Source organism: Alistipes sp. dk3624 (genome assembly GCF_009557455.1).
Classification (GTDB): domain Bacteria; phylum Bacteroidota; class Bacteroidia; order Bacteroidales; family Rikenellaceae; genus Alistipes_A; species Alistipes_A hominis.
Map to the genome: position 1 here is coordinate 1,845,491 of NZ_CP045651.1, position 57,671 is coordinate 1,903,161.

The following is a 57,671-nucleotide window of genomic DNA, read 5'->3' on the forward strand; positions in this document are numbered from 1 at the left end:
AAAACCTCGAGTACGAAGGGATGAAGCGGAAGAATTATTTTCAGGTCAATCTGCTGGGATACCTGCCGATGACGCTCGCCTCGGGACATCGCGTACGGACGTTGACCCCGTCTGTGGAGCTGCGCCATATCAATGCGCTGATGTGCGGGGACTCTTCCGTTAAAACCGGGTTTCAGCGGTTAGTGACCGGCCTGAATTTTTCGGACAACGTCCGGATGGCGACCCGCGACTTTTTGCCTCGGTGGGGCTATGCGGCCCGGTTCGCTATGGTATGCGCCCCGTTCACGGAAGGTTTCGGCCGACTCTATTCGCTGTACGGGCGGGCCTACCTGCCGGGCGTGATGAAACATCATTCGCTGATGCTGCGCGGAAACCTGCAGCATCAGAACCTGGCTTCCCAGAACTTTTTCTATAAGGAACTTTTTCCGCGCGGAGCCGCGTACAACATCGTGGCGACCCGGCTCGGGGCCGCGTCGGCCGACTACCAGTTCCCCGTGTGGTGTCCCGACGGCGGGATCAGCAGCATCGTCTATTTCAGCCGGATCCGGCTGAACGTCTATTACGATTTCGCCCGGTTCAGACAGGCGATTCCTTCGGTGTTCAGAACGTTCTACCGGATGCATACGGTCACTTCCTACGGCGGCGAGATCATCTTCGACATGCATCCGCTGCGGATTCCGGCGAAGACTACGACGGTCGGGTTTTACATCTATAAGCCCAGCGACCGTTCGGGCGTGGTGGGCGGCGTGAAACTGTCGCTTCCGATCTGATCGGAAAGGGCTGTAAAATAAGCGGGCGCCAAAAACGTTGTTTATTAAAATAGCGATTAAAATTGTACCTTTGCCCGAGATAACCGTTGCATCGTCATGACCAAAAAGAAGATTATCGATAAGCTTCAAACCCCCAAGGCCGTAAAATGGTTCTGGATTATACTCGTATCGCCCGTTGCGCTGATCGTTTTGCTGCTACTGCTGATTCGCCTCGGCGTATTCGGGAAACTGCCGACTTTCGAAGAGCTCGAGAACCCGAAAAGCAACCTGGCTACCGAAATCTATTCGGAGGACGGGCAGATGATCGGCAGCTTTTTTGTCCAGAACCGTTCCTATGTCGATTACAGCGAACTTTCCCCGGCACTGGTGGCGGCCCTGACGTCGACCGAAGACATGCGTTTCTACTCCCATTCCGGGATCGATTTCATTTCGCTGGCCCGCGTGGCCGTCAAGACGATGGCGCTCGGCAACCGCAATCAGGGCGGCGGCAGCACGATTACGCAGCAGTTGGCCAAAAATCTCTACCCGCGCGATACGGCCGTCTACGACAACCCGGTTTCGAAGGGTTCCAAACTGGTGATCTCGAAGCTGAAAGAGTGGATTACGGCCGTGATGCTGGAGTATAACTATACGAAAGAGGAGATCCTGACGATGTACCTGAATACGGTGCTTTACGGCAGCAACGCCTACGGCATCAAGTCGGCGGCGCGGACCTTCTTCAACAAACTGCCGTCGGAACTGAACGTGCAGGAGGCGGCGATGCTGGTCGGCGTGGTGAATGCGCCGACGCGTTACAGCCCGCGCAGCAATCCGGATCGGGCTCTTATCAGGCGCAATACGGTGATCGACCGGATGAGGGCCGGGGGATTTCTGACGCGTCACCAACGCGATTCGATCAAGGCGCTGCCGATCGTACTGGATTACCATCCGATTTCGCACGACGAGGGTACCGGCACCTATTTTCGGAGTATGTTACAGATCGTGATGACCTCGGATCGGCCCGACCGCAAAAGTTTTGCGCCGGGAGTGGCCGGCGATTGGGATTACAAGGCGGCCGTCGAACTGTGGGACAAAAATCCGCTGTACGGCTGGTGTCGGAAAAATACGAAGGCGAACGGCGCTCAATACGATTTGTACCGCGACGGGCTGAAGATCTATACGACGATCAATGCGACGATGCAGAAATATGCCGAGAAGGCCGTATGGGCGCAGATGGGCGGTAACGTACAACCGATGATGGATCGGGTGCTGAAGGGGCGGCGGAGTATTTTCTCGAACCTCAGCAAGGAAGAGGAACAGGCGATTATCAACCGCGCAATGCGTAATTCCGACCGCTATCGGATGTTGAAAAAAGAGGGAGCTACCGAGAAGGAAATTCAACAGGCGTTCGACACGCCGGTCAAAATGCGGGTTTTCAGTTACAAGGGCGACCGGGATACCACGATGACCCCCCGCGATTCGCTGTATTACTACAAGCGTTTCCTGCGGGCTTCGCTGATGGCCCTCGACCCGTCGAACGGTTATGTGAAAGCCTATGTGGGCGGCCCGTCGTTCCGTTATTTCAAATACGATATGGTCAAGCAGGGCAAACGCCAGATCGGGTCGACGATCAAACCGTTCGTCTATACCTTCGCGATCGAGCAATTGGGGCTGACGCCCTGTACGCCGGTGCCGAACCTCCCGGTCACGATCGAAACCTACAACGAGCCGTGGTCGCCGCGCGAGGCCAGCAAAGTGGTTTACGACGGAAATCCGAGACCGCTGCGGTGGGGCCTGGCCAACAGCCGCAACAACTATTCGGCATGGATCATGAAACAGGCGCGGCAGCCGGAAGCGGTAGCCGAATTTATTCATAAGTTCGGTATTCACAGCTATGTGGATCCCGTGCCGGCCCTGTGCGTCGGAACGTCGGACTTTTCGCTGTTCGAACTGGTCGGCGCTTACGGGACGTTCGCCAACCGGGGCGTGCATATCGATCCAATTTTCGTGACGCGGATCGAAGACCGTCACGGCAACGTGCTGGCCAATTTTACTGCGCCGGCTCAGGATGCCATTTCCGAACAGACGGCCTATACGATGCTCGGTATGCTGAAAAACGTCGTCAATGCCGGAACGGCCGGCCGCATCCGGGCGCTCGGGATCACGGCCGATATGGGCGGCAAGACCGGGACGACGCAGAACAACTCCGACGCTTGGTTCGTCGGCGTGACGCCGAAGCTGGTCGCCGGCGTGTGGGTCGGCGGCGAAGACCGGAGCATCCATCTCTCTTCGGGCGGCGAAGGATCGCGGATCGCGCTGCCGATTTTCGCCGATTTCATCAAGCGGGTCTACAACGAGCCGAAGCTCGGAATCACGCAGAAAGACCAATTCCCGATACCGGTCGGCGCGGTTTCCTACGACTGCGACGAGAGCGACCTCCATGCTCCCGCATCGCAGACGCGCGACGACGAGTTTTTCGATTAGATTTCCGGTTCGACAGTCGTTTCCGCAGGTTTGAAAAAACGGACGTATGGAATTCTGTAAAAATGTTCCGAGTGTTCCTGTATTTCTTTGATCGGAACGAAAAGTTGAGTCGTTTTTAGATCTTTGTTCATAAGACAAAGAAACGGAACGTTTTCTTTATCCAGTATACCTAATCGGATATCGTGAGTTACATATAATTTCATGGATTATTCTTGATATGAGCTACGACGATGACCGGATTGTCGTTTGCTGTGATTGTTTTGCTTAGGTTCGCTATTTGAGGATTATCACTGTTTCGAAAATAATCGAAATAGAAAGATTCCATAACATAATAGAAGTTTTTACCGTCTGTCGCCATAGGCATAAACGGAATCGTTTTGTCCAGATCGTTGACGACGGGAATCCGGTTATCGGTGTTTTTTTCCCAAATGCGGACTCCTTCCTTAAATGTTTTGCGCCGGGGATTGTAAAATCCGTAATAACTTTTATTGTTATGCCGGTAAAAGAGATAAACAACGCTGTCGCTTTCGAGCATGTTGCAAATTACCGGATATTGAGGCTTAGAATCTTCCTGTGAGGCTTCTTGAGCCGATTTACTGCTACTTGCCGTCCGTTGTAGTTCCCGCATTTGGGGGGTAACGCCGAGGTCTACGTAATATTCCGGCTGAACCTTATTGTTGCAAATACTGTAAACGGTATCGTTTAGCGGCATGATTAGGTGTACCGTATCGTTCGAATAAGTGCTGGACAGATTGTTGATAAGACCCGTAATTCCTAATCGGTTGATTGTGCTGTTGAAAAATAATTTTGATTGAGTTTTACGGGTTTGCAGGTCGAAAAGAATCAGATTGGGAGATTTGGAACGGATGCTGTAATTCGGATTGTTGATGTAGTCACAATAGCAGGCCAGTCGGTTGTTTCCCAAATAAGCGATCGAGGTCGTGATAAAATCCAGTCTGATTTTTTCGATAAATTCTCCTTCATAAGTGAATATGGAAATTTTCTGGGCCATATCGTCGTGAACGATCAGTCTTTTGTTAGAGACGTCTACGGCGACGTCGTTCAAGCTCAAATATTCTCCGGGCCCTCGGCCTTTTTTATTGATTTTACGGATAAACTTTCCCGATTTATCGAAGATGTAAATCGTTTGCGTGATATCTTTATCCACTATTAGAATACGGTCTTTCAACGGGATTATTTTATCGATTACTCCTATTAGGTTCGAAGTATCGGTAGCCAGTTTGATATAAGATAATGAATCCGCAATGTCAGAAAGATGTAGCAGGTGTTCTGTCGTTTGCAACGGCGGATGCAGAACGGTTAGCCCGGTCGCCGGACGATTCCGGTGGCAGGCCGACAACAGGATTGCACCTGAAAAAATAACAAACAGCGTTCGGGTCATGTTTTTACCGGATGGTCGATCGGGCGTTTCGTATTCCAAAGTTATGAAATAAAGTCTTTTCAGAAAAATTCACGGATCGGTTTGCTTCGTATTTCGGCAGCGAAACTTAAAGGTAATCCCTGTCGGTATTCCGTCTTATGATTTTTAATGGAAGATGTTTCGAAAACATGTAAATAAAACAAATAGAATAAAAATTTAACAAATAGTTTATTTTAAAATAAAACCTGTTACCTTTGTCGCAAACAGAAGGCTTTTACGAAAAAAAGTCATTATTTTTGCCGAAACAATAGATAGAAACGTTTTTAATAAAGGGCTTTCCCCGCGGGAAGGTTTCCTGTTTAAAAGTCTTTAAAATTATGAAAGTTGCGATTGTTGGCGCAAGCGGCGCCGTAGGCCAGGAATTTCTCCGGGTGCTGGAACAACGGGAATTTCCGATCGACGAATTGTTATTGTTCGGTTCCGAACGCAGTGCGGGCCGTAAATATACGTTCCGGGGTAAGGAGCTGACCGTGCGTCTGCTGGCCCATAACGACGATTTCAAAGGGGTCGATATCGCTTTTGCGTCGGCCGGAGCCGGTACGTCGAAAGAGTTTGCCGAGACGATCACCAAATTCGGGACGCTGATGATCGACAATTCGAGCGCATTCCGGATGGATGAAAATGTGCCGCTGGTGGTTCCCGAAGTGAATCCGACCGATGCGGTCAATCCGCCCCGCCGGATCATCGCTAACCCGAACTGTACGACGATCCAGATGGTCGTGGCGCTCAAGGCGATCGAGAATCTGTCCCATATCCGCCGGGTGCACGTATCGACTTACCAGTCCGCCAGCGGCGCCGGAGCGAGCGCGATGGCCGAACTGGCCGAACAGCACGCCCAGTTGGTGCGCGGCGAAGAACCGACCGTCGAAAAATTCGCTTTTCAATTGGCTTTCAATGTTATCCCTCAGGTGGATGTCTTTACCGACAACGGTTATACCAAAGAGGAGATGAAGATGTTCAACGAGACGCGTAAGATCATGCATTCGGACGTGAAGGTCAGTGCGACCTGCGTGCGCGTTCCGGTAATGCGCGCCCACTCCGAGTCGATCTGGCTCGAGACCGAACGGCCCGTATCCGTCGAAGAGGCGCGCAAGGCGTTCGCGGGCGCAGAAGGGGTGGTGCTGATGGACGAACCGGGAGAAAAAGTTTATCCGATGCCGCTGCCGTTGGCCGGTGTGGACGCCGTGTACGTGGGGCGTATCCGCAAGGATCTGGCCGATCCGAACGGACTTACGTTCTGGTGCGTCAGCGACCAGATTCGCAAAGGCGCGGCGCTGAATGCCGTGCAGATCGCCGAATACCTCGTAAAGGAGGGACATGTGAAATAAGGATTTCCCGGGAACGGGAAGGTATGAATAGGAAACGGGCATGAACCTAAGTTCATGCCCGTTTTTTGGAATCGTGCGTACTATTTTCCGATGGCGAAAACGGCGCTGACCGGTTCGAGCGTAAGGCGAATCCGGGTATAGATCGTGCCGTCGGCATGTCTGTCGTATTCGACATCTTCCCACTTCCCGATCGTGCCGGTATGCGGGTTCCACTTTTCGAGTTTCAGCTTTCCTTTCAGGCTCACCTGCGTGTCGACCGGTTTGTCGGTAGAGTTGGCGAACAGGTAGATATCCTGTCCCTCTTTCTGCTTGTGGATATATGAGAACATGCCGAGTTCGTCGGCCGGCAGGTCGCGGAACCGTTCTACGCCCAACAGCGGCTGTCCCGGCAGGCCGGCTGCGGCCAGCGTTTCGACCGGATCGACCCGGACGTCCGGGTCGGGCAACAGCGAATCGATCGCTGCGGCCAGCGCGGTCGACTCGGCCTGCGGCAAGAAGATGGTTTTTCCGCCGTTTTCATTGGAAGAAGAGACCTGTCGGGCAGGCATCGGAGCCTCCGGATCGATGCCGAAAATCTCCCGTACCAGCGCGACCGCTTCTGCATCCTGCCCGAATTCGGCGGATCTGGACGGCAACAGGTTGGTCGCCAGTATTTTTCCGCCGCTTCGGTAGTAATCCCGTATTTTCCGTAAGGTTTCCACCGAGAGCACTTTTCCGGAGGGCATGATAAGCAGTTTGTACGTCTGTCCGGTGGACGGCGTGTTCAGCTTGATTTGTCCGTTGCCGATCTGGTATTTGTCCGTGACGAAGTCTTCCGGATGCAGGAAAGTAAAGTCCCGTCGGATCTGCCCGGTCAGCAGATCGCCGATCCGGTTGTAGTCGGTGCCGGGAGGCACGTCTTTTCCGCACCGGGGGCGTCCGGTTTCCCAGGCGTACCACGCTTCGAGCGACTGAATCGGGAAGAGCAGCGCGATGTCGGCCACCCGGCGACCGCCTTGCAGCAGGAACGTGCTCCGGCCGGCGAAATCGTTGTATCCGGGCAGGGCCGGGGCCAGCCGCGGATTGTAATGCGCGATCAGCGGCGGGATCTTGACCGTATCCGGTTCGTACCACATCCCGTGCGGAACCAGGAAGTTGACGCCCCGCGCCATGACTTCCATCGCAACCCGGTACAGCATGGCCGAATCGGTCTCCCGATCCGAATAATTCCCGTAAATTTCGGCGCCGACGAGTTGTTTGTCGAATGCGTCGGCAGCCGAGCTGATCAGTTTGAAGCCGGGACGCCCGTACGGATAGCCGTGGATGGCGTCCATCAGCGGAATGTGGACGTGCCGGTAAAATTTGAATGGGTCTCCGTACATATCGACGGTCGTCGGCTCGTAATTTCCGGGCGGGTGTCCCATGCTTTGCAACCCGTAGCGGTCGCACCATTCGGCTACGCAAAGCGGGAAACCGTCGCCCATCGCCTCGGCGCGCAGTCCGAACAAGGCGACCCGTGCCGCATCGGTTTCCGTACCGATATCGTACCACAGGGCCGGGTAATACAGAGCCGCCTTTTTTCCATAGCGTTTTTCGAACAGGCCGGAAAGCTCCGGATTCCAGTAATTCTCGATGCCGTAATAGCCCACGTCGTCGAAAAACGTTTTCGTGATCGTATTCCCGAAATAGGGTTCGAAACGTTCGGCATACTGGTCGTAGGTCATTTTCATGAACTCTTTGACAGCCTTCGGCTCCATGTAGTCCACGTGGTTGTCTACGTGGTTTTCCATCGCGAACGACATGATTTTCCATGTTCCTTCCGGTACCTGCCATTCCAGCGTGCTGTCGGTTACGAATTCGCCGAGATCGATCCGTTCGAGCGTCAGCGTGTTCATCGCTGCGGCCCCCATGAACGAGTCCCGGAGCGGAACGGCGATTTTTACGTTCTTCGGTCCGATTGCCTCTTCTTCGGTTTTACAAAGCCTCTTGCGGGTGTACTGCGGGAATTGTTCGCCCAGTTTGCCGCCGGCGGTTCCGCTCGGGAAATCGACGTCGTCGTACAGGATCACCTGCGCTCCCTGTTCGGCCGAACATTCCAGGATGTCCCGGTAGCGGTTGAAATAGCCTTCCGACAGGTAAACGGGCGTCGTGCCGGGACAGATGCCCTGATTGCCCCACATGCCTCCCGGGTTCAGCGGAAGGACGGCCACGCCGCCGAATCCGTCTCCCTGGATGGCGTCGCTCAGTTGTTTGCGGATTCCTTCGGTGGTCAGCGTGCCGTTGATGTGCCAGAACGGCTGCGGACGGTAGATGTCCGACGGGTCGGCGAACTCTTTTTCCCAGGTTTCGCGCTGACCGGCTCCGCGGCATCCGCATACGGCGAGCACCGTCCCGTATATGAGCAGTTTTCGGAATGTTTTTTTCATTTGCAGAATGATTAACGAACGCTTACAAATATAAAGATATGTGTAAGATATTAAAATTTTTTCCGGCGGATCAGGCTTCCGACCAGAAACAGCAGCAACGCGGCGGCGGCGGCCAACGCTATCTGCCACGAATCGTTCCACGAAAAGGTAATCATGCGCCGTTTCAGAATGGCCGTCAGCAGGAATAGCAGTGCCATTCCCCAGAAATTACGGAAATCGCCGCGCAGAATGGCCAGAAACGAGAATTTTCGCGTCCGGTACCGTTTGCCTCTGCGGTTCGGGATCAGCGCGGGGGTCTGTTTGCACCAGATGCGGAAATCTTCGCCGTACTTGTGCAACATCAGTTCCTCTTCGCGGCTCAGGACGATCAGGTAGCAGGCGACGTATGCGGCTGTCGCGGCGACGATAAACCAGTTGACGCCCACGAACAGGATAAAGCCGAACCAGACCAGAAAGTTGCCCGTATAGAGCGGATACCGCATTCGGGCATAGATGCCCTCGGTCGGGAAGACGGCAGGGCCGTTTTCGGCCGTTTCGGCATTTTTTCGCGCCAGCGGAGCCGATGTTCCGAGCGCGCGGGCGCGGATCAGGAATCCCCACAGCGAGCAGGCGATGCAGAGCGCCGCATAGACGATTCCGTCGTAAACGGAGAACGGCACTGCGATCCACAGGGCGATCCATCCGGCGGGGATCAGCACCAGCGGCAGTTTTCGCCGCGCACGCCAGAGGCGGTAACGGAAAATGGTGTATCGTTCTGAAAGCGTCATTTATCGGAAGAAATGTTTTCGGTTCGTTCCGGGGGCGTTTCGACCCGTTTCATTAGCCGGCCGAACAGCGCGAACGCGCCGGCTCCGAGACCGAGGCCGAGAGCCGTCCCCAGCAGAATGTCCATCGGGTAATGGACGCCGAGGTAAATGCGGCTGTAAGCGAGCAGCAGCGCCCATCCGAAGATAGCGACCGTATACCACCTTTTTCGGAACAGCCGGGCGGTGAACAGCGCGATCGCGAAGCTGATCGCCGCATGGGCCGATACCGTGCCGTACAGTCCGCCGCGGTAACCCCGCACGGTATGGACGAAGGCTTCGATGTCGGGCGTATGGGTCGGCCGGAATTTCGGCGTGAAGTGTTTGAAGAAATTGCAGATCTGGTCGGCCGCTCCGACGCACAGGCCGAGCACGACCGCTACCCACAGCAGGCGGCGCCAGCCCCACTGTTTCCAGACCGCGTACAGGATCGCCGCATAAAGCGGAACCCAGGTCAGCCGGGCCGAAACGATGTAAAAAAAAGTATCCCAGCCCGCTCCGCCGTCCCCGTTGAGGGCCAGCAGCAGTTGCTTGTCGATATCCAGAAGGGATTGCCAAACCATAGGTGCGGATCGTTTTGATCCCCAAAAATACGATTAAAATCCGTTCCGGTCAAACATCCGGTGCGGAAACCCTAAAATTGGAAGTAGATGAACGGTTGGATTTCGGACGATTTGATCTGCATGATTCCCCAGATCAGGACGGTGATGATGACGGCCTGCGCCAGTACGGGGGCGGCGGTAACGACCCTTTTTCCCCAGGTTTCGGCCGCTTCGGGCAGCAGGTGCAGCAGGAACCCGACGGCCATCAGTCCGAAGATCGTTCCGTAACCGGAAACCACCTGCGGGATCAGCGCGGCATTGAAATGGTTGAATATCTGGGATGTTATCAGCGTGACGCTGTGCATGTCCTGTGCGCGGAACATGATCCAGCCGAAACAGACGACGTGGAACGTGACGATGATACCGATTACCCGTCGCCAGGGAACCATGTCCGCGCCCGTCTTTTTGAACGAAGGGAAGCGGTTCACCGTCCATTTGTGCACGGCCAGCGCCGCGCCGTGCCATGCGCCCCACAGTACGAAACGGATCGCCGCGCCGTGCCACAGCCCGCCGATCAGCATCGTCAGGAACAGGTTCAGGTAGGTGCGGGCTTTTCCCTTGCGGTTGCCGCCCAGCGAAATGTAAAGGTAATCTTTCAACCAGCTCGACAGCGAAATGTGCCACCTGCGCCAGAATTCGGTGATCGTAGCCGATTTATACGGCGAGTCGAAGTTCTTCGGGAAGCGGAAACCCAGCAGCAGCGCCAGTCCGATCGCCATGTCCGAATAGCCCGAGAAGTCGCAGTAGATTTGCAGGGCGTAGCCGTATACGCCCATCAAATTCTCGAACCCGCTGTATAGGAGCGGGTTGTCGAATATGCGGTCGACGAAATTCAAACTGATGTAGTCCGAAATAATGGCTTTTTTGAAAAGACCCGATATGATCAGGAAGATTCCCATGCCGAACATTTCGCGCGTTACGACGATCGGCTTCTGGCGGATTTGCGGCATGAAATCCCTCGCTTTGACAATCGGGCCGGCTACCAGTTGCGGGAAGAACGACAGATAGAACAGGTAGTCGATCCACTGGTCGGCCGGATCGATCCGCCGTTTGTACAGGTCGATGATGTAGCTGATTGACTGGAACGTGAAAAACGAGATTCCTACGGGCAGGAAAATGTTTTGGAAATCGAGCCAGTCGCGTCCCGAAACGTCGTTGAGCAGGCCGATGAAAAAGTTCGTGTATTTGAAATAGCACAGCACGCCGATGTCGATCGTAAGGCTCAGCGCTACGAGCCATTTGCGCAGCGATTGCTTCCGGGCGGCACACAGGAAGCGGCCGATGACGTAGTCCGAGACCGACATGCCGACCAGCAGGAACAGGAACAGTCCGCTGGTTTTGTAATAGAAATAGAGCGAAAACAGCACGACATAGATCATCCGCAGCATGACCGCCCGCCGCATGAATTGGTAGAAAAAGGCGAAGCCGGCGAACAGGAACAGAAACAGCCCGCTGGAAAACAGGATCGGGTGCAGCGGATCGTAACTGAGTATTTCCGTTATTTTGTCGCAAACGGACGAAACATCGGGCATATATCTGATTTTTTCTGGGTCGCCGGAACATCGGGTAACGGCGGGCAAATTTAATATTATTTTCTACGACCGCTACCGGAGCGGAAGAAATACGAAAAGTTTTTCGATCGTTTTCCGGATTCGGACGGGAACGAAGATTCGGGAGCGGATCAATTCAGCAGAATCTTGAGTTCTCCGTTATGTTTGCGGTAGTGGTCGTAGGCTTTCATGATCGCGTCGTAGAAAAGTTTTCCCTGCAGCCGGTATCCTTCGCGCGAAAGGTGCACCCGGTCGGCGTTGGCTATTCCGAGATCGGCCCATCGGCCCATTGCTCCGTCGCCGCCCGCTGCCGCGTAGAAATCCCAGACCGGCAGCCGGTACAGCGCCGCCTGCCGCAGAATGCATTCCCGCATGGCGCAGGCGTTCGGGTTGGGTTTCCGGTAGGTGCGGCCTTTGGAACGTATCCGTCTGCAGTGTTCCATCGGAGTGGTCAGCAGCAGAACGGAAGCGGGCATGTTCCGGCGGATCGAGTCGATCAGCCGGGTGATCTGAACGTCCGCGTCGGCCGGATCGAAAGACGCGCCGTAGCTGTCGTTCGTGCCGAGCGAGACGATTACCAGATCGGGGCACAGTCCAGATGCCTGGCGGACGATCTGCGGGTTGCGGTTAATGGCGGCGTAGGTGTTGCCGTTGATGCCGAAACTGTGGTACAGGACTCCGCTGCGACCGTTTTCGAGGGAAAAACCGTAAAAAGCCGAATGGGCGAACGACGAGTCCGCGACCGAAGCGCACAACCTGATCTGTTCGACCGGCCGGCTCAGCGGGATCAGCGTCATTTCGTCGTTGTCTAGGGCGGGACAGCAAATCCCGTCGGACAGCGAATCGGGAACCGTGAGCAGCGGCGCTTCGCGGTGGTGGAATGCCCAGATGCGGTCGAACGGTTCCTTGGTTTTGATATCCAGTTCGATATGGCGGTCGTAGGTAACGATCGACATGCCCGACATGCCCGGTTCTTCGGTTGCGGCGCGCGTGATGCAGTTGCTGCGGTTCCAACTGTTCGGCGAGGTGATCGCGTAATCCGGCGGTTCGTTCGTTCCGGCCAGCTTCAGCGGGACGATCAGGCCGCGCCCCGCATTGCCGAATTCGCGTTGGAGGTTTTCACGCACTTCGTTGGGGAAAAATCCGGCCTGGATATGCGAATCGCCGATTTGCAGGATCGAGATCACGGCTGTCGTATCCTTTTTTTCGAGTGCCTCCAGTTTTTGGAAAAGGGGTTCGAGCGCTGCGACGTTACCGCCGAGGCGGTTCGAGTCGGGACAGATGATTTCCGGATAACAAGAGTCGGCCGGCTCGGCGGAATCCGCCTGCGCGCGCGCGGTAAACGCCGTGCCGCACAGCAGCAAAGTCAGGATTGTTTGCAGGTATGGTATTCCTTTGAGGATCATGGTTGTGCGAATTCGTTTGTCGTGAAGGTCGTATCTGCGTCCGCGTCTGAATCCGTTTCCGTCTCCGTTTCGATGGTTCCGGGGATCGTATCGTTCCGGTTGTAATGCAGCATCTCGTTTTTCCGGCGTTCCTCTTCGATCCGGTCCCGGCGCTGCTGCTCCGCTTCGACTCCCTGCATCCAGTTCCCGACCAGTTTCCCGGCGATGAATTTTCCGCCGGCGTAACCCAGGTGGGTGTAGTCTTTCGCCGCCCAGTTCTTGCGGACGAACTCGACCATGCTGTTTTCGCCTCCCATCGCTTCGAAAGTGTTCCAGAATGCGACGCCCGTTTCCCGGGCGGCGTTCCGCTGCGCTTCGATCATTCCCCGCACGGCGGGCATCGTGACGAATTCCCCGTCGCGTTGCGTACTGCGGTCGCAGACGCCCATGACCAGTATGCTGCTGTTCGGGAAACAGCGTTTCATGTAATTGATTACCTTTATGAAAGCCTTTTCATAGGAGCCGTAATGCAGGACGTCGGCCGACATGACGTTCAGGCCGTATTGCAGGATAATCAGGTCGTACCCGCGCATGGCGCCGATTCGCGCGTTGACTGCGGCGTTGGTTCCGAACAGGGCTAGTCCGCTGTTGCCCCGGATCGAATAGTTGTCGAGACTGACGCCGTTTTTGTTTTCGAAAACGATCCCGTAACCGATGAATCCCGCCGGATTGGCGATCCGGACTTCGAGCGAACGGATCGGGGTGTGGATGTCGATCTGCTGGACTTCCGGGCCCGGTTCGGGGTTGTAGACTTTATGGATCGTATCGTTGATCGTTACATGGATCGTCGTTCGTTCGCGGTTCGTAAAGATCAGCCGGGCGACCGACGCGCGGTCGATGTGCTTGCGGAACATGACGCCTTTCATTTGCACCGAAGCGCTTTCGTCGGGGATGCACAGGCTGCCCGATACGAAAAATTTATCTCGGTACTCTTCGGGAGCCTGCCGGGCGTTTTTTACGTCCAGCGTCGTCCAGCCGTCGAACGTGTGGCGCACCGTTCCCCGGAACTGGGCGATCGGCGACGAAAACGGCACGAATCCTACGCCCCCGCCGCCGTACAGATCTTGCAGTTGTTCCCGGATGTCGGCCGTGATGATATCTCCTTCGATGAACGAATCGCCCAGCACCGCGATCCGTACCGGGCGTTTGCCCTCTTTTTTCAACAGAGCGTCGTAGAAATGGAGCATCGACGGGCCGTCCGTTCCGAAATCTTCGAGGAATCCGATCCGTTCGACGACCGGTGCGGGAGGTTGCTCCGCCGCGCTGTCGCCGCGCTGCACCTCTGCGGATGACTCGTGTCGGGAATCGTCCCGGGTATGGGGAACCGTTGCCTGAACCGTCCGTGCGTTCGTCTGTGCCGTTTGTTTTTCTGCCTGCGAATCTGCCGCCGCCCGTGCTTCGGCCTCGAGCGCTTCTCCTTCCGCCAGGAAGGTAGTGTCGAAATAGAGATTGGTTTCCGGAATCGGTTCGTGTTCGTCCTGGATCAGATCGGACAGGATATTGATCTTTTTCAAGGTCGTTTTGCCGAAGGTGACTTTCGGAATCCGGGATATGCCCAGCAGAAAGAGGATGACAAAAACGGTGATCAGAAAGCTCCGACCCGTATAATCTTGTTTTCGATTCATAGACGCGAAGGTTCAAAACCCGTTGCGAAGTTAATAAAAATCATTCGTACGGCCCTATACGATTTCCCTTTTTCTTTCGGCCCGATCCGCCGTAAAAGCAAAAAGCGGCCCGACAGGCCGCTTTCGGTTGTCAGAGTGAGGTTTTTGCGCTTAGACTTTTGCCTGCCCTCTTTTTTCCATCGGAATGAATTTCTTTTCGGGTCCGACGTTCCGGTAGGCCGGGCGAATGATCCGTTTGCTGTCGAAGTTCAGTTCTTCGATCCGGTGCGCGGCCCATCCGGTGATGCGGCTCATGGCGAACAGCGGGGTGAAGACTTCGCTCGGGAGCCCGATCATTTCGTAAACGAATCCGGAATAGAAGTCGACGTTCGCGCAAACTCTTTTATTTACTTTGTTTCCTTTGAAATTCATGAAGTTTTCGACGGCGCGCTCTTCGAGCAGTTCGAGGAAAGCGAACTCCTCTTCGCGGCCTTTCTCCCGGGCCAGATCGCGGGCCATCTCCTTCAGCAGCAGCGCGCGGGGGTCGGAGATCGTATAAACGGCATGTCCGATGCCGTAGATCAGCCCGCATTTGTCGTATACCTCTTTGCGTAGCATTTTCTGCAGGTAGTCGTCTATTTCGGAGACGCTTTTCCAGTTGCGGATATTTTCTTTCAGGTGGTTGAACATGCTTACGACTGCGAGGTTGGCTCCGCCGTGCAGCGGCCCTTTCAGCGACCCGATCGCCGCGGCGATCGAAGAGTAGGTATCGGTGCCCGACGAACTGGTCACGCGGACCGTAAACGTGGAGTTGTTGCCGCCGCCGTGTTCGGCATGGAGCATGAGGGCCAGATCCAGCGTCCGGGCATCCAGAGCGGTATAACCTCCTTTCAGCATGTACAGAAAATTCTCCGCGACCGAAAGGTTCTCTTTCGGGAAACGAATGTGCAGCGAACGTCCCTGGTTGCTGTGGCGCATGATGTTGTACGCGTAAGCGATGATGGTCGGGAACTTCGAGATCAGGTCCACCGACTGGCGCATCAGGTTGTTCCGCGAAGTGTCGTCGGGGTTTTCGTCGAAGGTATACATCTCCAATACGCTGCGGGCCAGGATATTCATGATGTTCTGGCCCTCCAGGTCGAGGATGTTCATTTTGGTCTTCTGGGTCAGCGGCATGCACTGGTGCACCATGTTGCTGAAAGCGGCCAGTTCTTCTTTGTCGGGAAGGTAGCCGGATAGCAATAGGAATGCGGTTTCTTCGAAGCCGAACCGTTTTTCGGCCAGAATGCCCCGAACCAGGTCTTCGACGTCGATGCCGCGGTAGATCAGCCGTCCCGGGATCGCTTTGAGTCCTCCTTCGGGCAATTTTTCGTAACCTACCACGTTTCCGATTTTAGTCAACCCGACCAGCACTCCGGAATGATCTTCGTTGCGAAGTCCCCGTTTTACGTTGTATTCGGTAAAAAGTTCGTTATCAATACGGCTGGTCGTTTTAATCGATTCCGACAATCTGCTGATTATGCATTCCTTTTCCATCTTTATCCTCCTTTATTATCAGTTCAAGCCTCGCAATTTATAAAAAAATTTTGTAATTTACTATCGCCGGAAACGATCCGGTCGTTCTTTTCGGATTTTTTCCCGATCCGGGGTCGAGGTAGCCGATACGGGAACAAGCCACAAGTAGTTACAGGGATGTCCTCCGGTCTGGAGAACCCGCAGTTTGCCCGTAAAACCGGCGTCGGAAAAATGGTCGTCCGGTGTTAAAAATAGTGTACGGGATTGCCCTCGATGGCCGAGAGCAGGTTGTTCGCCAGCGAGCTGGCGCCGATCCGGAAACGTTCCGGCGTAAGCCACTCCTCGCCCAGGATTTCCTGTACGATCGTGTAGTAAAGCGCAGCGTCTTCCGGGGTCGAAATTCCTCCGGCCGCTTTGAATCCCACCTTGCGTCCGGTTTGTGCGGCGAACAGCCTGATGGCTTCGCACATCACTACCGCCGCTTCGGGAGTCGCGGCGACCGAAGCCTTGCCGGTCGAGGTTTTGATGAAATCGGCTCCGGCGAGCATGGCGATCACGGCGGCCCGGTGGATCAGTTCCGGCTCGGCCAGGATGCCCGATTCGAGGATCACTTTCAGGGTGATCTCGTCGCCGATCTCCTTACGGAGCGTTTCAATTTCGTTGCCCATCAGGTCGTATTCGCCGTTGAGAAACTCTCCGATGCTGATAACGATGTCGATTTCGTCGGCGCCGTTCTCGACGGCCATCGCCGTTTCGAGCATTTTGACCTCCAAGTAAGTCTGCGAAGCGGGGAATCCTCCCGTTACGCTGGTGATCGCCATTTTGGAGTCGCTGATAACCAGGCCTGCCGTTTCGACGAAAGCCGGGTAGATACATACCGATGCGACGCCCGGGATTCCGGAGAAACGATTCGGAAATTCGACGGCTTTCGTGACGAACCGTTCGATCCGCTCGTGCGAATCGGTGCTGTTCAGCGAAGTCAGGTCGATGAAACCGAAACAGCGTTTATAGACCTCCGTATTCCGGTTCTTTTCCGCGAGGGGACGGATACCGGCAACGATTTTATCGACCTGTCCGGCCGGGAGTCCGGCGCCGAACTTTTTCAGATTATTGCTGTATTCCATCTTCGGGGCGGTTAAAAGGTTTCCTTTGCAAAGATACGCATTTTCCGGCGATTTTTCAATAGTTTCCGGGGGGAGGAATCGGTTTGGCCGCATTCCGCCGGGTCGGAAGGACGGGGCGGCTTTCCGACGGAATTTTCGAAGAACGGTAAGATTTTCCGGGCCGGCAGGATAATTTGCGGTACGGAGAAATAAAGTCGGGCCGTTCGATGCGGAGCGGCCCGGCGTACGTAAACGGGTATGAAAACGGTCGTTTCCGCCGTTTCGAGCAAAATTGCGGCGCGAAAAACGAACGGCCGCGCGGCGATTACAAAATAAACGACAGCCCGACGTTGATCTGCTGAACCCGGGGGCCTTTGCCGTCTTTGAAGAGCGTGGAACGGTAATATGTCGCCGAGATGGCGAAATGGTTGTAGCCGATGTTGAGGGTGTAGCCGTAATGAAAATTACGCAGTCCGAAATTGCTGTGGTTCTTGAATTTGCCGCTCAGCCGCGGGTCGGAAGCTTTGATTTTGGAGTGCGTCCCCATCCGCCATCCGCCGACCATGCCGGCGTTGATAAAGAAGTCGTTGCGGCGCCCCATCTGGAATTCGACCAGCAGCGGAACATTCAGGTAGCAGGTGTATAGTTTCGATTTGCTCAACCGGATGTGTTGTTCTTCGTATTGATAGTCGGGGACGGTGACGCCGTTTTCCTGTTTCAGCGCGATGTTGTTGTCGAAACGGAAGTTATTGAATTCGACGCCGATCCCGGTCAGCAAGCCTACGTGCCTGCTTTTCAGTAGCGTATAGTCGATTGGATTCAGCGTGACTCCGATCGATTTGGCGCTTTGGGACAGGTATTGCGCGTCGTCCGGAAGCTGCATGTCTCCGAGGTTGGTGATCAGGCCGCTGTAATGGATGCCGATCCCGGCCCAGTGGCCGTCGTTCCACAGCAGTTTGCTGTGACGATCCGAGTTCGATTTTTGGGAAAAGTTATTGACCGCGACGACGAGCTTGCTTTGGTTCGATCTGCTTTTCGATCTGTCGGGGCGTCCCTCTTCCAGGACGAACGTTTCGCGTTTCTGGGAGACGGTATCCGTGTTTTGCGCCTGTGCCGGACAGATGATATAACCGATGAACAGCGTCGAGAGTAGCGCTTTTTTAATCATGAGCTTCCGTTTTTTGTATTTTGTTGCCGATCCGTAGGATGGATGCAATTTCGATTCCGTGTTCGTTTTCGGTTCGGTAAGTTTTGATCGGAATGATCGGATCGAACGGGGCGAACAGCGAAATCAGGTTGAATTTTTTGGGTTCGGCGCTCTTTTCCGCGCCGGCCTGCGTCTTTGCGCCCGGAGTTCCGGAGATTTCCGCGCCGGTCTTGAGCGCCGCCAGGGCGATCGGTTCGCTCGTCGGCGCGATCAGTTGCGGTTCGCTGCCGATCAGCTCCGACAACGGCTGAATGCGCTCGGGCTGTACGGCCTGGGCGTTCGTCCGGGACGTTGTCGGGACGTTGGTCCGGAGGGCGATGCGGTTGCCGGACGCGGCTCGTTGCGGTACGGCGGCGGCCAGTTGCGGGATGTCTTGTTTCTCTTCGCTGCCGCCCGTGCTTTCCGAAGCGGTCCATTCGTCCTGTTCGGCCGGAAGCTCTTCGCGGAAAACCTCTTTCGCCCGGTCGGCGAGCAACTGCTCCTTCTGCGACGAATGGCTGTCGACCAGCGTAAACAGTCCGATCAGCAGCGATGCCGCCGCCGCTCCGCCCAGAAACGACGTGATCCGGCCGAAGCTCATTGTTTTTCCTCCCCGCAACAGGGAGCGTTTGTCGGGGTAAACGATCTGTTCGGCGACCATTACCGGCATGTCGTCCTGCAAAGACGCGATTTCGCGGGCTATGTCCGCATGCCGGGTAAGGAAGGATTCGAACGAGGCGCGCTCCTCCCTGCTCAGATTACCTTCGATGTAATCCAAGGCCCATTCCTGGTAATTATCCGGACCGATTTTCATTACAAAATATTATTTATGTCTCCAATGTTCTTTTTCAATGCCACCCGCGCCCTGAAAATGTAGACTTTCACCTGCGCTTCGGTCAGATGGGTCATTTCCGCCATCTCCCGGTAGCTGTATCCTTCGTAATCCCGCAACAGGATCAGGGATTTCTGCATCGGCGGGAGTTCGTTCAAATAGTGTTCGAGCATTTCCCGTGCGTTGTTATATTCTCTTTCCGCCGGGGAGTGTCGGTTTTTCAGCAAGGTTTCGTCGCCGGTGTAACGCTTTTCGAGACGAACATGATCTACGATCAGCCGGTACGCTATGGTAAAAAGATAGGACTTCTCTTTTCCTTCGATGACGGCTTCCCGGTTTTCCCACAACCTCAGAAAACTCTCCTGGACAATATCTTTCGCCTGCTCGTCATTGCGTAATGATTTCAGTATGAAACGGTATAAATTATCGGAATATTGTCTGACACATTTATCGTATTCAGAAACTGTCATTAAGTCCGGTATTTGTCATTACAACGTATTTTCAGCGCAAAAGTTACAGTCGTTCCGCGTTAAATCAGCCGATTCCCGTAATCGTGTATTCGATCTCCTTGAAGAGATACCGGTGCATTTGTCCGTCGCGGTGTCTGACCTCCAATTCGCCGGTCGGAAGAACGCCGCAGATCGTCCCCTCGAAACGGACTTTCGTCCGTCCGTCCACAAACGAATGCGTCTCGCCGAGGCGGTAAAGCCTGGCGGCGTAGTCCGTATCCATCGCCGCGTACCGTTGTTGCTGCAACTGCCCGTAGCGGAAACTCATTTTTTCGTAAAATAGTCTAAAAACTTCCGCCCTGTCCAGCTTCCGGCCCGCGGCGACTGCGAGCGATGTCGGATTCGGCAAGGCCGGATCGAATTCGGTTTGGTTGACGTTGATCCCGATTCCCACGACCGAACGGGAAAGAAAATTTCCCGCCAAATCGTTTTCGATCAAAATGCCGGCCACTTTCCGTCCGTCGATGTAGATGTCGTTCGGCCATTTGACCTGCGGCCGGACGCCGAAGCTTTCCACCGTGTCGCATACGGCCAGCGATACGGCTTTCGACAGGTAAAATTGCTGCGCGGTTTCCAGGAATCCGGGGCACAGTACGACCGAGAAAGTCAGGTTCGCTCCGGCGGAGCTGCTCCAACTGTTCCCGCGCTGTCCGCGTCCGCGGCTTTGCCGTTCGGCGATAACGACCGCTCCGGCGTCGTAGCGCGGGTCGCGGGCGACGTCGTTCGTCGACGTCGTTTCGTCGAGGTAGGCGAGCGTGAATCCGACCTGCCCGGCGAATCGTTCGAGTTCCTGTTTTATTCCCATGATCGGTTATACGGATACATTGAATTCCCGCAGGGCGTCGTTCAGCGTCGTTTTCAGGTCGGTCGAGGCTTTGCGCTGCCCGATGATCAGCGCGCACGGAACCTGGTAAGTTCCGGCGGGGAACTGCTTCGTGTACGAACCGGGGATTACGACCGAGCGGGGCGGAACGTACCCTTTGTAAATTTTCGGTTCCCGACCCGTCACGTCGATGATCTTGGTCGAACCGGTAATCACCACGTTGGCGCCGAGCACCGCTTCGCGGCAGATATGGGCCCCTTCGACGACGATGCAGCGGCTGCCGACGAAACAGTTGTCCTCGATAATCACCGGGGCCGCCTGTACGGGTTCCAGCACGCCGCCGATCCCTACGCCGCCGCTCAGGTGGACGCGTTTGCCGATCTGGGCGCACGAACCCACGGTCACCCACGTATCGACCATCGTCCCTTCATCGACGTAAGCGCCGATGTTGACGTACGACGGCATCATGATTACGCCGGGGGCCAGGTAGGCTCCGTAACGGGCCGTAGCCTGCGGTACGACGCGGACGCCCAGTTCGCGGTATCCGGTTTTCAGTTTCAGTTTGTCGTGAAACTCCAGCGGGCCGGCTTCGATCACTTCGATCTGCTGGATCGGGAAGTAGAGGATGACCGCTTTTTTGACCCATTCGTTCACCTGCCACGTTCCGTCGGCGAGCGGTTCCGCCGTCCGCAGCTTTCCTTTGTCGAGCAGGTCGATCGCGTCGCGGATCGCCTGTTTGACGCGCTCGTCGCCGAGCAATTCCCGGTTATCCCAAGCTTTTTCTACCGTTTTTTTCAATTCTTCGCACATATCCGTTCTCCGTTAAGGTATGATCGCAAAGTTAAAAAAATCTGTCGGATTCCGGGAAACAATCCCTATTTTTGTGCACTGCCCGTCCCTTGGGGCGGACGGCGGAACGATTCAGATATGAGAACGATAGAACTGACCTATCCCGTTGCCCGGCGGGACGATACGACGGACGATTATTTCGGAACCGAAGTGGCCGATCCCTACCGCTGGCTCGAAGACGACCGTTCGGACGAAACCGTCCGCTGGGTGGCGGCCGAGAACGAAGTGACCCGCCGCTACCTGTCGCAGTTTCCGGAACGCGACCGGATCGCCGCCCGGCTGGCCGAATTGTGGGATTATCCGAAGTACGGGATTCCGGAACGCCACGGCGATTCCCGTTTTTTCTTTGAAAACGACGGGTTGCGGAACCAAAGCGTTTTGTACCGGCAGCGGGACGGGAAGGGCCCCGAGGTATTCCTCGATCCGAATACGCTGTCGGAAGAAGGTACGGTCGCGCTGACCGGCGTGTCGTTCTCGCGGGATAATCGTTACATGGCTTTTTCGGCGGCCGAATCGGGTTCGGATTGGGTGGAGCTTCGCATAAAGGAGCTCGCTACGGGAGACCTGCTGCCCGACCGCATCCGTTGGGTCAAATTCTCCGGAGCCGTATGGAGCGGAGACGGGTTTTATTACAGCGGGTACGACCGGCCGGCTCCGGAAAAGGCGCTGTCGGCCTGCAACCACTCTCAAAAAGTGTTTTTTCACCGGATCGGGACCGATCAGTCGGCCGACCGCACGATATATTGCGACGAAGAGCATCCGCTGCGCTACCTGACTGCGGCGGTTAGCCGGGACGACCGGCAGCTCTTCGTTACGGTCGCCGAGGGAACCTGCGGCAACGAAGTGCTGTACCGCGACCTTTCGCGGCACGACCGGACGTTTCGCAAGCTGTTCTTCGGGTTTACCGGCGATTATGCGCTGGTTTATGCGCAAGACGACCGGGCGATTTTCCATACGAACCAGGGAGCGCCGAACGGTCGGCTGTTGCAGGTGGATTTCAGCGCCGGTTATCCGGAGATCACCGAACTGTTGGCCGCATCCGATCGGCAGTTGGTCGCGGCGTCCGTGGCCGGCGGGGCGTTGTTCGCGCATTACCTCGATCGCGCGCACAGCGCCGTCGTGCAGTACGACCTGGGAGGCCGGCCGGTGCGGGAGGTGCGGTTGCCCGGCATTGGGACGGTAACCGGTTTCAGCGGCGGAGACGTTCCGTCCGAGATATTTTATGCTTACGCTTCGTTCACGCAACCGCCGGCCGTTTACCGCTACGATCCGGCGACCGGGGCTTCCGAGCCGTACCGGATTTCGCCGGTGAAGTTTTCCCCGGAGGAATTCGTCGTCGAACGGCACGAATACGAGAGCCGGGACGGAACGCGCGTTCCGATGTTCCTGGCGCACCGCAAAGAGCTGGAACGGAACGGAGAGAATCCCGTTTACCTGTACGGATACGGCGGTTTCAACATCAATCTGACGCCGGGTTTCTCGCCGTTGGCGGTGCTGTTGATGGAGCAGGGCGGCATTTATGCGGTGGCGAACCTGCGCGGCGGCGGCGAGTTCGGGGAACGGTGGCACCGGGCGGGTATGCTTTCCGCTAAGCAGAACGTGTTCGACGACTTTATCGCGGCCGCCGAATACTTGATCGACCGGAAATACACCGCTCCGCATAAGTTGGCGATCGCCGGCGGTTCGAACGGCGGCCTGCTCGTCGGCGCCTGCATGGTGCAGCGGCCCGACCTCTTTGCCGTGGCGCTTCCGGCCGTCGGCGTGATGGACATGTTGCGCTACCATAAGTTTACCGTCGGTTGGGGCTGGGTCGTGGAGTACGGCAGCAGCGACCGCCCGGCCGATTTCGAATACCTGTACCGTTATTCGCCGTTGCACAATATCCGGCCGGGGACGTGTTATCCGGCTACGCTGGTCACGACCGCCGATCACGACGACCGGGTGGTGCCGGCGCACTCGTTCAAGTTCGCCGCGACGTTGCAGGCCGCGCAGGGATGCGACCGGCCGGTGCTGATCCGGATCGATACCGCCGCCGGGCATGGCCTCGGCAAGCCCACCGCGAAAAGGATCGACGAACAGGCGGATGTGCTCGTTTTCCTGTTCCGGAATACCGGTACGGAGGTAAAATGAACGGGGAGTTCCGGTATCGTCGCCGGAACTCCCCGTTGTCGTTCGTATCGAAATCCTACATCATTTCGACCCAGCTCATGAACGGGAACGGTTTTTTCTCGGACTTCATCGCGTTTTTGAAATATTTGATCGTGCGTACCAATCCTTCTTCGATCGGCACCAGCGGTTCCCAGCCCAGCCTCTGGCGGGCATAGCGGATGTCGGGGATCGCATGCTGGACGGAATCGGCCGTTAGGTTCAAGCGCACCGTTTTAGACGAGCTGCCGGTCAGGTTCACCACGTCTTCGGCCAATGCGTCGATTCGCATCGGGTCGATTCCGCCGATGTTGATCGGTTTCGACAGGTTGCCGTCGGTTCCCATCATCCGTACCAACGCTTCGACCGCGTCGTCGATGTACAGGAAGCAGCGCGTCTGCGTTCCGTTGCCGCGGATCGTGATGTTTTCGCCGTAAAGGGCGTTGCGGATAAATCCGGAGATCACTTTGCCGTCGTTCAACGCCATACGCGGGCCGTAAACGTTGAACAGCCGGGCGATCCGCGTGTCGACGCCGTACTGGTTGTGGTAGGCCGTAAAAAGCGATTCTGCGGCGCGTTTGCCCTCTTCGTAAGCGCTGTGTTCGCCGACCGGGTTCACGTTGCCGCGGAACTCTTCCGGGACGGGGCCCGACTGGATCAGGCCGTATACTTTCGAGGAGGAGGCGTGTACGATGCGGGCCCGCATCCGCTTGGCCACTTCGAGCACGTTGATCGATCCGACGAGCGAGGTTTTCAGCGCCATCACCGGATCGTGCATGTAATAGACCGGCGCCGACGGGCAGGCCAGGTTGTAGATGCAGTCGACCTCTTCGAAGTAGGGGAATGTGATGTCGTGCCGGATCAGGTGGAACTGCGGGTTGTGCAGCAGGTGTTCCACGTTCTGGCGGTTGCCCGTGACGAAATTGTCCACCGCGACCACTTCGTGCCCGTCCGCCAGCAGACGTTCGCACAGGTGGCTGCCGATGAAACCGGCTCCGCCGGTAACGAGTATCTTTTTTTTCATGATTGCATAAAATGTTTAAAACGGATTAAGCAAGAACCGTTCCAAGAGATTTTGTGGATTTGCGAAGATGGCCGTTCGGCAGACGTTTGTAATGCAATATGTTGTTGTACATCATATTGATTGGCATCGATTCGGGTTTTATAGCCCGCTACTCCCGATCGTAGCCGTAATTTTTGAACAATGGTCGAAATAACGAAAAGCGTTTTACCCGAACGGTAAAACGCTTTTCGTTTCGGATGCCGGATCGACTCCGGCAAATAATGCGAGAAAGCTTAATCTTTCAGTTTGGCGGAAAGGAATTCGCGGTTCAACCGGGCGATGTGGGCGATCGAGATCCCTTTCGGACATTCCGCTTCGCAGGCGCCGGTGTTGGTGCAGGCCCCGAATCCGAGTTCGTCCATCTTAGCGACCATCGCTTTGGCGCGGCGGGCCGCTTCGACGCGGCCCTGCGGCAGCTTGGCCAGCGACGAAACGCGGGCGGCGACGAACAGCATCGCGGAACCGTTCTTGCAGGTGGCTACGCAGGCGCCGCAACCGATGCAGGCGGCCGCGTCCATGCTTTCGTCGGCATCCGGTTTCGGGATCGGAATCGTGTTGGCATCGGGCACGCCGCCGGTATTGACCGAAATGAAACCGCCGGCCTGCAGGATCTTGTCGTAGGCGCTACGGTCTACGGCCAAGTCCTTGATTACCGGGAAAGCGCGCGAACGCCACGGTTCGATCGTGATGGTATCCCCGTCCTTGAACTTGCGCATGTGCAACTGGCAGGTGGTGATGTCGGTATCGGGTCCGTGCGCATGACCGTTGATGTGCAACGAGCACATGCCGCAGATGCCTTCGCGGCAGTCATGGTCGAACACGACGGGTTCTTCGTTGTTCTGGATCAGCTTGTTGTTGAGGATATCCAGCATTTCCAGAAACGAGGTGTCGGGGGAGATGTTTTCAACGGTATAGTCGACGAACTTCCCCTGCGCGTGGGCGTTTTGCTGACGCCATATCTTTAATTTCAAATTCATTGTCTTAACGTTTTACCTGTTTGACTCAATTAATCCTTGTAGTTGCGCTGGGCCAGATGCACGGTTTCGAATGCCAGCGGTTCTTTGACCAGTTCCGGTTCCTTGTCCTTGCCGGTATATTCCCATGCAGCCACGTATACGTAGTGTTCGTCGTCGCGCAGCGCTTCGCCTTCCGGGGTCTGGTACTCCACGCGGAAGTGACCGCCGCAGGATTCGTTCCGGTTCAGGGCGTCGCGGGCCATCAGTTCGCCCAGTTCGAGGAAGTCGGCCAGACGAACGGCCTTCTCGAGTTCCTGGTTGAACTCTTTGTCGGTTCCCGGCACGCGGACGTTCGCCCAGAACGACTTGCGCAGCGCCTGAATTTCGACGATCGCTTTTTCGAGGCTCTCCTTGCTGCGGGCCATGCCGACGTTTTCCCACATGATGTGTCCCAGCTTTTTGTGCAGGTCGTCCACCGTCTCTTTACCCTGGATCGACAGCAACTTGGCGATCTTTTCGCGGACGCCTTTTTCGGCTACCTCGAATTCGGGCAGGTCGGTCTTTATTTTCGGAGTCTGAATTTCGTGCGAGAGGTAGTCGCCGATCGTATACGGCAGTACGAAATAGCCGTCGGCCAAACCCTGCATCAGCGCCGATGCGCCCAGACGGTTCGCGCCGTGGTCGGAGAAGTTGGCCTCGCCGATCGCATACAGGCCGGGGATCGTGGTCATCAAGTTGTAATCCACCCAGATACCGCCCATCGTATAGTGCACGGCCGGATAGATCGTCATCGGTTCTTTGTAAGGATTGACGTCGGTGATCTTTTCGTACATCTGGAACAGGTTGCCGTAACGTTCGCGGATCGTCTGTTCGCCGAGGCGGTTGATTGCGGTCGAAAAGTCGAGGAATACGGCCAGGCCGGTCTCGTTGACCCCGAAGCCGGCGTCGCAACGCTCTTTGGCGGCGCGCGACGCCACGTCGCGCGGCACGAGATTCCCGAAGGCCGGGTAACGGCGTTCGAGGTAATAGTCGCGGTCTTCTTCCGGGATCTGCGAAGGTTTCAGTTTCTTCGCGCGGATCTTTTCGACGTCCTCTTTTTTCTTCGGAACCCAAATGCGGCCGTCGTTGCGCAGCGATTCGGACATCAGCGTCAGTTTCGATTGTTGCGTTCCGTGTACCGGGATACAGGTCGGGTGAATCTGCGTGAAACACGGGTTTGCGAATACGGCGCCTTTCTTATAGCACTGCCATGCGGCCGAACCGTTCGAGTTCATTGCGTTGGTAGACAGGAAGAAAACGTTTCCGTAACCGCCGGTGGCGATCACTACGGCATGCGCGCCGAATCGCTCGATTTCGCCGGTTACCACGTTGCGCGTGATGATACCGCGGGCTTTGCCGTCTACGATGACCAGGTCGAGCATCTCGTGACGCGGGTAGCTTTTCACGCTGCCTTTGGCGATCTGGCGGTTCAGCGCGGCGTAAGCGCCGAGCAGCAACTGCTGTCCGGTCTGGCCGCGGGCGTAAAACGTACGCGAAACCTGCGCGCCGCCGAACGAACGGTTGTCGAGCAGTCCGCCGTAATCGCGGGCGAACGGAACGCCCTGTGCGACGCACTGGTCGATGATATGATTCGATACCTCGGCCAGACGGTATACGTTGGCTTCGCGGGCGCGGTAGTCGCCGCCCTTGATCGTATCGTAAAAAAGACGGTATACCGAGTCGTTGTCGTTCTGGTAGTTCTTGGCGGCGTTGATGCCTCCCTGCGCGGCGATGCTGTGCGCGCGGCGCGGGGAGTCGCTGATGCAGAATACCTTTACGTTATATCCGAGTTCGCCGAGCGAAGCGGCTGCGGATGCGCCGCCCAGTCCGGTACCCACTACGATAATGTCGAGTTTTCTCTTATTGGCGGGGCTGACCACTTTGATTTCAGCCTTATGCTTGCTCCATTTGTCGGCCAGCGGGCCCTGCGGAGCTTTCGATTCTAACTTTACCATATCTTATTTTTTGTTTTTTTATTTCTAATTGGTGCAATCAAATTAGTAGCAGAACCCGCCGCACAGGCTGCGCAGGTAGAAAACGACTACGACCAGAGCGAAACCGAGGAAAACGACGGTCGCAAAGACGTTGGCCAGGCATTTGAGGCGTTTCATCCAGATCTGGTTGTCCCATCCGATCGTCTGGAAGGCGCTCCAGAAACCGTGCGTCAGGTGGAACCAGATGGCCAGGAACCAGATCAGATAGATCAGGCAGTAGACCGGGTTGCTGAACAGGTCGGCGATGTAAGCCGCTCCGTCGGTCGGCCCGAACGCTCCGAGCGAGTGGTCTCCGATGATTTCGGCGAACTGCATGTTATACCAGAAGTTGTAAAGGTGCAGCAGCAATCCCAATACGACGACGAGTCCCAGCACGAACATGTTCCGCGAAGCCCAGGTTACCGATTTCGGCGTAGCTTCCACGGCATAGCGCTGCGTGCCCCTCGAACTGCGGTTGTGCAGCGTCAGGATCGATGCATAGATGATATGCACCACGAAACCGGCGGCCAGGATCAGCGTCCCGGCGAGTGCGTACCAGTTCGCTCCCAGAAATTCACAGATCGCATTGTAGGCCTCGGTGGAAAATACGGCTGCAATGTTCATCGACATGTGGAACAACAGGAACAGGATCAGAAAAAGACCTGAGATGCTCATAATCAGTTTCCGTCCGATTGTAGATGTAAACAGATTGCCCATAAGTAAAATGAAATTTAGTGATTTTGGTTATTTACGCATTTCGTGTACTTCCGAAAAAACAGAGTACAAAGTTATCCCATTGTTTTTTAAATAACAATCTTTTGACGGAATATTCTGTCCGGAGTTTTAATTTTTTTGAAAAAAACGGTATCTTCGGATTCCGTTTTTAAACCGGATTTGGAGTATGGAGTCGAAGAGTGCGTTACGCCGGATCGTTCGCGATCGCGGAGAACTGTACGACGGGCGGACGCGAGCCGCGATGTCGCAGCGGGTCATGGAAGCCGTCGGCCGTTTCCCGCCGTTCGCCGATGCCGCGAGCGTGGCGCTTTATTGGTCGCTGCCTGCGGAGGTAGATACACATGCTTTCGTCGAAAAATGGGCCGTCCGCAAAAAGGTTTACCTTCCGGTAATGCGAGGCGACGGACTGTCGCTCAGGAAGTTTACCGGCCGAAACGAACTGCGGGAAGCCCGTTTCGGGATCAGGGAGCCGGTCGGGGAGGAAGAGACCTGCCTGCGGCGGATCGACCTGATCGTGGTTCCGGCCATGGGGTACGATCCGTACGGAAACCGTCTCGGGCACGGCAAAGGATTCTACGATCGGTTGCTGACGCGCGAAGGACCGCTGAAAATCGGCGTTTGTTTCGAATACCAGTTTTTCGAGCATGTTCCCGCCGATGCGCACGACGTGCCGGTCGACTGGGTCGTATGCGGGTCGGAACGGGAGGCGCGCTGGTACCGGGACGGCGCTTTACGGTCTTTATAATTCGTTCGTATCCCGCGAAATTCGGAAACCGTTCGCAAAAATCCGCTATCTTTGCATTCGGTACGCCGTCGAAAAAACTTAAATGCGAATCATGATGGATGGAAAAACTTATATAGTCCGGTCGCTGAAATACCTCGTGTGGCTGTTGTTGCTTTTTACGCTGGTCTTCACGCTGATGCTGGCGACCGGGACGTCGCGAGCGGATGCCGGGCGCGATCTGGCCGAACTGTTCGGGTCGCAGCGGGGACGGCTGATGTTGGCTGTGATCGTCGTCGTGGCGGCTTTTTATCCGAAATTCGGGTTTGCCCGGCGGACGGTGGCGGCCGATTTTACCGGTGACCGGGAGTTGATTCTCAGTACGTTCCGGGCAAACGGTTTTTCGCTGGTTCGGGAACAGGACGGGACGATGGTCTTCCGGGCTTCGTCGCCGCTGAAAAGGGCTTTGCTGCTGTGGGAAGACCGGATCGCCGTAACCGATGCGGGCGGTTCCGTCGTGTTGGACGGCATTCGTAAGGAGGTCGTGAAAGCGGAGTTCCGGCTCCGGTCGCACATCGAAAACTGACCGGTTTTCGGAAATGCGTAAAGATTTGGTTGTAAATAATATGATTCGTATTCCCGCTTTGGGGATAAAAAAATGAGCGGACGGGGCATACCGCTTTGTTTTTTACGAACGTTAGATAAGGAAATGTTATAAAAATGGAAAGAGTGTATAAGCGACTCAAATACGTGTTGGCGATCGGTGCGATCGTGGCGGCAGCGGGATTTTCGCTGGCTGCGTCGCGTCCCGATTTCGCGCTCGGACGGAATATCCAGATCCTGTTCAACATGTTCCGCGAGGTCAGTCTCTCTTATGTCGATTCGGTCGATACGGACAAACTGCTCGAGGACGCTGCGGCCGGCATGGTCGAGAACCTGGACCCTTACACCGAACTGATTCCGGAGAATAAAATGGCCGATTTCGAAATACAGACGACCGGCAAGTACGGCGGTATCGGGGCCCTGATCCGCAAGAGCGGCGATTACGTGGCGATCGCCCAGCCGTACGAGGGTTTTCCGGCCGATAAGGCGGGGCTGGTTATCGGAGACAAGTTGTTGGCCGTCGACGGCGAGAACCTGAAAGGGTACGACGTTTCGAAAGTTAGCGAATTGTTGAAAGGAACGCCCGGCACTTCGATGAAACTGACCGTCGAGAAACTGCTGACGGGCAATCCGGTCGATGTTTCGGTCAAGCGGGAGCGGATCGTGATCTCAGGGGTACCTTATTACGGCGTGATCGACGGCGATGTGGGTTATATCTTGCACGACGATTTCTCGGAGGATTGCAGCGACGATATGCGGACCGCTTTCGAGAAACTGAAAAAACAGGGGATCACTTCGCTGATCATCGACCTGCGGGGCAATGGCGGCGGCATTTTGCAGGAAGCCGTGAAGATTCTTTCGATGTTCGTGCCCAAAGGCACCGAAGTCGTGTCGATGCACGGCCGCACGAAATCATCCGACGCGACGTTCGTGACGCAAGCCGAACCGCTCGATACGCAAATTCCGATCGCCGTGCTGGTGAACAGTATGACGGCCTCTGCCGCCGAGATCGTGTCGGGAGCGTTGCAGGATCTCGACCGTGCCGTGCTGGTCGGACAGCGGACGTTCGGCAAAGGATTGGTGCAGACTCCGCGTCCGCTGGGGTACAACGCTTTCCTGAAAGTGACTACCGCGAAATATTACATTCCCAGCGGCCGTTGTATCCAGGCGATCGATTATACGCACCGCAACGACGACGGCAGCGTGGGGCTGGTGCCGGATTCGTTGATTCGGGAGTACGAGACCGCCGCCGGGCGGAAAGTGTACGACGGGGGCGGCGTAATGCCGGACGTCCGTCTCGACCCGGTCTATACCAGCCGTTTCACGATGGCGCTTTACGGCAAAGGATATATCGAGGATTTCGCGAACGATTACTACAAACGGCACCGCGAAGGCGTGGATGCGGATACGTTCGAATTGCCGGACGGGGAATACGGTCTTTTCGTCGCTTTCATGCAGGACAAGGAGATGGATTTCGAGTCGGAAACTCAGGAAGCCGTCAAAGATCTGCGTAAGAAAGCCGAGCGGGAAAAATACCTCGACCGAATCTCCGGCGAACTCGACGCGATCGGCGAAAAACTGAAAGACGATAAAAATACCGACCTCGAATTGTTTGGCGACGAGATTCGTAAGCTGATCGGCGACGAGATTATCTTGCGTTACCATTACGAGACCGGAGTCGCCCGTCATACGGCGCTGCACGATCCGGAAGTACGACAGGCCGTCGAAGTGCTGAAAGACCAAAACCGTTACCGGCAGATCGTGACTTCGCAGGATACTCCGCGCAAGTAGCTTTCCGGGACGATTCGCAAAACACAGGGGACATCGGGTTCCCGTAAAACTATGAAAAAAAGAGCGCTGCATAAGATGCTTTCTTTTCGGAGCCGGGTGGTCATCATCGTTCTGGGGATGGTGATCGGGATCTCGTCGCTGTTGTTTACCAACGACATGGCGCGCCAGCTCCGGGAGAAAGAACAGAACGAGGTGGCGATCTGGGCGGCGGCCTTCCGCGAGCTGGGGGCCGACCCGGGGAACCCCCTGTTGCTGTCGATCATCACCACGCGCAACAACATTCCGTTCATTCTGACCGACGGGGCGTTGCGGGTGGAGTATTCGCATCTGATTCCCGATTACATCCTGAATCATCCGAACCTGTTGCGCGACAAGCTCGACCAGATGACGAAGGTCAATCCGCACCTGAAGGTGCAGACGCTGTACAACGAGACGCTGTATATCTTTTTCGACGAATCCCGGCTGCTCAAGACGCTGGTCTATTTCCCGTACATCCAGTTGCTGGTGATCATCGTGTTTGTCGTGTTCGGATACATCACGTTCCGTTCGACGAAGCAGGACGAGCAGAACCGCGTCTGGATCGGGCTGGCGAAGGAGACGGCCCACCAGTTGGGTACGCCGACCTCTTCGCTGCTCGGGTGGCTCGAATACCTGAAAACCCAGAACATCGACCAGACCGCCATCGACGAGATGGGCAAGGATATCGTCCGGCTGACCAAGGTGGTCGACCGGTTCTCGAAAATCGGGGCCGCGACTCCGCTCAGCGAAGGGGTGATCAACGAGATCGTCGGCAACAGCGTGATCTATTTCCGCACGCGCGTACCGAAGAACGTCACGCTGACCTATAACGGGCTGGCGATGGCTCAGCAAAAGGCGATGATCAACGAAGCGCTTTTCGAATGGGTGATCGAAAATCTGTTGAAAAACGCGATGGACGCTTTGTCGGGAACCGGGACGATCGACGTCAAACTCTCCAGCGACGCCAACTGGATTTACGTCGATGTCCGGGACAGCGGCAAGGGGATCGCGAAGGGGAATTTCAAACGGATCTTCGAACCCGGTTTTACGACCAAAACGCGCGGTTGGGGGCTCGGACTTTCGCTCAGCAAACGGATTATCGACGGATACCACGGCGGTAAGATCTTCGTGCTCGATTCCGAGATCGACAAAGGAACGACCATCCGCATCGCCCTGAAAAAAATCTATTCATAGACCGGTATGATGGAGTCCCGCTACGTTGCCGATTGCGACTGTTACCTTCCGGAAATCGAGCCGCTCGAAGGGGCGAGCGTTCCTTCGCAGGCCGATATTTTCGGCGTGTCGGGGACAGTGGCCGAACGGCCGGACGGGTACGATCCTTTGGCGCTGCCCGCCCTGCAGCCGCACCTGACGGACAGTTATGCTTACCAGGGAGTCGTGCTGGCCGTGTTCATGGTTTTCTGTTACCTGATCCACAGCTACCGGAGCAGTATCGGGATCGTGTTCAAGATCCTGACCGGGCGGGTTTCATCTGACAAGGTTTACGACGAGTATCCGTTGTTTTTCCGCAAGTTCCTGTCATGGACGGCTCTGTGGGGGATGCTGCTGATCGGCGGGCTGTTGATTCGCTACGGCGGACTGTACGGCGTCGAGGGGTGGTTGCCCCGGCAAATCCCTTTTGCGACCGACCTGGCCTGCCTGGCCGTGCTGTTTGCCGCCGCCGCCGTTGCGGTTTACCGCAAGATCGTGACGCGGATCATCGGCGGAGTGATCCGGAACGATCTTTTTTTTGAGAAACTCCGGTTCACGATCCGTATTTTTTCGTCGTTTATATATATCCTGCTGACTCCTCTTTTTTTGGTCGTAGCGCTCACCGAAGGCCCCGGAATCGACCGGCTACTGCACGGTACCGCCGTTTTCGCCGCTGCGCTCTATCTGCTGTATTTGGCGAAAAGTTATCGTTTCTTTGTGGCGCGGGATGTTTCAATTCTGCAATGGATTTTGTACCTTTGTGCCGTCGAATTGTTTCCGATAAGCTTTTTCGTGCTTGTTGTAGCCAGAAATTGCTGAGTGTTTTTCCGAGGAGGAGGAGCAGTTCCGTCTCACGGCGGAGTTATCAGAAGAAGCTAACTATAAACAAGTTATTGTTTTGAAAATTAAAAATGTTTTAGTCTCGCAACCGGCTCCGGTCATCGCCGAGAAATCTCCCTTTCATGAGATCGTGCTCAAGCACCGCGTGAATGTGGAATTCCATCCGTTCATTAAGCTGGAGGGGGTCTCCCTGAAAGAGTTCCGCAGCCAGCGGGTGGATATCCTGGCGCATACGGCTGTTATTTTCACGAGCCGCGTTACGATCGATAATTTCTTTCGGATTTGCGAGGAAGCCCGCGTTACGATTCCCGAAACCATGAAATATTTCTGCAATACGGAGGCGATCGCCCTGTACTTGCAAAAATATATCGTTTACCGCAAGCGGAAAATCTTCTTTGCCGAAGGGACTTTCTCTTCGCTGGTCGAACTGATCGCCAAGCACAAGGACGAGAAATTCCTGCTGACGCTTTCCGAGCCGCACAAGCCCGAGATGCCGCTGGCGATGGAGAAGATGAAACTTCAGTTCGGCAAGGTGATCCTGGCCCGTACGGTGAGCGCCGACCTGGATGCGGTCGATGTCCGCAAGTACGATCTGTTGGTCTTTTACAGTCCGTCCGAGATCGCCTCGCTGACCGGAAAATTTACGCTCGGGGAGAACGCTCCGAAAATCGCGACGTTCGGCCACGGGACGGCCAAGGCCGCGCTGACCGAAGGACTGACCGTCCATGTGATGGCGCCTACGCCCGAAGTTCCGTCGATGACCAAGGCGCTCGATATTTATATCCGGAAAATCAATGCCGGAGAGGAGGTTCCGCCGGTGACGCTTGAGGAGCGGTCGCCCGACCTGACTTTCATCGAAAGTTCGAAATACGCCAAAGGCAGACGGGTGCGCACGGCCGCCAGACCGGGAGCAGCTTCCGGCGAACAAGCGTCGTCCGCGCTGAAAAAAGCCTCGGTAAAAACGGCAGGGGCCGCAACCAAAAGCGCCGGGAAATAGCCCGGCGGGAATGATGGAGAGTTCGGATCATACGTTTCCCCGTGCGGAGCGGCTTCGGTCGCGCAAGCAGATCGCCCGCCTGTTCGAAAAGGGCGAAAGCGGTGTCGTCTACCCGATCCGTTACGTATTTCTCACCGGGGAGGACGATGCCGGCGACGCGACGGACGAAGGCGGGCTGTCGGTGCTGGTTTCCGTTTCGAAGCGCAATCACAAACGGGCCAACGTGCGCAACCTGTTGAAACGCCGGATACGGGAGGCTTACCGCCTGAACCGGAATCCCCTGCGGGAGATCTCGGGAGGCGGACGGTTCAACCTGGGCCTGTTGTATGTTTCCAAAGAGATAGCCGATTATACGTCGATCGAAAATGCCGTGCAGAAGATCATCCGGAACCTTTCCGAAAGGATTTAAGGGGCTTATTTTAGCCCCTTTGCTGGGGTTGATCTGGATATATCGTCATTGCATCTCTCCTTTTACGCCCCCTTCCTGCCGTTTCACGCCCACCTGCTCGGAGTACTGCGCCGAAGCCCTGCGAAAGCACGGCCTGTTCAAGGGGAGCTATCTGGGCCTGAGGCGAATTCTGCGTTGCCATCCGTGGGGAGGAAGCGGTTACGATCCGGTTCCGTAAACGGAACGGACGGACTTCCCGGAGCGATTTTAGTAAGCAATAAAAGGGATTACTCGACCGGCCCGGAAACGCCGAAGACGATGCGTCCCAGCTCTTCCAGTTTGTTGATATAGACGACTTCGATGCCTTTTGGCGGCTTCGGAAGGCTTTTGCGTAGATAGCCCGATACGACGATCCGTCGGAAGCCGAGCCGGGCCGCTTCGCCGATGCGTTGTTCGCTGCGGGGAGCGGGACGTACTTCGCCGGACAGGCCGATCTCTCCGGCGAAACAGGTTTCCCGGTCTACCGGCCGGTCGAAATACGACGACAGGATAGCCGCGATGACGCTCATGTCGAGCCCCGTGTCGCTGATCTTGAACCCTCCCGCAAAATTTAAAAAGACGTCTTTCTGGTACATCTTCAGGCCGATCCGTTTTTCGAGTACGGCCAGCAGCATGTTCAGCCGCCGCGAGTCGAATCCGGTCGCCGAGCGCTGCGGCGTGCCGTAGGCGGCCGTGCTGACCAGCGCCTGGGTCTCGATCAGGTATGACCGGGCCCCGTCGACGGCCGCGCCGACGGCGATGCCGCTCAGCGGTTCGTCGTAGTGCGACAACAGGATTTCGGACGGATTGTCGACCTCGATCAGCCCTTCGCCGCGCATTTCGAATACGCCGATCTCGAATGTCGCTCCGAACCGGTTCTTGATGCTGCGCAGGATGCGGTAGATGTTGTTGTTGTCGCCTTCGAATTGCAGCACCACGTCGACGATGTGTTCCAGGATTTTCGGACCGGCGATGATGCCGTCCTTGGTGATGTGTCCGATTACGATGATCGATGTGCCGGTCTGCTTGGCATATTTTTGCAGCAAGGCGGCCGATTCGCGGATCTGCGACACGCTGCCCGGCGACGAGTCGATCGTTTCGGTGTAAATTGTCTGGATCGAATCGATCACGACCAGGTCGGGGCCGTGCTGCGTGATCTGGGTGATGATGTTTTCGAGGTTCGTCTCGCTGTAAATGTAGCACGCTTCGTTCACGATACCGATCCGTTCGGCCCGCATCTTGATCTGGTGCGGGGACTCCTCGCCCGATACGTACAGCGTTTTCAGCCCGGCGGCTTTCAGCGCGAGTTGCAGGCTCAGCGTCGATTTGCCGATGCCCGGTTCGCCGCCCAGCAGGATGATCGAGCCCTGCACCAGGCCGCCGCCCAGCACGCGATTCACCTCGCCGTTGGCCAGGTCGGTGCGCGTGAAAGCCTGCCGTTCGATCTCGTGCACCGGCACGGGGCGGTTGCTGCCGCGCGCCGGTGCGAACGAGGTCGTACGCGACGATTCCTTGCCGACGACCTCTTCGACCAGCGTATTCCACTCGCCGCACGCCGGGCATTTGCCGACCCATTTGGTCGACTCGTACCCGCAACTGCGGCAGAAAAACGCTTTTTTTAATTTGGCCATCGCGGGTCGGAACGGTTTATTTGATGAAGAAGCGGTAAATGTCGTTGCCGTTCGCGTATATCAGCAGCGCGAACAGGATGATGATGCCGAAGAGTTGCGCCCGTTCGAGGAATTTATCGCTCGGTCGTCGCCCGGTGATTACTTCGACCAGTAGGAACAATACGTGTCCGCCGTCCAGCGCCGGAATCGGCAGGATATTCATGACAGCCAGAACGACCGACAGGAATGCCGTGATGCGCCAGAATTGCTCCCAGCTCCAGTAGTTCGGAAAGATGTTGCCGATGGCGATCACGCCTCCCAGCGATTTGTAGGCTTCGGTCTTCGGTGTGAACATCAGTTTGATTTGCTTGGCGTAGCTGCTGATTTCGCTGCCCGTCCGTTGGATACCGGCCGGGATCGCCTGCCAGAAATTGTACCGGTGCGTGCTCAGCGCGAGCAGGCTGGCCGGGGATACCGGATAGACGCCGATCGTCCCTTTCTCGGAAACTTTGACCGGAAGGGTAATCAGCCGCGTGATTCCCGCCGAATCGCGCATCACGCCCAGTGTGACCGTGTCGGATGCGTACGTCTCGAAAGCCTGGCGGTACTGGTCGAAGTAGCGCATCGATTCGCCGTTGAACGACACCAGCGTGTCCCCGGCGAGCAGTCCGGCCTGGGCGGCGGGACCGCCGGCGACCGTCTCTCCGACCACGAACGGGATCCGTACCGTCGCGAAATCGGGCGATTTGAGCAACTGGGCGATCGCTTCTTCCGGAATGTCGATCCGGACGCGCTGTCCGTCGCGGTCGACCGTGACGGTTTTCGCCTGGTCGATCACGATCGTCTGCCAGATCGCTCCGGCGTCTTCGACCGCTTCGCCGTCGATGTCGACGATCTTATCGCCGTTGCGGAAACCCATTTCCCGGGCCAGATCGTTGTAGACGTAGCCGTATTTGACGTCCTTGTTGTCGAGGTAGGTCTTTCCCCACGTATAGCTCATCCCGATGTAGATGAATACGGCGAGCAGGATATTCATCAGCACGCCGCCGACCATGATCAGCAATCGTTGCCAGGCCGGTTTCGCCCGGAACTCGTACGGTTGGACGGGCTGTTTCATCTGGTCGGTGTCCATCGACTCGTCGATCATCCCGGCGATTTTCACGTAGCCGCCGAACGGAATCCAGCCGATACCGTATTCGGTGCCTCCCTTTTTGAACTTGAAAAGCGAGAACCACGGGTTGAAAAACAGGTAGAATTTTTCGACGCGCGTTTTGAATAGCCGCGCGAACAGGAAATGCCCGAATTCGTGGATGATGACCAGCAGCGAGAAACTGAGTATGAATTGCAGAATTTTAATCAGAATGTCCATGTTTTATCGTACTAACGTGAGTATTTGAAATCGTTTTACAGCATCGATAGGGCGGTTTGCCGCGCTTCGCGATCGGTGCGGCGGTATTCTTCCAGCGAAACGCATTCGCGCAGCGTCGTCCGGCCGAGCGTCTCTTCGTTGATCCGGGCGATGTCGGTGAAGCGGATTTTCCGGTCGAGGAATGCCGCTACGGCCACTTCGTTCGCTGCGTTCAGCACGGCTCCGGCATTGCCGCCGCGCCGCAGGCATTCGAACGCCAGCGCGAGATTCGGGAAGCGCATCGGGTCGGGTTCGAAAAATTCGAGGCATCCCAACTTACAGAAGTCGATCCGCGGGCCTTGCAGCGGCAACCGCTGCGGAAAGGTCAGCGCGTACTGGATCGGAAGGTGCATGTCCGGCGTGCCGATTTGCGCCTTGACGGCTCCGTCGCCGAACTGTACCATCGAGTGGATTACCGAGCGCGGGTGGATGACCACGTCGATCTGTTCGGGCCGCAGTCCGAACAGCCAGCGCGCTTCGATCACCTCGAAACCCTTGTTCATCAGCGAGGCGGAGTCGATCGTGACTTTCGCGCCCATGCACCAGCTCGGGTGGTTCAACGCCTCTTCGACGCTGACCCGTTCGAGTTCTTCGGCCGGGCGGTGCAGGAACGGGCCGCCGGATGCGGTCAGGATCACCTTTTCGACCGCCGAATGTTCGCCGGTCAGGCATTGGAAAATGGCCGAATGTTCCGAGTCGACCGGAATGATCGGAGCCCGGTGTTCGGCGGACAGCCTGGTGACGATCTCTCCGGCCACGACCAGGCACTCCTTGTTGGCCAGCGCGACTTTTTTGCCGTGTTTCAGCGCGCTGACCGTCGGGAACAGCCCGCTGTAACCGACCAGGGCCATGACGACCGTGTCGACCTGTTCCGAGCAGACGACCTGTTCGAGCGCATCGCTGCCCGCGTATACTTTGACCGGATGGTCCGCCAACGCGTCTCGCACGGCGGTATAATGAGTTTTGTCGGCGATCACCACGTTGTCGGGGGTGAATTCGACGGCCTGTTCGACCAACTTTTTCCAGTTGCTGTGGGCCGACAGCGTCGTTATTTCGAACCGGTCGCCGTATCGCCTGACGATATCGAGCGTTTGGGTTCCGATCGAACCGGTCGAGCCGAGAACGGCTAATCGCTGTTTGCTTTGTGTCATTTCCGTTAAAGGGAAAACCGTGTCGGGTTTTCCGTCGTCTTCATTTAAAATAGTTTAAAAAACGATGTATCCTTCCGGATCGATCGGCGTTCCGTTATGCCACAGTTCGAACTCGAACAGGTTCTGTCCGCCGCCTGCGGATTTTTCGCCGCCGGTGTAACCGACGATCTCGCCGCTCGATACGCGTTCCCCCGCCTTTTTCAGTACGCTGGTGTTATGCCGGTAAACCGATAGCATATTGCCTCCGTGCTGGATGAACAGCACGAAGCCGTCTTCGGGCGTCCACGACGACGAGACGACCGTTCCGTCCATCACCGCCATCACCTGCTGGTTGCCTGCGGTGGCGAGCGTCGTTCCGTACCGGTTGTCGATCGGGCTGAATTTTTCGGTGACGACGCCTTTGACCGGCGTATAGAGTTCCATCGCGCTGCGCAGGTTCTTGCGCGCCGCGTCCGGATCGTTCAGACTATAAATGCCGCCCGGGGTCTCCATCTGCCTGCGCAGCAGCGAGTCCTCGACGATGGTCGCCGCCGCGTCCGCGTTTTTTTTCGACAGTGAGTCGGAACTTTGCACGTTATTTCGTGTGACGGGATTTTTGCCCGCCATGATGAGCGCAATGTTATCGCTGTATATCTGCATGTTGCGCACTTCTTGTTCCAACGAGTCGAGCCGGATGATGTTTTCGATCAACATCGTCCGCGACTTGTTGCCCGGATAACCGGGAATCAGGTCCAGCACCGGCGTGTAGGCCACGGTGATCGTGATGACGATAAACAGGATCAGCACCAGCGCCAGAAAGCCGGCCAACAGGTTCAACGGGCTGATATACATATACCAAACCTCCGAATCGTTATGCTGATTCCGGATGCTGAGACGGTGCTTCTCGCGCAGGTTCCGTATGAAGTATGAAACGCTCGTTTTGAAGTTCATAGAACTTTTATGCATAATTCGACCTACAAAGATAATAATTTCCCTCGGGTAATGACAGAACGGGGAAAATATGTCAAAGATTATTTGACAGACGGTTTTTTCGGAGGAATCGATTTTGAAAATAAGTTATAAAGTGTAAATTTGCGTAGCGTTTGGACGCGGATACCCGCTTTCCGTCCTGTTTTCCGATCCGGGGCGGCGGTATTTCCGATGCGGGACGATGCGTCCGCGGCCGAAACGAAGATTTAAAAAGACGACAAAAACATGGTAAAACCTACACTTTTGGTATTGGCTGCGGGAATGGGATCCCGGTACGGTTCGTTGAAACAGATGGACGGCGTGGGGCCGGGCGGAGAGGCCATTATCGACTATTCGATCTACGATGCCATCCGCGCCGGATTCGGCCGCGTGGTTTTCGTGATCCGTCACCTGTTCGAAAAGGAGTTCCGGGAGATGTTCACGCCGGAACGTTTCGGGGGTAAGATCGAGATCGATTTCGTTTTTCAGGAACTGGATAAATTGCCGGCCGGGTTTACGGTGCCCGCCGACCGCGTAAAGCCGTGGGGGACGAACCATGCGGTGATGATGGCCGCCGATACGATCCGCGAGGAGCCTTTCGCCGTGATCAACGCCGACGACTTTTACGGGGCGGAAGCTTATAAGACCATCGCGGATTACCTACGCAGCGTGGCCGCGCAGCGCAACCATTACTGCATGGTCGGTTACGAACTGAAAAACACGCTGTCCGATTATGGGTCCGTATCGCGCGGCATCTGCAGCGTCGATAGCAACGGCAACCTGACCTCGATGGTCGAGCGGACGAAGATCGAGCGCCGCGAAGACAAGATCGTTTACGAGGACGAAAAGGGCAATGTGTTCCCGCTGGCCGGGGATACGCTGGTATCGATGAACATGTTCGGTTTTACGCCCGATTATTTCAAATATTCCGAAGATTTTTTCAGCGCCTACCTGAAAGACAATATCGGGAATCCGAAATCCGAATTTTACATTCCGACGATGGTCAATAAATTGGTTGCCGACGGAAAGGCTCAGTTGCGGGTGCTGCACAGCGCGGCCCAGTGGTTCGGCGTAACCTACAAGGAAGACCGCCCGGCCGTCGTCGAACGGATCCGCAAGTTGATCGCCGCCGGGGTTTATCCCGACAAACTCTGGGCATAGTCCCGCAAAAGCGCTCGAAACGATGGAAATAGAACAGAATATCTGGGGTTTTACCGCCGAAGGCGAAGCGATCGTCCTTTACAAGATGACCAATGCGGGCGGCGCATCCGTGAAGTTGACCAATATCGGCGCGACGGTCGTATCGGTGGAGGTTCCCGACCGGGACGGCCGGCTCGCGAACGTGGCCCTCGGTTACGACGATTTCAAAAGTTATTTCGGCGACGGGCCGTGCATGGGGAAAACGGTCGGCCGGTTCGCCAACCGGATCCGGGGAGCGAAATTTACGTTGGACGGTGTGGAATACCGATTGTCGGCGAACTGCTCCGAAGGGCGGCACCATACGCACGGCGGCGGCATCAACGGCTTTGCGAACAAAATTTGGGAGAGCCGCGTGGAGACCGACCGGGTCGTTTTCTCGCTGTTCAGTCCCGACGGCGACCAGGGGTATCCGGGCGACCTGAACGCCGAGGTCGTTTACGACTGGAGCGACGATTGCGAGCTGGAGATTACCTATTACGCCAAGACGACCGCTCCTACTATTATCAACCTTACGAATCACTCCTATTTCAACCTCAAAGGCGAGGACCGACCGGGCGCGATGGATCAGTTGCTTCAGATCAACGGATCGAAATACCTGCGTTACGACGCCGACTGCGTCTGTACCGGCGAGCTGGTCGACGTGAAAGGCACGCCGATGGATTTCAGCGAACCGAAAGCGCTGTCCGCGGAGATCGACGCCGATTACGAACCGCTGCGTTTCGGTTCCGGTTACGACCAGAGCTGGGCGATCGACGGGTATGAAAAGGGAAAACTTTCCGAAGCGGGCGTGCTGTACGACCCGCAGAGCGGACGGCGGATGCGGATCCGGACGACCCAGCCGTCGATCCATATCTATGCCGGAAACTATCTGGAAGGCTGTCCGCAAAGTATCAGCGGCCATCCGTACGGGCGCCGCGCCGGCGTGGCGATCGAGTGCCAGGCCTATCCGAACAGTCCGAACTGCCCCGGCTTTCCGTCGACCGTATTGCGTCCCGGGGAGATCTATAACGAGAAAATCGTCTTCCGTTTCGAAACGGATGCGAATTAATCCGCAGAGCCAATTATTAACCTAAAATAGATAAGGATGGAATCAACTAAACAAAAGAGTTACGCATTGCCGATAGCGATGATGTTCGCGCTCTTCTTCATGATCGCGTTCGTTACGGGGCTTCAGAACCCGATGGGCATTATCGTGAAGGAACAGTTCCAGGTACCGAACTGGATGTCGCAGTTGGGAAACTTCGCCAACTTCATCGCTTACGCCTGCATGGGTATTCCGGCGGGTATCATGCTGCAACGCATCGGTTATAAGAAGACGGCTCTTACGGCCATTGTCGTCGGTTTCGTCGGCGTAGGGATTTCTTTCCTGTCCGGACAGGTCGAAAGTTTTACCGTCTATCTGATCGGCGCTTTCGTATCCGGTTTTTCGATGTGTATGCTGAACGCCGTGGTAAACCCGATGCTCAATACGCTCGGGGGCGGAGGTAATCGCGGGAACCAGCTGGTGCAGTTCGGCGGTTCGTGCAACTCGATCGGCGCTACGATCGTACCGGTGCTGGTCGGCTACCTGATGGGCGACGTATACAGCGCCTCGATCAGCAAGGCCAACCCGGCGCTTTTCCTGGCGATGGGAATTTTCGCGCTGGCGTTTATCGTACTTTCGTTCGTGAAGATTCCGGAACCGCATCTGGTGACCGCGAAAAAGGAAAAAGAGAAACACAGTCCGTTTTCGTTCCGCCATTTCGTTCTCGGAACGCTGGCGATTTTCTTTTACGTGGGCGTCGAAGTAGGGATCGCCAACTTTGCGAACCTGTTTATGACGCAGAGCGTCGATAAGGGCGGTCTCGCTATCGATACGACGGTCGCCGGGACGATCGCCGGAACCTACTGGTTCCTGATGCTGATCGGCCGTTTGACCGGCGCGTCGCTGGGTGCGAAATTTTCCAGCAAATCCATGCTGACGTTCGTTTCTTCGCTGGGCATCCTGCTGATCCTGCTGGCGATCTTCCTGCCGCTGTCGACGACGGTCAACATGCCGGTGTTCAAATCCGATATCTCATTCGGTCTGGCTGAAGTGCCGATCGGTATCATGTTGATGATCCTTTGCGGGTTGTGCACCTCGGTGATGTGGGGTAATATTTTCAACCTGGCCGTCGAGGGGCTGGGTAAATATACGGCCGCCGCGTCCGGCATTTTCATGGTGATGGTATGCGGCGGTGGTGTTCTGCCGTTGATCCAGGGCGCCGTTGCAGACGGTTTCGGTTACCTGGCCAGTTTCTGGGTGATTATCGTCGCTCTGGCTTACATCCTGTATTACGCCCAAGTCGGTTCCAAAAACGTGAACAAGGACATTCCGGTCGAATAATTCCGCTGTCCGGAGATATTTAAAAAAAGTAAAATCGGGAGGGCGGCCATAGCCGCCCTCCGCTATTTTCGAGAACGATGAGAAAATTATTTTTTATAAGTATCGTGGCGGCCGCTCTGGTTTTTTGGTCGGAAAGGTCGTCCGCACAGGCGGTCGAGAGCGACCAGTGGGCCGCGACGGACGGTCTCGGCCGCGCTTTGCCCGGGCGGGAACAGACCCGCGCCCGCAGAGACGACCGCAAAGTGGCGATGTTTTACTGGACGTGGCACACCAGTCCGATTACCGACTACCGGCGGATCGGCAACATTACGCAGATTCTCCGCGAACATCCCGAGGCGATCGACGATTACGACCACCCCGCCTGGGATATCGGCGGAAATTCTTATTTCTGGGACGAGCCGCTGCTGGGGTATTACAAGACGACCGACCCGTGGGTGCTGCGCAAACATGCCGAAATGCTGGCCGATGCCGGTGTGGACGTCGTGTTTTTCGACTGTACGAACGCTTCCCTTACCTGGAAATCTTCGTACGACGTATTGATCGACGTCTGGACGAAGGCGCAGGGGGACGGCGTGAATGTGCCGAAGATTGCGTTCATGCTGCCGTTCGGGCCTGTGGATTGGTCGCTCGTTTCGCTGCGCCAGCTTTATGAGGATATTTACAAGCCGGGCCGGGCCGAAAACCTTTGGTTTTACCTGCACGGCAAACCCTGTATCATGGCTTATCCGGACAACCTGACCGATTCGCCCGAAGACCGGACGATCCGCGATTTTTTCACGTTCCGTCCCGGTCAACCCGACATCGTGGACGGCCCCGGGCGTCCCGACCAGTGGGGTTGGCTCGAAACCTATCCGCAGCATAAGTTTGTCGAACGTCCGGACGGCGGCTGCGAAGAGATGGTGGTCTGCGTGGCGCAAAATGCGAACGATGCCAGCGGCGGCCACTGCTGTGCTTTCAATGCGCCGGGAACTTACGGGCGCAGTTATACCCAACAGCGCGGGCAGGATACCCGCGAGGATGCTTACCTGTACGGATTGAATATCCAGGAGCAGTGGGATTATGCGCTGCAGTGCGATCCCGACCTGATTTTCGTTACCGGCTGGAACGAATTCATCGCCGGGAAGCACATCGGCTGGCATCCCGCCCGCCCCTATTATCCGTTTGCATTCCCCGATCAGTTCGACTGGGAACGCAGCCGCGATATCGAACCGGTCAAGGCGTGGGGCGATAAGGGCGATGCCTATTACATCCAGTTGGTCGACAATATCCGCCGTTACAAGGGCGTTTCGGAGTCGCAGGCGGTGTCGCAGCCCCGGAGCTTCCGGATCGGCCGTTTCGACGGTTGGGACGGCGTATCGCCCGATTTCAGGCATTATCCGGGCAATACGATGCACCGGAATCACAAAGGTCATGCGAACATGTTTTATACCAATACGACCGGGCGCAACGACATCGTGGACGCGAAAGTGGCCCGCGATCGCAGGTACGTTTATTTTTACGTCGAAACCGCCGATAAGCTGACCCCGTCGACCGACCGCAACTGGATGATGCTGTTCATTGACGTCGACCGTGACAAAGCGACCGGATGGGAGGGGTACGATTTCGTGCTGAACTACGAAAAGCCGCAGGACGGCAAATCCGTATTGTCCCGCCATAGCGGCGACGGCTGGAATTGGGAGCGCGCCGCGGAGGCGGATTATGCCGTCGACGGCAACCGGATGGAGATTCGGATACCGCGTTCGTTGCTCGGTGAGTTCGGAAAGTCGCTGAACATCGAATTCAAATGGAGCGACAACATGCAGGAAGAGGGGAATATCATGGATTTTTACGTGAACGGCGATGCGGCCCCGGGCGGCCGGTTCAATTTTGTTTACGACGAGCGTGCCGGGCAGAATCGCTAACGGTTTTCGTAAAGCGTGTTCCATTAAAAAATCGGGTCGGACTTCAGTCCGACCCGGTTTTTAATTCCGGAAACGATTATCCGGCAGTGTTCCGTCTATTTTTCGTAGGTAACGCTCTCGATAACGACGGGGCCCATCAAACCTGCCTTTTGCAGCGGGGAATCCGCTGTCCACGGGCTGCACGGCGTCCATGTCGTGCGTTGTGCTTCGGGCAGTTTTTGGTCGCCGATCAGGCGATTCACCCAAGTGTTTACCACTTCGATTTCCAGTTCGTTGTCGCCTTCTTTGACAAAGTCGGTGATGTCCAGTTCATACGGAGCCGTCCATACGCCGCCGGCATCCTGTCCGTTGACCTTCACGCGGGCCATGGCCACGAAGTCGTTCAGGTTGATCAGGATGTTCTCGTCGGTCGGGGCTTTGTCCAGTTTGAAGTTGGTCTTATAGGTGGCCGTACCGGAGTAATATTTGATCTTGTCGTCGGCGTTGGTCGACCAGTCGGTCAGCGATTCGAATACGACCGGTTCTTGCGGGCCGCGTACCTTGTCGGCGAAATCGACCGTCCACGGGCCTTTCAGATCGGCGATCTGGGCCGGAACCGGGAAGTTGGCTGCCACGTCGGTCGACGAAGCGGCACCCGCTTTGTCCTTGAACACGATGAACATGCTTTCGTACGGAGCCATTTCGAGCGGAACGGCCGTAGCGCCCTGTTTCTGCTCGTAAGCGGGCAGTTTGCGTATCACGCCGGTGGTCGGGGCCCACAGTTCGGGCTGCATACCGGTTACGCGGAATTCCGGCGTAACGACGATCGTTTCGTCGCTCTGGTTGCTTACGAAATAAATTTCGGCATTGTCCAGCGTGCGGTGTCCGTAGTGTACCGGCGCGCCTTCCGGAATGTTGAGGTCGGGGATGCAGTCGATCGTGGCGAAGGCTTCTTCCATCGTCATGCCGTTTAGGATCATGCCTTTGCCCAGTTTGCGCGATTTGACGTTCACGCCGTCCACGTCGCCCCAGATTTCGGCGGCCATCGCTTTCACCTGCTGGTCGGCGGCCGGCTGATTCTGCAGGCTCGGCGAGCGGCTTGGGGCCGGGCCCATCACGACGGCGCCTTTCTCGATCAGTTCTTTGATCTTGGCCAGCAGTTCCGGACGCATCGTTTCGAGTTTCGGCAGCACCAGGATGCGGTATTGCGTACCGTGCGGCAACGTGATCTTACCGTCTTTCACGTCCATGTACTTTTCGATCACTTCGGCGTTCATGTAATCGAACTGGTAGCCGGTCGGAAGGGCCGGGTCGACGATACCGGTCATCTTCGGAGCGTCTTCGCCGATGAAATAGGCTGCGTCGGCTACGTTCAGACCCTGTTGCAGCATGAAGTTCGCGCGCTTGAGGTACGTGAGGTAGTTGTCGATCTGCGAGAACCAAGTGTTGTGGCGGTTGAATTCGTTGCCGAACCAGGCGTTGACGCCCGGGAGCCGGTCGTCCGGCTGCGTGATGTAGACGTGCAGCAGCGTGTTGTTGATGCCTTCGGCGAAGAAACGGTCGCCGCGCTGTTTGATCACGCCCGGGTAACGGGCGTACGAATTGCCGGCGCAGGTGTTCGATTCGGCCGAGATTTTCGTCTTGCCGTAGATATGGCCGCAGGACGAAGCGGCGCGGTTTTCGATGTCGCCCAGTTCGCCTTCGCTCCAGAACTCGCCGCCGATCTCGTCGGACTGGCCGCCGTACATCAGGAATTCGCCGGGGAAGCCCCAGTGACCGTAGTTTTCGAGCCAGGTATGCAGCCCGTGTTGATGGCTGACGTCGCGCAGACCGCCCACATAATCATAAGCGACCTTGTCGGCGATCATCCGGCGCACGTCCCACAGGAAACGGTCGGAGGCCTCTTCGCTGCCCACTACGATGCCGTTGTATACCGGCAAGTAGGGGGTCGGGTCGTAACCGTAGCGGGTCTTGAACTCTTCGATCATGCCGTCCGTGAAGTTCTGTCCGCCGGTTTCGTAGCTGTCCTGCACCACGACTTTGAACGTCTTGCGGTCTTCGGCCGGGATGCGGCGTAGGATTTCGCCCATGTGAGCATCGAAATGACTGGCGATGTGTTCGCGGCTCATTTTGTCGGTTTCATAACCGGTCGCTTCGGGCGCGGCGGGAGAATTGGTCGTCCCGGTCGGAGTCATACCCATGCGCAGGATTACCCATTCGCCTTCCGGAACATCCCATGTCAGCGTGCCGTCGGCAGCCAGGTATTGCGAGATGTCCTGTACCTTCGCGGGATCTACCATCAGCGCGGCGTCTTCCACAGCGGGCTGTACCGGCCATTGATAGTCTTTCCAGTACGGCAGCGGAGTCGGGTGCATCTTCGCCAGCGTCTTTTCGCTGAAGCGTTCTACGCGCGGAGCGGCTGCCAGAGCCACTTCGGCCAAGCCGCTGCCTGCATTGGCGCCTTTGATGATTACCCGGAAATCGGTTCCGGTCGTGGCCGGGATCGATACGACCACCGGTGCGAATTGGTCGAATCCGACGTTCAGCGCGGTATTCGTGCGGTTGATGTCGAATTTCGACAGCGTGCGGTAGTTGTCGCCTTCTTTAACTTGCAACTCGCCTTGTGCGCCCAACGGGTGCTCGGTGGGTTTTACGGTCAGGCTGCGCGCCGTAAACGGAGCGTTGGCTTTCAGGTCGATCGTAATTTCGCCGCCCTTCGGGATGGCGATTCCGCTTTTCTGGTCGCCGTCGGTGATTTTCGTCAGGTCGGCCACTTTCGGCGTCGAGGTGATCGTCCCGTTCGACGCGTTCAGCGTGAGCTGGTCGTCTTTCGGCACCGGGTAAGCGATGACGCGTACGTCCTGGAAAGAGTCGGTCGGCTGTACGAGCTTGGCGTTAAACTTTTGCGGGCCTTTGGCGCGCGTTTCCGACGAAGCGAGATAACGCATCGCCTGGTCGGCTTTTACCCACGGGCCGCCGGACTGACTCCAGCCCGGAGAGTTAAAGATTCCGATTTCGATGTCCAGCTCGGTCGCTTTTTTCAGCGCGGCGTGCAGGATGTCCCACCACTCTTCGCTGAGCATTTTCACGTTGCCGTAGGGTACGTCGTCCTGGCCGATGTTGCCGATGAACGCGCGGTTGATTCCGGCTTTTTTCATCGACTCGAGGTCTTTGATAACGCCTTCTTTCGAAATGTTGTTCGAAATCCAATACCAGTAAACGCTGGTTTGGATCGAGTCGGGCGGGGTTACGAATCCCGAAGCGAGCGCTTCGTGGGAAACGTGTTGCGGACCCGACGCCCCTGTTCCGCAACAGGCGGCCAGCGCGGCTCCTGCCAAAGCGCAGGCGGAAAGTTTAAAAAGATTTTTTTTCATAAAATTTTATGGATGATTTATTTCGTGGTATAAACATAGTTGAACCGTCCTCCGGGCGCGGTGTCTCCGTTGACGTAGAAGTCCATGATGTTGCCGTTTTCCTGCATGTTGTCGTTCCATTTGAACTCGATATCGACGTCGTCGCCCGTGAGGTTCATCAGTTGTTTTGCGATAGCCAGTTCGAGCTTGTTGCCGTTGACGGCGAACTTGCTCTCGCCGACGGCTTCCCATTCCCATCGTCCGCCGACGTTTTTTTCGATCACGGCTTTTTTACCGTGCGGACTCGTGCGATTGACGATGAAATCGTATCCGTTCCATCCGGTCGTTTTGTCGCGGTCGACGTCGATAAACAGCATCATCCAGTTGCGGTCGGTCGCCGGGGTCAGCTTGTCGGCGGTTTCGACGTAGAAGTAGACGTTGTCGGCGTCGCGTGCCACTTTCGCTCCGACGATGTCGTTGCGGCCGGTATTGTTGGTGTAGTACTGGTCATACCGTCCGCGGTGGTCGCGGTGCATGGTGTTGCCTTTGTACGATGCGAAGTAGGGAGCCACGTCGTCCCATCCGTCGGCCTTGCCGATCTTGACCGTCTTGGGGGCCGAAGCTTTTTCAGGAGCGTTCATTCCCTTGAATTTACGCACGTTGTCGACCAGTTGCAGGTAATATACGTCTCCTTTGTCGCCCCATCCGGCGTTCGGTTCGATATCGCGGCTGCAGTTCCAGTTGTATTGGTCGACGAACGAGAACGGGAAGCCGTTCCAACTGTGCTCAGGTAGCCATTGTCCGGCGATGAATTCGTTCCATCCGGTGACGAATACCAGTTCCGGGTCGAGTTCGAACGCCCGGCTCCACTGTTCTTGGAAGTTATAGCCGTACAGATATCCGTCCACGCGCGGGTCGAATCCTTTCAGTACGCTGAAATTCCGTCCGTAAGCGTCTTTCACGTTGAAGGCTCCGCAGTGTCCTTTGCGGTCGGGAGAGGTGTTCTGGGCCACGCCGACCGAAACTTGTTCGAACCCGCCGTCGGGCCCTTTTATGTAGCCGTGCTGCGGATAGATTTCAAGCCAGCTCCACTGGTCTTTGCGCGTCGGGAACGGGCCGTCCACGTAATCGGGCTGTCCGGGCCGGAACGTGAAGAAGTCGCGGATCGCCCGGTCTTCGGGCGAATCGGTCAGGTTGTCCGGATAAGCCATGATACAGGGCTTGCCTTTCCACACGAACCACAGGTTTTCGTAACGCCCCGGTTTGTAAACGTCTTTGTAGAGTTGGCGCAGCGATACCAGCGAGTGCGGAGCCGGGCCGAACGGCAGCATGAAAGCGATCTTCGGCACGTTTACGCCGTCCTTTTGCGCCTGATCCCAGGTCTTCATTAACGCTTCGTACGAATCCTCCCAGGTAAGACTGCCGTTCGTGCAATCGAAGAATACGGCGTCCACGCCTGCGTCGGCCAGCATTTCGGCGTGTTTGCGCAATACCCAGGGGTCGGTCGTTTTGTAGTAACCCAGCAACGGCTGTTCCCAGAAGAAAAAGCCCGGACGTTTGTCGCCCCACGCCGGATGGTTGTAATCCTTCATCGCTTCGGGGTATTTGCGGACGATTTCGGAGATATTCTTCACCTGATAGGTGGTGTCGTCATTGCCTTGATGCCATGTCCAGTAGAACATGGCGATGAACTTGTCCTTTTTCTTGTCGCCGGCATCCTTGTATTCGCTGACTTTGCGTCCGAGCGCGTCGGTCGCCGCCCACGAATCGCTGTTGACAGTTTGTCCGAAAGCGCTTCCGCCGATCAAGCAGACCGTTCCGAGCGCCACAGTAAATTTGGTTAAGAATTTCATTTCTTGTAGGTTTTATTAAAATTAGGTTTTGATGGTGATTGTTTTGTCTGTGTCGATCCTGTATTATCAATGTTTACTTACTTCGGTTTTGTGGTATAAACATAGTTGAACCGTCCTCCGGGCGCGGTGTCTCCGTTGACGTAGAAGTCCATGATGTTGCCGTTTTCCTGCATGTTGTCGTTCCATTTGAATTCGATATCGACGTCGTCGCCCGTGAGGTTCATCAGTTGCTTTGCGATAGCCAGTTCGAGCTTGTTGCCGTTGACGGCGAACTTGCTCTCCCCCGCTTTCTCCCATTCCCATCGTCCGCCGACGTTCTTTTCGATCACGGCTTTTTTTCCGTGCGGACTGGTGCGATTGACGATCAGGTCGTATCCGTTCCATCCGGTCGCTTTGTTGCGGTCGACGTCGATCAGCAGCATCATCCAGTTGCGGTCGGTCGCCGGGGTCAGTTTGTCGGCGGTTTCGACGTAGAAGTAGACGTTGTCGGCGTCGCGTGCCACTTTTGCGCCGACGATATCGTTACGGCCGGTGTTGTTCGTGTAGTAGCGGTCGCAATAACCGTAGTGATCCCGGTGCATCGTGTTGCCTTTGTACGATGCGAAGTAGGGAGCCACGCCGTCCCATCCGTCGGCTTTGCCGATCTTGATCGTTTGGGGCGCTGAAGCCTTTTCGGGCGGAGTCATCCCCTTGAATTTTCGGACGTTGTCGACCAACTGTAGGTAATAGGCATCTCCTTTGTCGCCCCAGCTTTTGTTCGGTTCGATATCGCGGCTGTGATTCGAATCGAACAGATCGACGAACGAGAACGGGAAGCCGTCCCATCCGTGTTCGGGCAGCCATTGTCCGGCGATGAATTCGTTCCATTCGGTGACGAACACCAGTTCCGGATCGAGTTCGAAGGCGCGGTTCCACTGCTCCTGGAAATTCCATCCGTACAGGTATCCGTCCACGCGCGGATCGAACCCGTTCAGCATACTGAAGTTCCGCCCAAACGTCTCTTTCGTGTTGAATGCGTTGCAATGTCCTTTGAATGCGAACGAAGTGTTTTGGGCCAAACCGACCGAGACCTGCTCGAATCCGCCGTCGGGCCCTTTTACGTAGCCGTGCTGCGGGTAGATTTCGAGCCAACTCCACTGGTCGTTCCGGTTCGGGAACGGGCCGTTTACGTAGTCGGGCTGCCCGGGGCGGAATGTGAAGAAATCGGCGATGGCCCGGTCTTCGGGCGAGTCGGTCAGGTTGTCCGGATAGGCCATGATCAACGGTTTGCCTTTCCAGCGGAACCACAGATTTTCGTAACGCCCCGGTTTGTAGACGTCGTTGTAAAGTTGCCTGAGCGATACGAGCGAGTTCGGCACGGCTCCGAACGGCAGTAAAAAGGCGATTTTAGGCACCTTTACGCCGTCTTTCTGCGCTTGATCCCAGGTTTTCATCAGCGCTTCGTACGAATCCGAATAAGTCAGCGTCCCGTTGGTGCAGTCGCAGAAAACGACGTCGATTCCGGCGTCGGCCAGCATTTCGGCGTGTTTGCGCAACACCCACGGGTCGGTCGTCTTGTAATATCCGAACAACGGTTCGTCCCAGAAGAAGATGCCCGGTTTGGAAGTTCCCCAGGCCGGATGGTTGTAATCTTTCATCGCTTCGGGGTGCTGCCGGACGATTTCGGTGATGTTTTTGACTTGCGAGGTCGTGTCGTTACGACCCATGTGCCAGGTCAGATAGAAGATCCCGACGAACTTGTCTTTTTTCTTGTCGCCGGCATTTTTGTATTCGCGAACTTTGCGTCCGAGCGCGTCGGTCGCGGCCCACGAATCGCTGTTGACGGCTTGTCCTGCCGCCGCCGTTGCCAGCAGCAGGAGCATTCCGAGCGACAGACCGATTTTGATTGAGGTTTTCATAGGGTCGGGCGTTTTGCGGGCAAAGATTTATTTCGCGGTATATACGTAGTTGAACCGTCCTCCGGGCGCGGTGTCTCCGTTGACGTAGAAGTCCATAATATTGCCGTTGTCCTGCATGTTGTCGTTCCATTTGAATTCGATGTCTACCCCGTTTCCGGAGAGTCCCATCAGGGCCTTCGTTACGGCGAATTCGAGACTGTTGCCGTTGACGGCGAACCGGCTTTCCCCGGCTTTCTCCCACTCCCAACGGTTCCCGACGTTCTTCTCGATCACGACCAGGCCGTCGTGCGGACTGACTCGGTTGACGATCAGGTCGTACCCGTTCCATCCGGTCGCTTTGTCGCGGTCGACGTCGATCAGCAGCATCATCCAGTTGCGGTCGGTCGACGGGGTCAGTTTGTCGGCTGTTTCGACGTAGAAATAAAGGTTGTCTTTGTCGCGGGCTACTTTCGCTCCGACAATGTCGTTGCGGCCGGTGTTGTTCGTATAGTGCGTGTCGTCGTGTCCTTTGTGGTTCCGGTGCATCGTATTTCCTTTGTAAGAAGCGAAATAGGGCGCCACGTCGTCCCACTCGCCCGCTTTGCCGATCTCGATCGTCTTGGGAGCCGAAGCTTTCTCGGGAGGCGTCATGCCTTTGAATTTTCGGACGTTGTCGATCAGTTGCATATAGTATACGTCGCCCTTGTCGCCCCATCCGGCGTTCGGCTCGATGTCGCGGCTGCAATTCCAGTCGTACTGGTCGGGGAATGCGAACGGTTTATGGGGCTTGCTGGGCGGCCAGTTCTCGTGTTGCCCGGCAGTGAATTCGTTCCATCCGGTAACAAATACGATCTGCGGGTCGAGTTCGAAAGCGCGGCTCCACTGTTCCTGAAAATTCCATCCGTACAGGTAACCGTCCACGCGCGGGTCGAATCCTTTTTGCATCGAAAAACTGCGGCCGAAGGCTTTGGGCGCGTTGAACGCGTAAGCATGTCCTCCGTTCTCGGCGGTAGCGTTTTGCGCGACTCCGACAGTAACCAGTTCGAATTTGCCGTCGGGTCCCTTCACGTAACCGTGCTGCGGATAGTTTTCGAGCCATCCCCACTGGTCGTTGCGGCTCGGGCCGTCCACGTAGTCGGGTTGTCCGGGCCGGAACGTGAAAAATTCGGCGATTTCACGATCCGAGGGAGTGTCCAACAACGATTCGGGATAAGCCATGATACAGGGTTTTCCTTGCCACACGAACCACAGGTTTTCGTAGCGTTTCCGCTTATAAATATCGTTGTATAACTGCCGGATGGATACCTGCGAAGCAGGAAGCGGGGCGAACGGCAGCATGAAAGCGATTTTCGGCACGTTCACGCCGTCCTTCTGGGCCTGATCCCAGACTTTCATCAGCGCATCGTAGGACGATTTCCAGGTGTAGGAACCGTTCGTACAGTCGAAAAATACGACGTCGACTCCTGCGTCGGCCAGCATTTCGGCGTGTTTGCGCAGCACCCACGGATCGGTCGTCCGGTAGTAGCCGAAGAGGGGCTGTTCCCAGAAACAGGTTCCGTGCTTCCAGGCCGGGTGGTTGTAGTCGAAAGCCGCTTCAGGGTATTTCCGGAGCGTTTCGGTGATATTCTGTACCGGTTTTCCGTCTCCGTCCGCGACGAAGTCGGTATGCCACGTCCAATAGAACATCGCTACGAGTTTGTCTTTTTTCTTGTCGCCGGCTTCCTTGTATTCGCGCACCTTGCGTCCGAGCGCGTCGGTCGCCGCCCACGAGTCGCTGTTGACGGTTTGCGCCGGCGCGCCGGCCGCCCATAGGCAGCATATTCCGAGAAGAAGTCCGAGGCAAGTTAGGTTTTTCATGGTTTGTTGGATTTTATTAGGGTTAGATTTTGAATGGGTTATTTCGTGGTATAAACATAGTTGAACCGTCCTCCGGGCGCGGTGTCTCCGTTGACGTAGAAGTCCATGATGTTGCCGTTTTCCTGCATGTTGTCGTTCCATTTGAATTCGATATCGACGTCGTCGCCCGTGAGGTTCATCAGTTGCTTTGCGATAGCCAGTTCGAGCTTGTTGCCGTTGACGGCGAACTTGCTCTCGCCGACGGCTTCCCATTCCCATCGTCCGCCGACGTTCTTTTCGATCACGGCTTTTTTTCCGTGCGGACTGGTGCGATTGACGATCAGGTCGTATCCGTTCCATCCGGTCGCTTTGTCGCGGTCGACGTCGATCAGCAGCATCATCCAGTTGCGGTCGGTCGCCGGGGTCAGTTTGTCGGCGGTTTCGACGTAGAAGTAGACGTTGTCGGCGTCGCGTGCCACTTTCGCGCCGACGATGTCGTTGCGGCCCGAATTATTTTCATAAACGTTTCCTCCGTATCCTTTGTGCCGCCGGTGCATCGTATTGCCTTTGTACGATGCGAAGTAGGGAGCCACGTCGTCCCATCCGTCGGCCCGGCCGATCCGGATCGTTTTTGGGGCGGAAGCTTTTTCCTGCCTGTACATTCCTTTGAATTTTCGGACGTTGTCGACCAGTTGCAGGTAATATACGTCTCCTTTGTCGCCCCATCCGGCGTTCGGCTCGATATCGCGGCTGCAATTCCAGTCGTACTGATCGGGGAATCCCATATAATAAGGCCTGTGGGGCGGCCAATCGGCGACCCGGCCGGCGATGTATTCGTTCCATCCGGTGACGAACACCAGTTCCGGGTCGAGCTCAAGCGCGCGGTTCCACTGCTCCTGGAAATTCCATCCGTACAGATAGCCGTCCACGCGCGGGTCGAATCCTTTCAGCATACTGAAATTCCGCCCGAAAGTTTCCGGCTCGTTGAAAGAGCAAAAACGGCCTCCGCTGGCGAAACAGGCGTTTTGGGCCACTCCGACGGGCACTTCTTCGTAACCTCCTTCCGGTAGCGGCGCATATCCGTTCTGCGGGTAGAGCTCCAGCCATCCCCAGTTATCTTTTCGCTGCGGGCCGTTCACATAGTCGGGCTGTCCGGGACGGAAGGTGAAGAAATCGGCGATTTCACGGTCTTCAGGCGTATCGCCGAGGTCTTCCGGCCGTGCCATGATGCACGGCTTTCCTTTCCAGACGAACCACAGTTCCCGGTGCCGTCCCGGTTTATAGATGTCTTCGTAGAGCATGTGCAACTGCGGGCCGCCGTATTCCGGCGAACCGAACGGCAGCATGAATGCGATCTTCGGGGCTTTGACGCCGTCTTTTAGCGCTTCGGACCATACCTCCATCAGTACGTCGTAGGATTCTTTCCAGGTCAGTGTCAGGTTCGTACAGTCGAAAAAAACGACGTCGATCCCTGCGTCGGCCAGCATCTCGGCGTGTTTACGCAACACCCACGGGTCGGTCGTTTTATAGTATCCGAAAAGGGGTTGCTCCCAGTAGTACCGGCCCGGATTATTCCAGGCCGGATCGTCGAACGAGCGGATCGCTTCCGGGTGTTCGCGGAGTATCTCGGTCGTGTTGTTGACCTGGCTGCCCGGGGGCATGTCGTAGATGTGCCACGTCCAGTAGAACATGGCGACGAACTTATCTTTTTTGCGTTCCCCGGTTTCCCCGTATTCCCGAACTTTGCGTCCGAGCGCATCGGTCGCCGCCCAGAAATCGCTGTTTACGGATTGGGCCGCCGTGTTGCCGGCAAGTGCGAGACAGATTCCCGCGCATAGCGTGACACAAAGCAGATAGGTTTTCATAATCAGTCGTTTGGACACCCGATCGGTTTGGTTTTTGTTGCAAACACAACATTTTCTGCTTGAAAACGGTCTACGTTTGCAGGCAAAAATCGTCCTGTTACGTATATTTTGAGCTACAAATACCTCAATAAAGACAAAGTAAACAAATTTTTCAGACTTTCCCGGCGGTTTATGCGTTTTATTTGCAAATTATTTCGCATGGGATCGTTTGTGCTCTTCCTTCCATTTCTCTTTGTAGTCTTTCGGACTCACTCCGAAATATTTTTTGAATGCGGTCGAGAAATGGGACTGTGTGCCGAATCCGGTCTGGTCGGAAATTTCGGCGATGCTCAGATTTCCTTCGAGGATCAGTTTGGCCGCTTTTTTCATTTTGAAATTCCGTACGTAATCGTTCGGAGCCAGGCCGGTTAGGCTTTTCATTTTGCGGTAAAAACTGGTTCGGCTGAAACCCAATTCGACGGCGATCACGTTGATGTTGATATCCGGATTTTCGATGCTTTTGTCGATAAACGAATGCAATTTTTCCATGAAACGTTGGTCGATCTCCGGCAGGTTTCCCGGTATCCGGTCGTTGTCCCCGAAAGGTTCCTCCTGCTCGGCGTGCAGACCTTTGTCGCTGAAATAGGCTTTCAGCCGGTCCCTGTTGTTCGTTTGGCTGTGGATGACCGAAATCAGGTGGTCGGCGCGGAACGGTTTGTTAATATAGGCGTCGGCGCCGCAGTTGTATCCTTCGATCCGCTCTTCGATCCGGTTCTTGGCCGTCAGCAGGATGAAAATGGTATGGCTGAGTTGCGGATCGTTTTTAATGGTTTTACACAGGGCGATCCCGTCCATTTCGGGCATCCGGATGTCGCTGATGATCATTTCCGGCATCTGTTCCCTGGCCATCTGGACGCCTTCCGTTCCGTTATAGGCGTGCAGTAGATCGTATTCGATGTGCAGAATTTCGTGCAGCAGCGTGTGAATCTGCGGGTCGTCCTCCACGATCAGTATCGTGCGTCCTTTGGGGGGCGAGGGCGTTTGAACGACGGGCGTGTCGAAATCCGCTCCGTCGGATTTTGTATTTTCAGGAAGGTTTCCGGGCGTCTGCTGTTCGAAAATTTCGTCGGCCGGGAACGCCTCTCTACCGATTGGGATCACGAAACTCATAATCAGACCTTCCGTTTCGGAGAAGACGGCTTTTATCGATCCTTTCTGTCGGCAGACGAGCATTTTGGTGTAGTGGAGGCCGATGCCGCTTCCCGGAATCTCCTCCGTACTTTCCGTATTTTCCAACCGCCTGAACCGGTCGAAGATGTGTTCCAATTGCTGCGGATCGATTGTTTTGCAGGAGTTCACGACTCGAAACTCCAGACATTCGGAACCGGGGGCGTCAAATTCGGGATACCGGTCGACCGCAGTGTTCCGGTCGATTTTCCGAAAGTCGATCGAAATACGACCTTGCCGGGGAGTGTATTTTACCGCGTTCGAAACGAGGTTGGTCAGTATTTTTTCGAGCACGTCTTCGTCCGTGTAGATTTGCAGGGAGTCTTCCGTCAGGTGCAGCGAATAATCGATCTCTTTGGTATGGGCGCTGA

At 56.1% G+C, this 57,671-nt stretch carries 44 protein-coding genes (2 of these 44 running past the window's edge); 16 read left to right on the top strand and 28 right to left on the bottom strand.

The annotated features are described in order from the left end of the window. On the top strand, nt 1-770 hold the 3' portion of the coding sequence (locus tag GFH31_RS07845) for a DUF2268 domain-containing protein (RefSeq protein ID WP_228385736.1). The gene continues 2,077 nt to the left of window position 1, outside the view; 770 of the gene's 2,847 nt are visible here — the last part of the coding sequence; its start codon lies off the left edge, out of view; its stop codon occupies nt 768-770. A gap of 96 nt (nt 771-866) precedes the next feature. Beyond that, nucleotides 867-3,233 (top strand): transglycosylase domain-containing protein, encoded by a 2,367-nt coding sequence (locus tag GFH31_RS07850; protein ID WP_153497747.1) that lies wholly within the window; start codon nt 867-869, stop codon nt 3,231-3,233. 199 nt (nt 3,234-3,432) lie between these two features. Here the strand turns inward: GFH31_RS07850 and GFH31_RS07855 are convergent, their stop codons facing one another. Continuing rightward, entirely contained in the window at nt 3,433-4,635 is a 1,203-nt protein-coding gene (locus GFH31_RS07855; protein ID WP_118655535.1) for a 6-bladed beta-propeller, read from the bottom strand. Between the two features lie 356 nt (nt 4,636-4,991). Here GFH31_RS07855 and GFH31_RS07860 point away from each other — a divergent pair, with 356 nt between their 5' ends. Next, a complete protein-coding gene (locus tag GFH31_RS07860; protein ID WP_101571961.1) occupies nt 4,992-6,002 on the top strand; it encodes an aspartate-semialdehyde dehydrogenase in 1,011 nt (336 codons plus the stop codon). Nucleotides 6,003-6,082: 80 nt separating this feature from the next. On the opposite strand, the gene GFH31_RS07865 is transcribed toward GFH31_RS07860, so the two are convergent. From GFH31_RS07865 to GFH31_RS07925, 13 genes are all read right to left on the bottom strand, one after another. After that, nucleotides 6,083-8,407, bottom strand: coding sequence for a glycosyl hydrolase (locus tag GFH31_RS07865; protein WP_153497748.1), 2,325 nt, complete (start codon nt 8,405-8,407; stop codon nt 6,083-6,085). Nucleotides 8,408-8,457: 50 nt separating this feature from the next. After that, nucleotides 8,458-9,174: a methyltransferase family protein gene (locus tag GFH31_RS07870; protein WP_101571957.1), complete on the bottom strand. Its 717-nt coding sequence runs from the start codon at nt 9,172-9,174 to the stop codon at nt 8,458-8,460. Next, entirely contained in the window at nt 9,171-9,773 is a 603-nt protein-coding gene (locus GFH31_RS07875; protein ID WP_055202830.1) for a phosphatase PAP2 family protein, read from the bottom strand. Before GFH31_RS07875 ends, GFH31_RS07870 begins: the two co-directional genes overlap by 4 nt. 71 nt (nt 9,774-9,844) lie before the next feature. Then, entirely contained in the window at nt 9,845-11,344 is a 1,500-nt protein-coding gene (locus tag GFH31_RS07880) for an MBOAT family O-acyltransferase (protein WP_101571953.1), read from the bottom strand. Nucleotides 11,345-11,493: 149 nt separating this feature from the next. Then, nucleotides 11,494-12,768, bottom strand: coding sequence for a GDSL-type esterase/lipase family protein (locus GFH31_RS07885; RefSeq protein ID WP_055202826.1), 1,275 nt, complete (start codon nt 12,766-12,768; stop codon nt 11,494-11,496). Further along, nucleotides 12,765-14,432, bottom strand: coding sequence for a hypothetical protein (locus GFH31_RS07890; protein ID WP_101571949.1), 1,668 nt, complete (start codon nt 14,430-14,432; stop codon nt 12,765-12,767). Before GFH31_RS07890 ends, GFH31_RS07885 begins: the two co-directional genes overlap by 4 nt. 150 nt (nt 14,433-14,582) lie before the next feature. After that, entirely contained in the window at nt 14,583-15,947 is a 1,365-nt protein-coding gene (locus tag GFH31_RS07895) for a citrate/2-methylcitrate synthase (RefSeq protein ID WP_118655531.1), read from the bottom strand. A gap of 224 nt (nt 15,948-16,171) precedes the next feature. Then, nucleotides 16,172-17,050 carry a deoxyribose-phosphate aldolase gene (gene deoC, locus GFH31_RS07900; protein WP_153497749.1) on the bottom strand — a complete coding sequence of 293 codons (879 nt, stop codon included), beginning with the start codon at nt 17,048-17,050 and terminating at the stop codon, nt 16,172-16,174. Nucleotides 17,051-17,354: 304 nt separating this feature from the next. Next, nucleotides 17,355-18,197, bottom strand: a complete 843-nt coding sequence (locus GFH31_RS07905) for an outer membrane beta-barrel protein (protein WP_055202818.1) — start codon at nt 18,195-18,197, stop codon at nt 17,355-17,357. Beyond that, nucleotides 18,190-19,029, bottom strand: coding sequence for a hypothetical protein (locus tag GFH31_RS07910; RefSeq protein WP_153497750.1), 840 nt, complete (start codon nt 19,027-19,029; stop codon nt 18,190-18,192). Before GFH31_RS07910 ends, GFH31_RS07905 begins: the two co-directional genes overlap by 8 nt. Beyond that, a complete protein-coding gene (locus GFH31_RS07915; protein ID WP_118457107.1) occupies nt 19,029-19,517 on the bottom strand; it encodes an RNA polymerase sigma factor in 489 nt (162 codons plus the stop codon). The genes GFH31_RS07910 and GFH31_RS07915 overlap by 1 nt, the downstream gene beginning before the upstream one ends. Before the next feature lie 64 nt (nt 19,518-19,581). Next, nucleotides 19,582-20,361, bottom strand: a complete 780-nt coding sequence (locus GFH31_RS07920) for a biotin--[acetyl-CoA-carboxylase] ligase (RefSeq protein ID WP_118457105.1) — start codon at nt 20,359-20,361, stop codon at nt 19,582-19,584. Nucleotides 20,362-20,367: 6 nt separating this feature from the next. Next, a complete protein-coding gene (locus GFH31_RS07925; protein WP_055202810.1) occupies nt 20,368-21,189 on the bottom strand; it encodes a 2,3,4,5-tetrahydropyridine-2,6-dicarboxylate N-succinyltransferase in 822 nt (273 codons plus the stop codon). A gap of 117 nt (nt 21,190-21,306) precedes the next feature. Here GFH31_RS07925 and GFH31_RS07930 point away from each other — a divergent pair, with 117 nt between their 5' ends. Continuing rightward, on the top strand, nt 21,307-23,358 hold the full coding sequence (locus GFH31_RS07930; RefSeq protein WP_101571943.1) for a prolyl oligopeptidase family serine peptidase: 2,052 nt from the start codon (nt 21,307-21,309) through the stop codon (nt 23,356-23,358). Between the two features lie 55 nt (nt 23,359-23,413). Here the strand turns inward: GFH31_RS07930 and GFH31_RS07935 are convergent, their stop codons facing one another. The 4 genes from GFH31_RS07935 to GFH31_RS07950 form a co-directional block, all read right to left on the bottom strand. After that, nucleotides 23,414-24,397, bottom strand: coding sequence for an NAD-dependent epimerase/dehydratase family protein (locus GFH31_RS07935; RefSeq protein WP_101571941.1), 984 nt, complete (start codon nt 24,395-24,397; stop codon nt 23,414-23,416). 272 nt (nt 24,398-24,669) lie between these two features. Further along, nucleotides 24,670-25,413 carry a succinate dehydrogenase/fumarate reductase iron-sulfur subunit gene (locus GFH31_RS07940; RefSeq protein WP_055202803.1) on the bottom strand — a complete coding sequence of 248 codons (744 nt, stop codon included), beginning with the start codon at nt 25,411-25,413 and terminating at the stop codon, nt 24,670-24,672. Between the two features lie 29 nt (nt 25,414-25,442). After that, entirely contained in the window at nt 25,443-27,386 is a 1,944-nt protein-coding gene (locus tag GFH31_RS07945) for a fumarate reductase/succinate dehydrogenase flavoprotein subunit (protein WP_101571939.1), read from the bottom strand. 42 nt (nt 27,387-27,428) lie between these two features. Next, entirely contained in the window at nt 27,429-28,121 is a 693-nt protein-coding gene (locus GFH31_RS07950) for a fumarate reductase (RefSeq protein WP_055202801.1), read from the bottom strand. 184 nt (nt 28,122-28,305) lie between these two features. Here GFH31_RS07950 and GFH31_RS07955 point away from each other — a divergent pair, with 184 nt between their 5' ends. The 8 genes from GFH31_RS07955 (at nt 28,306) to yidD (ending at nt 34,947) form a co-directional block, all read left to right on the top strand. After that, nucleotides 28,306-28,884 carry a 5-formyltetrahydrofolate cyclo-ligase gene (locus tag GFH31_RS07955; RefSeq protein WP_055202799.1) on the top strand — a complete coding sequence of 193 codons (579 nt, stop codon included), beginning with the start codon at nt 28,306-28,308 and terminating at the stop codon, nt 28,882-28,884. A 91-nt stretch (nt 28,885-28,975) separates the two neighbouring features. After that, a complete protein-coding gene (locus tag GFH31_RS07960) occupies nt 28,976-29,446 on the top strand; it encodes a hypothetical protein (protein WP_228385737.1) in 471 nt (156 codons plus the stop codon). Nucleotides 29,447-29,580: 134 nt separating this feature from the next. Beyond that, nucleotides 29,581-31,254 carry a S41 family peptidase gene (locus GFH31_RS07965; RefSeq protein ID WP_153497751.1) on the top strand — a complete coding sequence of 558 codons (1,674 nt, stop codon included), beginning with the start codon at nt 29,581-29,583 and terminating at the stop codon, nt 31,252-31,254. A 51-nt stretch (nt 31,255-31,305) separates the two neighbouring features. After that, nucleotides 31,306-32,466 carry an ATP-binding protein gene (locus GFH31_RS07970; protein WP_055202794.1) on the top strand — a complete coding sequence of 387 codons (1,161 nt, stop codon included), beginning with the start codon at nt 31,306-31,308 and terminating at the stop codon, nt 32,464-32,466. Nucleotides 32,467-32,472: 6 nt separating this feature from the next. Further along, a complete protein-coding gene (locus GFH31_RS07975; RefSeq protein WP_153497752.1) occupies nt 32,473-33,303 on the top strand; it encodes a DUF4271 domain-containing protein in 831 nt (276 codons plus the stop codon). A gap of 79 nt (nt 33,304-33,382) precedes the next feature. Continuing rightward, nucleotides 33,383-34,321 (top strand): uroporphyrinogen-III synthase, encoded by a 939-nt coding sequence (locus GFH31_RS07980; protein ID WP_118457101.1) that lies wholly within the window; start codon nt 33,383-33,385, stop codon nt 34,319-34,321. Nucleotides 34,322-34,331: 10 nt separating this feature from the next. Continuing rightward, the gene (locus GFH31_RS07985) at nt 34,332-34,730 is read left to right on the top strand and encodes a ribonuclease P protein component (protein WP_228385738.1); all 399 of its coding nucleotides are present in this window, start codon (nt 34,332-34,334) and stop codon (nt 34,728-34,730) included. Further along, a complete protein-coding gene (gene yidD, locus GFH31_RS07990) occupies nt 34,687-34,947 on the top strand; it encodes a membrane protein insertion efficiency factor YidD (RefSeq protein ID WP_101571933.1) in 261 nt (86 codons plus the stop codon). Before GFH31_RS07985 ends, yidD begins: the two co-directional genes overlap by 44 nt. Nucleotides 34,948-34,996: 49 nt before the next feature. Here the strand turns inward: yidD and radA are convergent, their stop codons facing one another. The 4 genes from radA to GFH31_RS08010 are packed head-to-tail and all read right to left on the bottom strand — an operon-like array spanning nt 34,997 to nt 39,847. Then, a complete protein-coding gene (gene radA / locus GFH31_RS07995) occupies nt 34,997-36,379 on the bottom strand; it encodes a DNA repair protein RadA (RefSeq protein ID WP_153497753.1) in 1,383 nt (460 codons plus the stop codon). 16 nt (nt 36,380-36,395) lie between these two features. Beyond that, entirely contained in the window at nt 36,396-37,727 is a 1,332-nt protein-coding gene (gene rseP, locus GFH31_RS08000; RefSeq protein ID WP_118457097.1) for an RIP metalloprotease RseP, read from the bottom strand. 35 nt (nt 37,728-37,762) lie between these two features. Next, nucleotides 37,763-38,917, bottom strand: coding sequence for a 1-deoxy-D-xylulose-5-phosphate reductoisomerase (locus GFH31_RS08005; protein WP_153497754.1), 1,155 nt, complete (start codon nt 38,915-38,917; stop codon nt 37,763-37,765). Between the two features lie 54 nt (nt 38,918-38,971). Beyond that, entirely contained in the window at nt 38,972-39,847 is an 876-nt protein-coding gene (locus GFH31_RS08010) for a murein hydrolase activator EnvC family protein (RefSeq protein ID WP_055203539.1), read from the bottom strand. Between the two features lie 264 nt (nt 39,848-40,111). On the opposite strand from GFH31_RS08010, the gene GFH31_RS08015 reads away from it, so the two are divergent. From GFH31_RS08015 to GFH31_RS08030, 4 genes are all read left to right on the top strand, one after another. Continuing rightward, nucleotides 40,112-41,026, top strand: a complete 915-nt coding sequence (locus GFH31_RS08015; protein ID WP_172970724.1) for an NDP-sugar synthase — start codon at nt 40,112-40,114, stop codon at nt 41,024-41,026. 22 nt (nt 41,027-41,048) lie between these two features. Next, nucleotides 41,049-42,113, top strand: a complete 1,065-nt coding sequence (locus tag GFH31_RS08020; protein ID WP_101571927.1) for an aldose epimerase family protein — start codon at nt 41,049-41,051, stop codon at nt 42,111-42,113. A 36-nt stretch (nt 42,114-42,149) separates the two neighbouring features. Continuing rightward, the gene (locus tag GFH31_RS08025; protein WP_055202777.1) at nt 42,150-43,430 is read left to right on the top strand and encodes an MFS transporter; all 1,281 of its coding nucleotides are present in this window, start codon (nt 42,150-42,152) and stop codon (nt 43,428-43,430) included. Between the two features lie 77 nt (nt 43,431-43,507). Beyond that, on the top strand, nt 43,508-45,331 hold the full coding sequence (locus GFH31_RS08030; protein ID WP_153497755.1) for a hypothetical protein: 1,824 nt from the start codon (nt 43,508-43,510) through the stop codon (nt 45,329-45,331). A 95-nt stretch (nt 45,332-45,426) separates the two neighbouring features. Here the strand turns inward: GFH31_RS08030 and GFH31_RS08035 are convergent, their stop codons facing one another. From GFH31_RS08035 to GFH31_RS08060, 6 genes are all read right to left on the bottom strand, one after another. Next, nucleotides 45,427-48,684, bottom strand: coding sequence for a glycosyl hydrolase (locus tag GFH31_RS08035; RefSeq protein WP_118655521.1), 3,258 nt, complete (start codon nt 48,682-48,684; stop codon nt 45,427-45,429). 17 nt (nt 48,685-48,701) lie between these two features. Further along, entirely contained in the window at nt 48,702-50,516 is a 1,815-nt protein-coding gene (locus tag GFH31_RS08040; protein ID WP_228385739.1) for a hypothetical protein, read from the bottom strand. 77 nt (nt 50,517-50,593) lie between these two features. Beyond that, nucleotides 50,594-52,414 (bottom strand): hypothetical protein, encoded by a 1,821-nt coding sequence (locus GFH31_RS08045; protein ID WP_228385740.1) that lies wholly within the window; start codon nt 52,412-52,414, stop codon nt 50,594-50,596. Nucleotides 52,415-52,441: 27 nt separating this feature from the next. Then, nucleotides 52,442-54,250, bottom strand: a complete 1,809-nt coding sequence (locus GFH31_RS08050; RefSeq protein ID WP_118655519.1) for a hypothetical protein — start codon at nt 54,248-54,250, stop codon at nt 52,442-52,444. A gap of 38 nt (nt 54,251-54,288) precedes the next feature. Beyond that, on the bottom strand, nt 54,289-56,094 hold the full coding sequence (locus tag GFH31_RS08055) for a hypothetical protein (protein ID WP_228385741.1): 1,806 nt from the start codon (nt 56,092-56,094) through the stop codon (nt 54,289-54,291). Nucleotides 56,095-56,283: 189 nt separating this feature from the next. Beyond that, nucleotides 56,284-57,671, bottom strand: the 3' end of a protein-coding gene (locus GFH31_RS08060) for a two-component regulator propeller domain-containing protein (protein WP_228385742.1). Its footprint extends 2,458 nt past the window's final position; only the last 1,388 of its 3,846 coding nucleotides appear in the window; the start codon falls outside the window, past its right edge; its stop codon occupies nt 56,284-56,286.

What these genes read in the sequence shown, in the direction of transcription:
- rseP (WP_118457097.1), bottom strand. Translation starts at nt 37,727, where the DNA reads ATGGACATTCTGATTAAAATTCTGCAATTCATACTCAGTTTCTCGCTG.
- GFH31_RS07945 (WP_101571939.1), bottom strand. Translation starts at nt 27,386, where the DNA reads ATGGTAAAGTTAGAATCGAAAGCTCCGCAGGGCCCGCTGGCCGACAAA.
- GFH31_RS07880 (WP_101571953.1), bottom strand. Translation starts at nt 11,344, where the DNA reads ATGCCCGATGTTTCGTCCGTTTGCGACAAAATAACGGAAATACTCAGT.
- GFH31_RS07955 (WP_055202799.1), top strand. Translation starts at nt 28,306, where the DNA reads ATGGAGTCGAAGAGTGCGTTACGCCGGATCGTTCGCGATCGCGGAGAA.
- GFH31_RS07865 (WP_153497748.1), bottom strand. Translation starts at nt 8,407, where the DNA reads ATGAAAAAAACATTCCGAAAACTGCTCATATACGGGACGGTGCTCGCC.
- GFH31_RS08050 (WP_118655519.1), bottom strand. Translation starts at nt 54,250, where the DNA reads ATGAAAAACCTAACTTGCCTCGGACTTCTTCTCGGAATATGCTGCCTA.
- GFH31_RS07915 (WP_118457107.1), bottom strand. Translation starts at nt 19,517, where the DNA reads ATGACAGTTTCTGAATACGATAAATGTGTCAGACAATATTCCGATAAT.
- GFH31_RS07905 (WP_055202818.1), bottom strand. Translation starts at nt 18,197, where the DNA reads ATGATTAAAAAAGCGCTACTCTCGACGCTGTTCATCGGTTATATCATC.
- GFH31_RS08030 (WP_153497755.1), top strand. Translation starts at nt 43,508, where the DNA reads ATGAGAAAATTATTTTTTATAAGTATCGTGGCGGCCGCTCTGGTTTTT.
- GFH31_RS08020 (WP_101571927.1), top strand. Translation starts at nt 41,049, where the DNA reads ATGGAAATAGAACAGAATATCTGGGGTTTTACCGCCGAAGGCGAAGCG.
- GFH31_RS07970 (WP_055202794.1), top strand. Translation starts at nt 31,306, where the DNA reads ATGAAAAAAAGAGCGCTGCATAAGATGCTTTCTTTTCGGAGCCGGGTG.
- GFH31_RS08055 (WP_228385741.1), bottom strand. Translation starts at nt 56,094, where the DNA reads ATGAAAACCTATCTGCTTTGTGTCACGCTATGCGCGGGAATCTGTCTC.
- GFH31_RS08005 (WP_153497754.1), bottom strand. Translation starts at nt 38,917, where the DNA reads ATGACACAAAGCAAACAGCGATTAGCCGTTCTCGGCTCGACCGGTTCG.
- GFH31_RS07885 (WP_055202826.1), bottom strand. Translation starts at nt 12,768, where the DNA reads ATGATCCTCAAAGGAATACCATACCTGCAAACAATCCTGACTTTGCTG.
- GFH31_RS08025 (WP_055202777.1), top strand. Translation starts at nt 42,150, where the DNA reads ATGGAATCAACTAAACAAAAGAGTTACGCATTGCCGATAGCGATGATG.
- GFH31_RS07890 (WP_101571949.1), bottom strand. Translation starts at nt 14,432, where the DNA reads ATGAATCGAAAACAAGATTATACGGGTCGGAGCTTTCTGATCACCGTT.
- GFH31_RS07925 (WP_055202810.1), bottom strand. Translation starts at nt 21,189, where the DNA reads ATGTGCGAAGAATTGAAAAAAACGGTAGAAAAAGCTTGGGATAACCGG.
- yidD (WP_101571933.1), top strand. Translation starts at nt 34,687, where the DNA reads ATGCCGTGCAGAAGATCATCCGGAACCTTTCCGAAAGGATTTAAGGGG.
- GFH31_RS08045 (WP_228385740.1), bottom strand. Translation starts at nt 52,414, where the DNA reads ATGAAAACCTCAATCAAAATCGGTCTGTCGCTCGGAATGCTCCTGCTG.
- GFH31_RS07910 (WP_153497750.1), bottom strand. Translation starts at nt 19,029, where the DNA reads ATGAAAATCGGTCCGGATAATTACCAGGAATGGGCCTTGGATTACATC.
- GFH31_RS07965 (WP_153497751.1), top strand. Translation starts at nt 29,581, where the DNA reads ATGGAAAGAGTGTATAAGCGACTCAAATACGTGTTGGCGATCGGTGCG.
- GFH31_RS08010 (WP_055203539.1), bottom strand. Translation starts at nt 39,847, where the DNA reads ATGAACTTCAAAACGAGCGTTTCATACTTCATACGGAACCTGCGCGAG.
- deoC (WP_153497749.1), bottom strand. Translation starts at nt 17,050, where the DNA reads ATGGAATACAGCAATAATCTGAAAAAGTTCGGCGCCGGACTCCCGGCC.
- GFH31_RS08015 (WP_172970724.1), top strand. Translation starts at nt 40,112, where the DNA reads ATGGTAAAACCTACACTTTTGGTATTGGCTGCGGGAATGGGATCCCGG.
- GFH31_RS07960 (WP_228385737.1), top strand. Translation starts at nt 28,976, where the DNA reads ATGATGGATGGAAAAACTTATATAGTCCGGTCGCTGAAATACCTCGTG.
- radA (WP_153497753.1), bottom strand. Translation starts at nt 36,379, where the DNA reads ATGGCCAAATTAAAAAAAGCGTTTTTCTGCCGCAGTTGCGGGTACGAG.
- GFH31_RS07930 (WP_101571943.1), top strand. Translation starts at nt 21,307, where the DNA reads ATGAGAACGATAGAACTGACCTATCCCGTTGCCCGGCGGGACGATACG.
- GFH31_RS07920 (WP_118457105.1), bottom strand. Translation starts at nt 20,361, where the DNA reads ATGGGAATAAAACAGGAACTCGAACGATTCGCCGGGCAGGTCGGATTC.
- GFH31_RS07950 (WP_055202801.1), bottom strand. Translation starts at nt 28,121, where the DNA reads ATGGGCAATCTGTTTACATCTACAATCGGACGGAAACTGATTATGAGC.
- GFH31_RS07875 (WP_055202830.1), bottom strand. Translation starts at nt 9,773, where the DNA reads ATGGTTTGGCAATCCCTTCTGGATATCGACAAGCAACTGCTGCTGGCC.
- GFH31_RS07940 (WP_055202803.1), bottom strand. Translation starts at nt 25,413, where the DNA reads ATGAATTTGAAATTAAAGATATGGCGTCAGCAAAACGCCCACGCGCAG.
- GFH31_RS07870 (WP_101571957.1), bottom strand. Translation starts at nt 9,174, where the DNA reads ATGACGCTTTCAGAACGATACACCATTTTCCGTTACCGCCTCTGGCGT.
- GFH31_RS07935 (WP_101571941.1), bottom strand. Translation starts at nt 24,397, where the DNA reads ATGAAAAAAAAGATACTCGTTACCGGCGGAGCCGGTTTCATCGGCAGC.
- GFH31_RS08035 (WP_118655521.1), bottom strand. Translation starts at nt 48,684, where the DNA reads ATGAAAAAAAATCTTTTTAAACTTTCCGCCTGCGCTTTGGCAGGAGCC.
- GFH31_RS07975 (WP_153497752.1), top strand. Translation starts at nt 32,473, where the DNA reads ATGATGGAGTCCCGCTACGTTGCCGATTGCGACTGTTACCTTCCGGAA.
- GFH31_RS07850 (WP_153497747.1), top strand. Translation starts at nt 867, where the DNA reads ATGACCAAAAAGAAGATTATCGATAAGCTTCAAACCCCCAAGGCCGTA.
- GFH31_RS07985 (WP_228385738.1), top strand. Translation starts at nt 34,332, where the DNA reads ATGATGGAGAGTTCGGATCATACGTTTCCCCGTGCGGAGCGGCTTCGG.
- GFH31_RS07895 (WP_118655531.1), bottom strand. Translation starts at nt 15,947, where the DNA reads ATGGAAAAGGAATGCATAATCAGCAGATTGTCGGAATCGATTAAAACG.
- GFH31_RS07860 (WP_101571961.1), top strand. Translation starts at nt 4,992, where the DNA reads ATGAAAGTTGCGATTGTTGGCGCAAGCGGCGCCGTAGGCCAGGAATTT.
- GFH31_RS08040 (WP_228385739.1), bottom strand. Translation starts at nt 50,516, where the DNA reads ATGAAATTCTTAACCAAATTTACTGTGGCGCTCGGAACGGTCTGCTTG.
- GFH31_RS07855 (WP_118655535.1), bottom strand. Translation starts at nt 4,635, where the DNA reads ATGACCCGAACGCTGTTTGTTATTTTTTCAGGTGCAATCCTGTTGTCG.